This is a genomic window from Streptomyces sp. NPDC054834, from assembly GCF_053611185.1.
The window spans coordinates 54,818-110,123 of sequence record NZ_JBSGZV010000028.1; the positions used below are offsets into that span (position 1 = coordinate 54,818).

The following is a 55,306-nucleotide window of genomic DNA, read 5'->3' on the forward strand; positions in this document are numbered from 1 at the left end:
ACCCGGGCCCGGTAGGACTCCGGATAGCGCTCGGTGAACTTCACGGCCCCGACCAGCAGCACCACAGGGACGACCCAGTCGAGCCAGTCGTCCAGTGACGGCACACGGATCGCCAGCCAGGTCGAGACGGCCATGAGGACGAAGGCCGTGCCCCACACCGCGGTCAGCACCCTGTTGACGTGCCGGAAGGCGGGGGAGTCCCACACGCTGGGCGGGGTCTGCTCCCGGGCGTACTGGGCGGTGAAGGGGTCGGAGAACAACGATCCCAGCGCGACGACGGCCAGCACACCGCTGGCGAGGACCTGAGCGTACGTCTCCAGCCAGAGCAGCTGCCCGCGGTCCAGGGCGAGCGCGAGGACGCAGAGCACGGCGAAGAACACGATGCCGGCCATGTCGAGGAGGTAGAGCCTGCCCCGGAGGATGTCCCGCCCCGACAGGACGACCGAGGTGATGAGCGCCGCCGGCGCCGCGTACTCCCAGGTGCTGGGGCCGGCGACGACTCCGAAGACGATCCACGGGGCGAAGGAGAAGAGCACGTTGCTGGCGCTGACGGATTTCCTGGCCGGAGCTTGCGTCGCCGCCTGCTGTTCCACGGGAGTCCTCCCATCGCCCGCCGCGAGCGTTCCCTCCCAGCGTGCCGTGGGCCGCAGCCGCGCGCACGCCGCCGCGACGGGCGTCCGGGCCACTCCCTAGGCCAGCACCCGGGCCAGCGCGAAACCGTCGTAGCCCTTGCTGCCCACCGTCTGGATCGCCGTGCCGCTCAGCCGTGGGTGAGCGGCGATCAGTTCGATGGCGGCGCGGGTGCCGCGTACGTCCGGTTCGATGCTCTCGGCGTCCACTACCCGGCCGCCGCGTACGACGTTGTCGATGATGACCAGACTGCCCGCGCGGGTGAGCCGCAGCGCCCACTCGACGTAGTGGGCGTTGTTGGACTTGTCGGCGTCGATGAAGACCAGGTCGAAGGGGGCGGGGTTCTCGTCGGCCAGCTTGGGCAGCGACTCCAGGGCCGGACCCACCCGCACCTCGACGATCTTGTCCAGGCCCGCGCGGGCGATGTTGCGGGTGGCGACCTCGGCGTGCTTGGCGCTGTACTCGAGCGAGACCAGGCGGCCGTCGGCCGGTAGGGCGCGGCCCAGCCAGATGGTGCTGTAGCCGCCGAGCGTGCCGATCTCGAGGATGGTGCGGGCATCCTGGATCTGGGCGAGGAGCTGGAGCAGTTTGCCCTGGTTCGCGGTGACGCTGACGTGCGGGAGCTGGGCCGCCTCGCTGTCGCGCAGCGCCGCCTGGAGCGCCTCGTCGTCGGGCGAGAGGTGGCTGATGAAGTAGAAGTCGACATCGTCCCAGAGCTGCGACCCGCTCATGTGTCCACTGCCTTTCCACGTCCGGTACTCGTCGAATACCCCGGCGACACCTCGGGCAGCCACGCCCTCGGCCACCTTACGCATCCGGCCGACGTGGATCACCTGCTTATACGGCGCGGCGTGTCCACAACGACACGTCACCCAGCCCCGGCCACCCTCTCAGGCCGTCCGGCGTTCGAGGACGAGGCCGTCCCGGCCGAAGCGGGGTCCGGGGCGGAGCCCCGGCGGGGTGCAGGGGCGGAGCCCCGCAGGGGGTTCTGGGGCGGCAGCCCCGTGGGTGTTCAGGGGGCGGCAGCCCCCGGCGGGGTTCAGGGGGCGGAGCCCCCACGGGGGTTCAGGGGCGGCAGTCCCCGGCGGGGCCCAGGGGCGGCAGCCCCGCAGGGGTCCTGGGGGCGGCAGCCCCCGGCAGGGATCAGGGGGCGGAGCCCCGTGGGGGTTCTGGGGCGGCAGCCCCGCAGGGGTCCTGGGGGCGGCAGCCCACGGCGGGGTGCAGGGGCGGAGCCCCACGGGGGTTCAGGGGGCGGAGCCCCCTGGTGGGGTCGAAGGGGCGGAGCCCCTGGGGACGGGAATGGGTAGGGGCGGCGGGGGCGAGGAACGGCCGTGGGCCCCCGCACCGCCCCGCCCCCCGGCGACCGGGAGACGTCAGCGGCGCTCGACCGACGGCGCCGACCCCGGCAGCGGCCGCCCCGCGGACTCCGTCATGCGCCATACCGCGAAGCCGCCGACGACGGCCGCGGCCATCATGTAGTACGCGGGCATCATCATGTTCCCGGTCGCCCCGATCAGCGCCGTGACCACCAGCGGAGTCGTGCCGCCGAAGAGGGAGACGGACACGTTGAAGCCGATCGACAGGGAGCCGTAGCGGACGCGGGTCGGGAAGAGGGCGGGGAGCGCGGCGGGCATGGCCGCCGTGAAGCAGACCAGGAGGAGACCCAGCGCGCCCATGCCCAGGGCGACCGCGAGGAGGCTGCCCTGGCGGATCAGGAGCAGGGCGGGGATGGAGAGGGCGAGGAAGCCCGCGCAGCCCACCGCGATGATCGGGCGGCGGCCCACGCGGTCGGACAGGGCGCCCGCGAAGGGCTGGACGATCATCATCAGGGCCATCACGCCGAGGACGACGAGCAGGCCGTGCGTCTCGTCGTACTTCAGCTCACTGGTGAGGTAGCTGGGCATGTACGACAGCAGCATGTAGTCCGTGACGTTGAAGACCAGGACCAGGCCCATACAGAGGAGCAGGGCCTTCCACTGGCCCGCCAGCATCTCGCGCAGCGGAACCTTCGGGCGGTTCGTTTCGGCCTTTTCGACCTCCGCGGCGAACGCCGGGGTCTCCTCCAGCCGCATCCGCAGGTACAGGCCGATGATGCCCATCGGGCCCGCGATCAGGAACGGGACCCGCCAGCCCCAGGTCAGCAGGTCGTGCGAGGACAGGAGCGCCGTCATCAGGGTGACCAGACCCGCGCCGCCGATGTAGCCCGCCAGCGTGCCGAACTCCAGCCAGCTGCCGAAGAAGCCGCGCTTCTTGTCCGGCGCGTACTCGGCGATGAAGGTGGACGCGCCCGCGTACTCGCCGCCGGTGGAGAAGCCCTGCACCAGCCGGGCGGCCAGCAACAGCAGCGGCGCGCCGACGCCGATCGACGCGTACGACGGGATCAGGCCGATCGCGAAGGTGCCCACCGCCATCATGATCATGGTGAGCGCGAGGACCTTCTGACGGCCGACACGGTCGCCGAGCGGGCCGAAGACCAGGCCACCGAGCGGACGGACCAGGAAGGCCGCGGCGAAGGCGCCGAAGGTGGACAGGAGCTGGGCGGTCGGGTTCCCGGAGGGGAAGAAGACCTTGCCGAGGGTGACCGCGATGTAGCTGTAGACGCCGAAGTCGAACCACTCCATGGCGTTGCCCAGCGCGGCGGCCTTCACGGCACGCTTGACCATCGCCGGATCGGTGACGGTGACCCGGGCGGCGGGGGACTTCGCGGAGGCGGGGGACTTCGGGGAAGGGGACACGGGGACGGCTGTGGCACTCGCCAAGACTTTGCTCGCCTGCCTTTCGACGGGGACAGATACGCGGTCCGCACGGCGGCGGGCGGGCCGAAAACGACCATAGGGTGACTTGTGCCGCTTACGGGGCGCACGTGTTTCGATGCAGGGCGCAACTAAATGGGCTGTGTACAGGTACGTCTGCCGGACCGCGCGCCCGTTTCCGGCCATCGCACTGTGACCCTTCTCGCGCCCCGATCGGATACCGGACCGCCGGAGGCCGGGGCTCTCGGGGAGGCAGGAACCGGGCGTGGGGGTGGTCCTGCCTCCCCGGGTCGGGCCGGCGGCGCCGGGAGCCGTCGGCCCGAGTCTGGGGAGATCTGTGGGTTCAGGCCGTGGTGACGCGCAGCTCCTTCACGCCGTTGATCCAGGCGGAGCGCAGGCGGCGGGGGTCGGCGACCAGGCGGAGGCCCGGCATCGCGTCCGCCACCGCGTTGAAGATCAGGTCTATCTCCAGGACCGCCAGCGACTTGCCCAGGCAGTAGTGGGGGCCACCGCCGCCGAAGCCGAGGTGGGGGTTGGGGTCGCGGGTGATGTCGAAGGCGTCTGGGTCGGCGAACACCTCGGGGTCGTGGTTGGCGGAGGCGTAGAACAGGCCGACGCGGTCGCCCTTCTTGATTCGCTTGCCGCCGAGCTCGGTGTCCTGCGTGGCCGTGCGCTGGAAGGAGTTGACCGGGGTGGCCCAGCGGACGATCTCCTCGGCGGCGGTCGACGGGCGCTCGCGTTTGTAGAGGTCCCACTGCTCCGGGTGGGTGAGGAACGCGTGCATGCCGTGGGTGATGGCGTTGCGGGTGGTCTCGTTGCCCGCCACCGCCAGCATCAGCACGAAGAAGCCGAACTCGTCCGAGTTGAGGTTGCCCTCGTCCTCCGCCGCCACCAGCGTGGTCACGATGTCGTGGGCCGGGCACTGCTTGCGGTCGGCGGCCATGTTCATCGCGTACGCGATCAGCTCGGTGGCCGATTCCTGGCCCGTCTCCTTGGTGATCGCGTACTCCGGGTCGTCGTACGAGATCATCTTGTTCGACCAGTCGAAGATCTTCGCCCGGTCGTCCTGCGGGATGCCGATCAGTTCGGCGATGGCCTGCAATGGCAGTTCGCAGGCCACCTGGGTGACGAAGTCGAAGGGCCCGGACCGGTCTCGGGCCGACTCGGTGATCGCCCGGGCCCGGGCGTGCAGGCGGTCCTCCAGGGCGCGGATGGAACGCGGGGTGAAGCCGCGCTGGACGATCTGGCGGACCCGGGTGTGCTCGGGCGGGTCCATGTTCAGCAGGATCAGGCGCTGCGCGTCGATCGCGTCCCGTTCCATGTCCTCGGTGAACCGGATGATCGCCGTGTTGAGGTAGGAGGAGAAGATCTCCGGGTGCGTGGAGACGTACTTGACGTCCGCGTGCCGGGTCACGGCCCAGTAGCCGTCGTCCGCGAACCCGGCCAGGCCGTGCGGCTGCGGGATCCAGCGGACCGGTTCGGCCTGCCGCAGTTCGGCGAACTCCGGGAGCGGGACGCGGTGGTGCAGCAGATCGGGGTCGGTGAAGTCGAACCCGTCGGGCAGCGCGGGACAGGGCATGGGCGACTCACTCCCAGCGTTCTGACGGTCCATCAGGTATTCGGGTTTCGGTGAAGGTAGTAACGGGTTCTACAAGTCGCAAGGGGCATGGCGACCCCAATTGCGTGCAGCCCCCTTGCGATTGCGGACCCCCTGTCCGCAGACTGCACACAGAACTAGAACGCGTACTAGTTATGCGTGGCGGGTGGCCGGGACGCCCGCGCCGCGCGGGTTGACCGGGCCTGCCCGCCGGACAGGCCCTAGGGAGAGGACGCACCCCCATGGCCTCGGAGCCCGTGATCGTCGAAGCCGTACGCACCCCCATCGGCAAGCGCGGCGGCGCGCTCGCCAACCTCCACCCCGCCTATCTCCTGGGCGAGACCTACCGCGAGCTCCTCGGCCGCACCGGCATCCCCGCCGACGCCGTCGAGCAGATCGTCGGCGGCACGGTCACCCACGCCGGCGAACAGTCCATGAACCCCGCGCGCACGGCCTGGCTGACCGTGGGGCTGCCGTACGAGACCGCCGCGACGACCGTCGACTGCCAGTGCGGGTCGTCGCAGCAGGCGAGTCACATGGTCGCCAACATGGTCGCGGCCGGGGTCATCGACGTGGGGATCAGCTGCGGTGTCGAGGCCATGTCCCGCGTGCCGCTCGGGTCCGGATCCAAGCACGGGCCCGGCAAGCCCTTCCCCGACGAGTGGAACGTCGACCTGCCGAACCAGTTCGAGGCCGCCGAACGCATCGCCCGCCACCGTGGACTCCGCCGGCAGGACGTCGACCTCCTCGGCCTGCGCTCACAGGAACGCGCCGCCGTCGCCTGGTCCGAGGAGCGCTTCAAACGGGAGACGTTCGCGGTCCAGGTCCCGACCACGGAGGAGGAGCAGCGTGCCGGGCAGGGCATGTGGCGCCTGGTGGACAAGGACGAGGGGCTCCGCGACACGTCGGTGGAGGCGCTGGCCCGGCTGAAGCCCGTCATGCCGACGGCCGTGCACACGGCGGGCAACTCCTCGCAGATCTCGGACGGGGCCGCCGCCATCATGTGGGCCTCGAAGCGGATGGCCCGCGCCCTGAAGCTCAAGCCCCGCGCGCGGATCGTCGCCCAGGCCCTCGTCGGCGCCGACCCGCACTTCCACCTCGACGGACCCATCGACGCCACGCGCACGGTGCTGGGCAAGGCCGGGATGTCCCTGAAGGACATCGACCTCGTCGAGATCAACGAGGCGTTCGCCTCGGTGGTGTTGAGCTGGGCCCGGGTCTTCGAGCAGGACCTGGAGAAGGTCAACGTCAACGGCGGTGCGATCGCCCTCGGACACCCGGTCGGCGCGACCGGGGCCCGCCTCATCACGACGGCCCTGCATGAACTGGAGCGCGCGGACAAGGAGTTCGCGCTGGTGACCATGTGTGCCGGGGGCGGACTGGCCACGGGGACGATCATTCAGCGGCTCTGAGTCGATCACCCGGCCGGGGCGGGCGCCGCTCGCTCGCTCGCCCCGGCATCCAAAACGGTTCATAGGGCCTCGTGTCGAACGTCTGGCCCACTCGACCTGTTTCCCGGACATCCCCGCCAACCCGCCGCTATCGTCACCGGAAAAGCACGGCAGTCGGGGGAACAGGCATGGCACGGCGATCGGACACACCCGGCTGCGGATGCGGTGGCTGCCTCGGACTCCTCCTCGGCTGGCAAGTCGTCGGCTACGTCCTGCTGCTGCCGGTCACCCTGCCCGCACTGCTCGCCGTCCAGAAGCACGGACCGCGCACCACGACACCCGTCCAGGACGCCGGCCTGTGGACCGTGTCCGCGCTGGTGGTGCTCGCCCTCGCCTGGGCCGCCCAGGGCCGCCGCCGTCCGAAGCCGCTGTTGCTGCTGCCGCACACCGCGTTGCTCTCCGGCGCCGCTGCCCTGGCGGTCTGGGGCGCCACGCGGGTCAACCGGTCGATCGCCGTGTACCTGCGGGCCCACCCCGCCACGGGTGCCGCCTCACCCACCGAGCTGCCGTGGTCGTTCACCGCCACGCTGGAGACCGTGGCCGCGGCGGTCGCCGTGGCGATCACCTTCCACGCCGTCCGCCGCTGGTGCCGACGCGACGAGCCGCCGCTGCGGGTGGTGATTCCCGGCCCGCGCCCCGGCACGAACCAGGAGGTGCGGCTCCCGAGGGCGGGGGAGATCTGGCTGGCCGACGTCCCCCTGCGTGAGGACGACAGCCAGACACTCCAGCACTACTGCGTCGTCGTGCGGAACCACGCCTCGCACGCCGAGGTCATGCAGATCACCAGCAAGGACAAGACCGGTCGGCGGGACTTCATCCCGATCCCCAACGACGACTGGGACTACACGGAGCGCGAACACTGGCTGGAGGTCGCCCTGCCGCCCCGCCGTGTCCCCTACGGCGGCTTCCTGAAGTCCACCCCGCAGGGCGACTGCCCGGAGGAGACCTGGCAGGCCATCACCCAGGTCATGAACCACCCCCGAGCACGCCACCAGGGGAGGAGCGAACAGCGGAGGTGAGGTCCTCCGACCGGATGCTTACAGCACGTCGCGACCGTCGGACGCCCAGGACAGGAACGTGGAGAAGGAAGCGGGCTGGAAGGAGAGGATCGGGCCCGTGGTGTTCTTGGAGTCGCGTACGACTACGGCGGCCTCCGGCAGTTCGGCGACTTCTACGCAGTTGCCGCCCTGGTCACCGCTGTAGCTGGACTTACGCCACATCGCGTTGTTCTCCATAGCGTTCCTCCATCACACGCCGGATCAACTCCGCCGAGTCCCGCAGGGACAGCGCGGCGGCTTGGAGATGATCGTAACGGAGCGAACAGTCCTTGACGGTGGCCCGGTTTGCGGTCGGATGCGCGCTGTTGTAGCCCTCCGTGTACACGACGACCGGGTCACTCTCGAAGCGGTAGAGGTCGAATGAGCCTTGCAGCCCCGCGTGCGCCCCGGCCGAGTACGGCAGCACCTGGACATTGATCCGGGGGTTCTCCTCGAATCCCAACAGATGGCCCAGTTGGGCCCGCATGACCTGGGGGCCGCCCATCTGCTGGTACAGCGCCGCCTCGCTGAGGATCGCCCAGAACACCGGCGGCTCCTCCTTCTCGAAGATGCGCTGACGAGCCAGTCGTACGGCCGTGCGGTCGTCGAGGTCGGTGTCGTCCAGGGCGCCGAGCACAGCACGCGCGTACGCCTCGGTCTGGAGGAGGCCGTGCACCATGTGTGTCTCGAAGGAGCAGATTTCCACGGCCCGGGACTGCAACTCCGCCACCTGCCTGAACCAGGCTGGGAGTTGGTTTCGCAGGACCAGTTCGACCAGCCGGGACAGCAGTCCGTCCGAGCCCAGCGCCGCGTCCGCACGCTCGCTGAACTCCAGTGTCGGAACCTTCCTCGCCGTCTCGATCTGCCCGACGAGCGACCCCGTGTAGTTGAGGATGTCCCCGAGCTGCCGCTGCGTAAGCCCTGCCGCCTCCCGAAGTCGCCGCAGCTCGAAGCCGTAGTAATCGAGCGGCGACGCACCCGGGTCGAGAATGTTGATGTGGGTCACGCACGGTCCCCTCTCGCGCAACTGGGTCCACGGCGGAACCCGTTGTATCCGTTCCGTAGCTCAAAGTAGTTGTGCGAGGTCATCCTCGTCCCGTGAACGACTACTTTCCCCCCACTCTGGTGGGCCTGGGTCCCCGCCCGGCCCAGTACCGCATGCGCCTCACCGTCGGCGAGCACTCGGCCCGGCACATCCGCCGGATCGTCCGGTCGTGCCTGGACGAGTGGGAGCTGGCCGAGCTGACGGACGCCGTGCAGCTCGCCGTGACCGAGCTGGTCGCCAACGTCGTACGGCACGTCCCGGACCGCCGCTGCGCGCTGGTGCTGCTGCGGCAGGCGGCGGGGGTCCGGGTGGAGGTGACCGACGGATGCCCCCGACTTCCGCGCGTACCCGACCAGTTGACACCGGAGGCGGAGCACGGCCGCGGGCTGCTGCTGCTCGACGCCGTGGTGGGGAAGTGGGGGGTGGAGCCCAGTGCCGCGGGCGGGAAGACGGTGTGGTTCGAGTGCGGCACCCAGGACGTGTGACGACATACCTCGGGCGTGGGTAGTTGTGGTACGGGAAGCACCGGGGTGGATCAGGCCAATTCAACGGTGTCCCTCGCGGGCCGCTTCGACGTCGTTCCACATAAGGTCAGTCTGCTGCGGAACGATCACACCCCGGGCAGGCATGCCCTCGGCGCACGAGGTGGCGCGTCGTCATGTCCTACTCCTCCGGCTCCCAGGCCTGGAGCAGGTCGAAGAGACGTCGGTCGCCGTCGAGCTTCACGGGTTCTACATCCTGGACAGCTGGGAAAACCTCGCCCACCCCTCCACTGCCCCGCAGGGCATCGCTGTCTGCGACAGTGTCCTCGTCTGCAAGTAAGCCTCGCTGCCGAGCGTCATGACGTGCCGATCGGCAACGCCCCACATGCGCGCGCGCCCTCGCCGGGCACGGGACGAGGGTGCGCGTGCTCGATCAGGGGCCGTCGATCACGCGTGGTGAGTCAGATGCCGGGGCTGGCAAGGTAGGTGAAGCCGTTCGCCAGGAGGGCGGTCCCTGCGGGATTGGTGACGCGGACGTCCGACGGGCCGGGCGCCCCGTCCGGCGTGGGCGGGGTGACGACGGACAGCGTCGTGGCGTTGACCACCGAGAACGGTGCCGGGACGGCGCCGAAGGTGACGGCGTCGGTGGTGTCCAGGTTGGTGCCGGTGATGGTCACCGCGGTGCCGCCCGAGGCGGGCCCGGAGCTGGGAGCCAGGGTGGCGATGGTCGGGACGTCGATGTAGGTGTACGAGAGGCCGTTGTTGCTGCCACCGGCCGTGGTGACGCTGACTCCGACCGACCCGGCCACTGCGCCCGCAGGCACGGTGACGCTGATCTGGGCGTCGGAGACGACGGTCGGTGTTGCGGTCACGCCGCCGAAGGAGACGCTGGTGGCGGTGGACAGTCCGGTGCCCTGGATGGTGACGGTGTTGCCGCCGGTCAGCCCCCCGGAGCTGGGGCTGAGGGAGGACTTGAAGGGGCTGCCGACATAGAAGAACGGCACCGGGCTGCTGGTCCCGCCAGGGGTGGTGACGGTGACGCCGACGGACCCGGTACCGGATGGGGCCACGGCGGTGACCTGGGTCGGCGAGACGTTGGTGAAGCTTGTGGCGGCCTTGTTCCCGAACGTCACCCGGGTGGTGCCGGACAGGTTGGTTCCGGTGATGGTGACGGTGGTGCCACCGCCGGTGGAACCCTGATTCGGGGAGATGGGCATGGGAGACTCCTTGCCAGAAGACGACTGGATGCGCCGAACCGGGCGAATTGCATGTCGACCTCCGCCCCCCACGGGCAACAGGACGGGTGACAGGTGACGACCCGGGAGAGCGAGCAGATCCGTCCCAGCGGCAGGCACACGGATACCGCCGCAGCAGCCCGCAGCCATTGCGCGCTGACAGGGAAAAACCGGCAGTACCGCCTCTACGTGCTCCCCCGGCATGGGATGGGCGGCCCACCGGTTCGATACGTTAAGTGACCCATACGGCCACTTGGGCGACAAGAGTCTCGGCGCGGCGGTCACTCGAATGGGGTAACGGGCAGCACCCCCGCCGGTATGGCGAGGGTGCGTGCGCGTGCTGGACCGGGGAGTGGTCCGGTCAGCGGAGTCGGCTGAGTGCGGAACCGGCTCAGTACCAGCCGTTGGCCTGCCAGAACTTCCAGGCGGCGGCGGGGCTGCCGTAGCGGGACTTCATGTAGTCCAGGCCCCACTTGATCTGGGTGGCGGCGTTGGTCTTCCAGTCGGAGCCGGCCGAGGCCATCTTCGAGCCCGGCAGGGCCTGGACCAGGCCGTAGGCGCCGGAGGAGGAGTTGGTGGCGGCGATGTTCCAGCCGCTCTCCCGCTCGACGATGTTGTTGAACGCGTTGAACTGCGCGGCGTCCGGGATCATCTTGTGCGCGATCGACTGGGCCTGGGCGGGCGCGGTGGTGGTCGCCGCGTGGGCCGGGGCCGAGGTCAGGACCATGCCGGCGGTGGCGGCGGCCACGGCGGCGGAGGTGAGGGCCTTCTTCGGGGTGGCGATGCGACGGATGATGGCGACGGACACAGAGAACCTCTTCGTACGGGGACAGGAAGCGTCGGACGCTTGCCGGAACCACGCGGTGCGGTGCGGGGCGTACGTGGGCGCCGCGACCCGTGGGGTTCGTCGGCGCCTGGCGACTGCTCCAGAGAAACAGGCTCGGAAGGTGTCCGCAATGCCCCCCTTTACTAGTTGTGGCCGGATCCAGGTGGAAAGTGTGCTGTGTGAACTGGCTCTCAACGCGCAGGTCAGGAGGGGTGCGTGTATGGACATATCGGATAAATCGCACTACGGCGTCGCATCGTAGGTGACGTGCGTCATGTGGGACGCTTCACCGGCGGTCTGGCGCTCCGTGTGCGAGCGGTTGCTCCTCGTCACCCCGCGGACGCGTCGAATGTGACCGCGGTCTCGAACGCCGCCCGGCGCGTGGCCCGGCGCAGCGCCCTGAGGACCGCCGGGCCGAGCGTCATGGTCAGGACGACCGTGCACACCGCCCGGCCCAGGTCCCAGCCGAGGGAGGTGGCCAGGCAGTACGCGAGGAAGCGGGCCAGGTTCGCGGGGACGGCGGAGTGCGGGTCGAAGGCGATGTCCGAGGCCAGCGCGCTCATGAAGGGCCAGCCCGCCAGGTTCATCACCGTGCCGTAGGCGAAGGCGGCCAGGCAGCCGTAGGCGGACAGCAGTGCGAGTTCGGCCCGGCCGCGCAGCCGGTCCGGACCCGGCAGCAGGCCGGCGCCCATCGTGAACCACCCCATGGCGAGCATCTGGAACGGCATCCAGGGCCCCACCCCGCCGGTGAGCAGCGCGGACGCGAACATCGTGACCGAGCCGAGGACGAAGCCGAAGCCCGGGCCGAGGACGCGCCCGCTGAGCACCATGAGGAAGAACATCGGCTCGACACCGGCGGTGCCCGCGCCGATCGGCCGCAGCGCGGCACCGGTCGCGGCCAGCACCCCCAGCATGGCCACGGCCTTCGGTCCCAGACCCGATTCGGAGATCGTCGCGGCGACGACGGCGACGAGGAGCACGAGCAGCCCGGCGAAGAGCCAGGGCGCGTCCTGCGCGTGGGCGCCGAGCTGGGAGGTGGGCGGGGCGAGGAAGGGCCAGCCGAAGGCGACCACACCGACCGCGCCGACCAGGACCAGCGCGGTCGTGGAGCGGGGGCCGAGCGGGACGGGACGGGGCCGGCGGGTCATGCGAGCGCCTCCCGGACCTGGGTGACCGTGAGCCAGCGCTGCGGGGCCAGGATCTTGGTCACCTGGGGTGCGAAGGACGGGGACGAGACGACGATGTCGGCCGTCGGGCCGTCGGCGATCACCTCGCCGTCGGCGAGCAGCACGACCCGGTGGGCGATCTCGGCCGCCAGCTCCACGTCGTGCGTGGCCAGCACGAGGGCGTGCCCCTCGGCCGCGAGGCCGCGCAACACCGTGACCAGGCGGGCCTTCGCCGCGTAGTCCAGACCCCGGGTCGGTTCGTCCAGCAGGAGCAGGGGAGGGCGGGCGGTCAGTACGACGGCCAGGGCGAGCGCCAGCCGCTGGCCCTCGGAGAGGTCCCGCGGGTGGGTGTCGTCGCCGATGCCCGGCAGCAGCTCCGTCACCAGCGCACGGCAGGTGCCCGGCGCGGCCCCCGCGTCCCGGTCGGCCGCCGCGCACTCCGCGCCCACCGTGTCGGCGTACAGCAGGTCCCGTGGCTCCTGCGGAACCAGGCCGACCCGGCGCACCAGCTCGCGCGGCGTGGTGCGGTGCGGCACGGCTCCGCCGACGTGCACCGATCCGGCGGACGGGGTGACGAGACCCACCAGCGCGGAGAGGAGGGTGGACTTTCCGGCGCCGTTGCGGCCCATGAGGGCGACCGTCTCGCCGGGGGCGACGGTGAGGTCCACGTGCCGGAGCGCGTCGACGCGGGCCCGGCGGACGGCCAGGGAGCGGACCTCGGCGGCCCCGGGAGGCGCGGCCTGCTCGGGGGTGCGCCGGAACAGGCGCCGGCGGGGAGCGGGCGGCGGGGGAGTCGATGCCCAGGCACCAGGTGCCGTGGTGGTCGGCGGCGCGTCGGGGGACACGTCCCGCCCGGTGAGCCGGTCCCGGAGCCCGCCCGCCCGGCGGCGCGCGTCCCGCACCGTCAGCGGCAGCGGGGACCAGCCCGCCAGCCGGCCCAGGTCCACCACCGGCGGGTACACCGGGGACACGGCCATCACCTCGGCCGGGGTGCCGAGGATCGGGGCGGCGCCGGGGGCGGGCAGCAGCGCGATCCTGTCGGCGTACTGGACGACGCGTTCCAGCCGGTGCTCGGCCATCAGGACCGTCGTACCGAGGTCATGGACGAGCCGCTGGAGGACGGCCAGGACCTCCTCCGCGGCGGCCGGGTCGAGCGCCGAGGTCGGCTCGTCGAGGACGAGGACCCTGGGGTGCGGGGTGAGGACCGAGCCGATGGCGACCCGCTGCCGCTGGCCGCCGGAGAGGCCGACGATGGGCCGGTCGCGCAGGCCGGCCAGGCCGAGCAGGTCGAGGGTCTCCTCGACGCGCCGCCGCATCACCTCCGGGGCGAGTCCCAAGGACTCCATTCCGTAGGCGAGTTCGTCCTCCACGGTGTCCGTGACGAAGTGCGCGAGGGGATCCTGGCCCACCGCGCCCACCACGTCGGCGAGTTCACGCGGTTTGTGGGTACGGGTGTCCCGGCCGGCGACCGTCACCCGGCCGCGCAGGGTGCCGCCGGTGAAGTGCGGCACCAGCCCGCTGACCGCGCCCAGCACGGTGGACTTGCCCACGCCCGACGGGCCGGCGAGCAGCACGAGTTCGCCCTCCGGCACCTCGAAGTCCACACCCCGAACGGTTGGTTCGGGCGCCCCGTCGTACGTCACGGAGACATCCTCGAAGCGGATCACGACGACTCCTTGGGGGCGGCGGGGGCGGCGGGGGCGACAGATGCGACGGGGACGGCAGGTGCGGCGGGGACGGCGGGGGCGACGAATGCGGGCAGCAGGGCGAGGAGTACCGCGGCCGCGGGCCAGAGGGGAAGCTGGGGCGCGGTCAGCGGTACCACCCCGGGGTGCAGGGCGTCGGGGTCGCTCACGGAGGCGAGGGTCATCAGGGCGGCGACGGCCGCGCCGGACGCGGCGACCAGCCAGGCGCGCGCGTCCCAGGCGTCCGGGCGGTAGCGGGTGCGCAGGGTACGGCGGCCCCCGAGGCGCAGACCTGCGAGGGCGGCGGCGACCGAGGCCAGCAGGACCGGCAGCCCGTAGGTGCCGCCTTCCGCGGTGAGCAGGCCGTACGTGCCCGCGCAGACGCCGAGCAGACCGCCCAGGGTGAGGGCCGCGGTCGTACGGCGGATCCGGGCGGGGACATCGGCGGTACGGCCGTAACCGCGGGCGTCCATCGCCGCGGCGAGCGCGACGGACCGCTCCAACGCGCCCTCCAGCACCGGGAGTCCGACCTGAAGCAGGCCCCGTACGCCCCGGTCCGGGCGGCCGCGCAGCCGGCGGGCGGCGCGCAGCCGCTGGACGTCGGCGATCAGGTTCGGCGCGAAGGTGAGGGCGACGACCACGGCCACGCCCGTCTCGTAGAGCGCGCCGGGCAGGGACTTGAGCAGCCGGGCCGGGTTGGCGAGGGCGTTCGCCGCGCCGACGCAGATCAGCAGCGTGGCCAGCTTCAGGCCGTCGTACACCGCGAACAGCACTGCCTCGGCGGTGACTTCGCCGCCGAGGCGGATGCCCTGCGCCCAGTGGGGGAGCGGGACTTCGGGGAGGGTGACGAGCACGTGCGTGCCGGGGATGGGGGAGCCGAGCGCCACCGCGAAGGTGAGGCGGACGATGAGGACGGCGAGGGCGAGCTTGGCGAAGGCACCGTAGGAACGCGCCCAGGGGGCGGTGCTGCGGTGGGTGGCCACCACGTAGGCGGAAGCCGTGACGAGGAGGGCGAGGAGGAGGGGGTTGGTGGTGCGGGTGGCCGCGGTGCCCAGGCCTATGGACCACAGCCACCAGGCACCGGGGTGCAGGGCGGGGACGCTACGCGCGGCCACGGCGCCTGGCCCGCCATATCGCCGCCGCGCCCAGCAGCACGACCACACCCACTCCCACCGGCAAGCCCACCGACGGGCCGTGTGACGGCTTGCTCCCGCCCGGCTTCCCGCCCGGCTTCCCGCCCGGCTTCCCGGCCACCACCTGCTCCCCGCATCCCTTCCGCGGATACCCGTCGATCGCACACAGCAGCGCGTTGGCGTCGTAGCGGAGCGGCCCGGCCACGTCGGCCAGCGCGTCCGCCGTCGTCCCGTCGCCGGAGACCGCCGCGCAGGCCGTCCGGCGGCCGGGCGGTGTCTCGCCGGAGGGGGCGTCCGCGGCCGTGCCGAAGTCGAGGACCAGGGCGATGCGCTTCACACCCTCCCGCGCGGGCGTCTTGGCGCAGATCGCGTCGAAGTCCGCGGTGCCGCGCGGTCGCGTCGCACCGGCGGAGTCCGCGCTCACCGCGAAGCGGAAGCCCTGGACGTCGCCGTCGGCGGGACGCGCGGTCGACGGGCCCTGCGTGGCGTACGTCCAGTGGCCGCCGGTGCGCTCCCAGAACGACCAGTAGCGGTAGCCGGTGGCCTGGGCCTGCCCGGCCGACACCACGCACAGGAACGCGGCCAGGAGTGTCGCCCCGGCACGGCGGACGGCGGTCACGGCTGCTGCTTCCTGCGGCGGCCGCTGAGCAGGAAGCCGATGCCGATGCCCGCGACGAGGCCGGTGCCGACGATCCACCACACCTTCGTTCCCGAGTCGTGCTCGGCACGCTTGGTCTCACCGCCGGTCGCCCGAGCCGTCCGCGGCGCCGGTCCGGTCGCGTCGAGCGCCCGCACCAGGTCCGTACCGCCGAAGTCGTGCGGGTCGGCGCCCATCGCGTGCGCGGCGAGGATCAGCTCGGCGTAGGCGGCGGGGCCGCTCTGCTCCGCCCACTGCGCGGAGTTCTTCTCCAGCCAGGCGTACGGCGTTCGCGCCTGATTCGTCCAGCCCTGTGCGGCGAGGGCGACGACCGCGTCCGCGGTGTTGCCGTAGTCGGGCTGGTCCTTGGCGCCGGGGAGGACGGACTTGAGGTGGCCGGTGCCGTGCATCTCACCCGACAGGTACTCGGCGCCGTTGCGGGCGATCTCGTACGGGGTGAGCGGCTTGTCCGAATCGGCGCAGAGGTGGCCCGCCTCCGACTCCTTCCGGGGCTCCGTCACGAAGCCCTTGCCGAGCACGCCCAGCACCCCGGCCGCCGTCGCGTCCGCGTTGGCCGCCAGCTTGCCCTTCTTGTCCGGCTGGTAGGCGAGGGCGCCGCCGCCGTCCTCGTCGCAGGGGAGGGACCACTTGGCGAGCAGCTCGGCCGGGGTCTTGCCCTTGTTACGGAGCTGGAGGGGATTCTCGCCGGCCGCCGCGAGCGCGCCGATGACGACGGAGGTGGAGTTGGTGTCGCTGGGCGAGCCCGGCATGTATCCCCAGCCGCCGTCCTTGTTCTGCGTCGTCCTCAGCCAGACGGCGGCCTTGTGGATCTCGCCGTCGTGCCCGCCGAGTGCCTTCAGGGCCTGTACGGCGGCGGCCGTGCTGTTGGTGTCGGCCTGGGCGCTGGTCACCTCGCACGTCTTGGCGGGGTCCGGGCGGTAGGCGGCGAAGCCGCCGCCCGCGCACTGCTGCCCGACCAGCCAGTCGACGGCCTTGGCGGCGGGCCGGACACCGACCGTGTGCTGGGCGAGCAGCGCGAGCGACTGCCGCCACACGCCGTCGTACTTCGGGTCCGCGCTGCCGTACAGCCCGGACGGGAGCGCCGTCGACGGGGAGGGCGACGGCGGCGCGGCCGTGGCGGGCGCGGCTGCGGCTATGACGCCGACGGCGGCGAGCACCGCGGCGCTGCGGCGGACGTTCATGGTCGGCTTCTGCCTCTCCCTGCGAGGGAGCGCGGGCAGCACGGGGGACACCCCGGGCGGCTCGGCTCCGTAGACCTCGACGGTGCCGCGCGCGGCGGGTTGCCGCGCACGCGAGCCGGTCAACGTCCGTGCGGGGCAGTCCGGCTCACCGTCGGGGACGGTTCACGGTTGCGGGTCAGCGCCGGAATTGCACCGGCTTCCCCCCGTACGGGTGTGATGACGACCCGGACACTGTACCCGGCGGTAGGCAGCGGCTGGGAGGCGGCTGTGAGCCAGGCGTGCGGGCGCGGTGGTCAGGGTCGCGCCATGCCGACGGGGAGGCTGCTGGGTTCCGGCCGGACGGCCGACGTGTACGAGATCGACGAGGCGTGGGTGCCGCGCCGCGACCGGGAGGGCCGGGGGAACGCCGCCGCCGAAGGGGCGGTGATGACGTATGTGCGCGAGCACGGTTACCGGTGCCCCGGGTGGGCCGTCCGGCTCGCGCACCGACCTGGTGATGGAGCGGTTGTCCGGGCCGACGATGCCGGCCGCCCTCCTGGACGGCTCGCTGGGCGCGGCCGAGGCGGGCGCCGAACCCGCGTGCCTGCGACGGCTGTTGCACGCCGTCCCCGCCCGGGACTCCGCCGGCCCCGGCGCCCGTGTCCCGCACCTGGACCTGCACCCCGACAACGTGATCCTCACCGCGGGCGGTCCCCGGGGCATCGACTGGAGCAACGCCGAGGACGGTCCGCCCGGCCTGACGGATACGGGGCTGATGGGGACGGGGCTGATGGGGACGGGGCTGACGGAGGCTCGGCGGCGGCGCGCGGCCAATCCGACGATGAGTGCGCGGGAGGTCGAACTCCTCGGGTACGCGGTGGAGTTGGTACGGACGCTCAGCCGCTGACGACCCGGGATGTCTGGAGATGCCTCAAGATGTCCCGACCCCCGATGCCGCTCCCCCATAGGCGGCACCCGGGGCCGGGGCCGGGTGGCGTCATGATCCTGTCCCGCGTGAGCCTCAACTGTCAACGATTGCTGCCCAATTCAGCAGCTGTCATTGACATCACTTCTCGACCGCCGGGCAACCCGGTAGCCTCGCGTCAACTCAGCCACGGAACCGACGACACGCCCAGGGGGGACCTCGGTGAGTGACGCCTACGCCCCGCTTGCCGGTGTACTCGAGCGGCTCGGGGAGCTGACCGAACGCCCGGGCCGGCTGCCGGAGGTCCTGGACGTGGCCGACCTCTCGTACCGCACCGGCATCCCCGCCGAGGTGGTCGCCCGACTGCTCGGGGGCGGCCCCGCACCCGAGACCGGGCTGGCCGAACGGGTGCGGCAGCGGCTCGACTTCATCCGCGAGACCCGGCGCCGGCCGGACGGCAAGCGCTACGCGCTGGACGAGCTGGCCAGGATCGCGGGCACCAGCCGGCAGTGGCTGAGCGAGTGGCGCAAGAGCGGTATGCCGAGCCTGGAACACACCGACCGGCTGCGCAGGTTCTTCGGCCTCCCGGCCGGATACTTCACCGCGGACGAGCCGGAGGCCCTGTACGAGGCACTCCAGCCGGTGCTCCAGAGCCTTGAGGCGCAGGCCGACCCGCTGCTGCGACTGCGCGAGAGCGGACTGGTACGACTGGCCATGCGCGCACCGCAGATGAATCCCCGTCAGCTCGCCACGCTCGCCGACCTGGCGGAGATGATCATCACGTCCGAGGACACGGAAGGGAACGTGGGCGCGAGCGCGTCGACGGGGCGCGGATCGGCCGGCTCCCGTACATCGCACAGGAAGGACGGTCAGTGAGCCGGAAAAGTTCGCCGAAGCGCTTCCTCGCCCAGCTCGTCCGCGACACCGCCCGCACCCTGACCCCGCCGACCGAGCCCGAGGCGTTCCTGCACGCCGTGTGCGACACGCTCAGCGCGCGGCTGGACCGCCCCGTCCGGCTCAAGTTCGTCGCCTTCCCGCCGGAGCTGGACGTCTCGGGGGTCACCTTCGCCAAGGACGACGAGTACATCGTCGTGGTCGAGGACCGCGCGCCCGGCGCGCACAAGTTCGTGATAGCCGGGCACGAGATCGGCCACATCTACTACCAGACCCTGGACGTGCACTACCCGGTCGGCCTGCCCACCGCCGCGCGCCGGCTGCTGTCCCAGGCCGAGGAGGACATCCCCTGGGAGCGGGTGGTCGCCATGGCCACGCGGTCCCCGGCCGCCGCGACCGCCGAGGCCGAGTGGGAGGCCGAGGAGTGCGGACTGCGCCTGGCCGCCAAGTTCGCCAAGGTCGTCGGCCCGTCGGCCGCGCCCGGCCGGACGACCCAGGACACCCTGACCGACCGCCTGTCGTCGTCGCTGGGCAACGCCGGCGGCCTGTGATGCGCTGGGACATAGCCGGCTCGTTCCTCGCCTACGCCGTGCCGGCCGTGCTGCTCGCCGTGGCCTTCGTGATCAAAGTGCCACTGCTCAGGCGGGCGTGGCAGGACCCGATCCTGCGGGCGACGGCCCTGCTGCTCGGCATCGGCGCCGTCACCTTCGCCTCCCTGCCGCCGGGCAACCTGCACCGCATCAACGAGCTCACCGGGGTGCCCAACTTCGCCGGCCTCTGGGTCTACTCGCTGCTCAGCGTCTACTGCGGCGCCTGCCTGTGGCTGATCGTCACCTGGCGCGAGCCGCCCTCCCCGACGCGGCGCCGGCGCACCCGGACGATCTGGATCACGTACTCCCTGATCATCGTCGGGCTGTGGGTGACCTTCTTCCTCGGCGACCACCACGTCGAGCGGCTGCGCGATCTGGACACCTACTACGCGACGACGCCGTGGATGCGCGAGTTCGCCATGCTCTACCTCGTCGCCCACATGATGTCCGCCGTGGCCGCCGCGAGCATGCTGTGGGCCTGGTTCCGGGAGGTCCGCGACACCTGGCTGCGCCGCGCGGTGGTGTTCCTCCAGGTCGCCTACGCCCTCGGGCTCATCTTCGACGTCGCCAAGGTCGCCGCGATCGGCGCCCGCTGGAGCGGCCGGGACTGGGACTGGCTGTCGACGTACGTCGCGCCGCCGTTCGCCATCGCCGAGGCGATCCTCGTCGGGGTCGGCTTCATCGCCGGGCAGGCCGGGCCGCTCGCCGAGGAACGCCGGCGGATGTGGCGCGCCCACCGCCGCCTGGAACCGCTGTGGCAGGCCGTGCTGACGGTCACCGCCCCGTCCGCCCCGGCGACCGGCCGGGTCAGCGGCGCCGAACTCCAGCTCGAACTGCGCCGGGCCGCCATCAACGACGCCCTGCTCAAACTCGCCCCGCACCTGAGCGGAGCCCGCCGCGAGCGGGCCCGCCGCGCGGCCCTGACGGCCGGTCACCCCGACTCCGCGGCGCGCGGCATCGCGGGCGCGGTGGACATCCTGGTCGCCGTCGACGCGGCGCGCTCCGCGGGGGAGGGCGAGGGCGTGGTCCCGGGCCCCGCGCACGACGGCTACGAGCGCCCCTCCGATGTCCCGGACAGCGAGCTGGAGTCGATCGGGCAGGCGTTGCGGGCACACCCGTCGGTCATCGACACGATCCGCCGGCAGGCGGCGGCCTCGGGAGGTCTCACTCAGTATGTCTGAGAGTCGTGTGCCCGCCGGGGCGATGTCCTGTGGGGCCGGGGAGTCTGCCGGTGTCCCGGACAGCGTGCTGGAGTCGATCGGGCAGGCGTTGCGGGCACACCCGTCGGTCATCGACACGATCCGCCGGCAGGCGGCCGCCACAGAAGGTCTCACCCCATATGCCTGAGAGAACGACTGCTCGCCGTCGCACCGCGATCGTGATCGGGGGCAGTACGGCCGGGATGCTCGCCGCCTCCGTGCTCTCCAGCCGGTTCAACGAGGTCACGGTGATCGAGAGCGACCGGCTGCCCGAGGGGCCCGAGCCGCGCAAGGGCCTGCCTCAGGCCCGCCACGCCCATCTGCTGTGGTCCGGGGGAGTGGCCGCGCTGGAGGCGCTGCTGCCGGGGATCACCGGGGAGCTGGCCGGCAAGGGCGCCGGGCTGATCGACGTGATGACCGACCTGGTCAGCAAGGCGCCCTCGGGGCAGTGGTTCCGGCGGTTCACCGACTCACGGCACCACATGATCGTGTGCAGCCGGGACCTGCTGGACGCGGTGATCCGCGCGGACGTCCTGGCCCGGAGCCGGATCACCCTGCTCGACGGGACGAGGGTGCGGGGGCTGGTCGGCGACCGGTCCCGCGTGACGGGCGTACGGGTGCCCGGCGGGCCGGGGGCCGAGGAGACCGTCCTGCACGCGGACCTGGTGATCGACGCGAGCGGGCGAGCCTCGCAGGCCCACAAGTGGCTGGCGGCACTGGGCCTCGCCCCGGTCGTGGAGCGCGTGGTGGACGCGGGCGTCGCCTACGCCAGCCGCGTCTACCGGGCCCCCGGCTCCACCGCGACCCTGCGCTACCCGGTCGTCAACGTCCAGGCGGACCCGCGCCGGGCGCCCGGCCGGGGCGGGGTCGTCGTCCCGGTCGAGGACGACCGCTGGCTGGTGACGCTGTCCGGCACGAGGGGCGGCGAACCGAGCGCCGACCCCGACGCCTTCGAGGAGTTCGCCCTCACCGGCCTCGGGGACCCCGTCATCGGCCGCCTGATCTCCCGGGCCGAGCCCCTCACGGATCCCGTGACCACCCGCAGCACGGCCAACCGCCGCCGCTACTACGAGAACGCCGAGGCCTGGCCCGACGGCTTCGCCGTCCTCGGGGACGCCGTCGCCGGGTACAACCCCGTCTACGGCCACGGCCTCTCGGTCGCCGCGCAGAGCGTCATCGCCCTGCGCCGGGTCCTCGACCGCCATGGCCCCACCAACCCCGGCACCGCCCGCCGCATCCAGCGCGCGGTGGCCCGCCCGGTCGGCAACGCGTGGAACCTGGCGGTCGGCCAGGACGCGTACTACCCGGGGGCCGCCCCCCAGCCCCCCACCGCCGTCGAGCGCCTCCTCACGGCCTACGTCGACAAGGCGGTGGCCGCCGGCTCGGAAAACCCCCGCGCCCTGCGCGGCCTCCTGGACGTCATGAGCCTGAAGACCCCACCCACCCGCCTCTTCGCCCCCGACATGCTCTGGAACATCTGCTTCGGCCCCCGCAAGGGCCCCCTCCCCGGTCCCCCACTGACGGAGACCGAACGCGGGGCGGCGGGCCTCAGCTGAGTTCCGGGGGCGGGCCGAAGGGGCGGCGATCTGGACGCGCGCCGGCGCGCCGACGCCTACCGGCTGCCCGCGGTCCTGATACGCCGAGAAGCCCGGGGCGTGGGGGCCGAGCCTTCGCCGGACCGAGAGGGCGTGGCCCCGCCGGGGCGTGCCAGCGGAGCCCTCTGAGGCGGGACGGGTCAGGGGGCGGCGGCCCTCAGCCGAGTGCTCGCGGGGTCGGGCCGCCGAAGGGCAGGGACAGCACCCGGCTGTCCAGCAGCCACTGACCGTCGACCCGGCAGAACGCGTCCTCGTAGGTGCCGACCTGGACGGGTGCGCCGGGCGGAACGATGCCGCCCTCGTAGCCGTCCACCCGGTACGTCGAGAAGTACGAGGTGGCGATGGCCGTGTCCGGCGTGATCAGGGTGACGAGGATGTTGGACATCAGACGACGGGAGAGCCGGTCGGCGGGACGCGAGCCGAAATAGTCCCGCAGCTCCGCACGTCCCTTGACCAGCCGCCCGTCCGCCGGCCAGGACCAGGTGCCGTCCTCGGTGAACAGCTCGGCCACGGAAGCCGGTTCACCGAGGTCGAGACGGTGGACGAACTCGTGGATGACGCGCTCGCAGGCGCGCTCGGCGAGGAGGTTCTCCAAGGGTTCCATGAGAGTGTCTACCAGCCGGGGCCCCGGCCGCTCGACCCGTTAAACAGCCACGTACGCCACCGGCTCGCCCCCCGCCACCGCCTCCGCGCGCCCCAGCTTCACCAGCCTCCGCAGATGGGCCTCCGCCTCCGACACCGCGATGGTCCTCGACCCGTACGGGATCTGCTCCCAGGGCCGGTTCCACTCCATCCGCTCGGCCAGCTGCCAGGGGGTGAGGGGCTCGGCGAGGAGGGAGAGCAGGCCGGTGAGGCGGGCCTCGTGGTGGGCGAGCAACTCCCGGACCCGGGACGGCGCGTCGGTGAAGGCGTGCTGGTGGGCCGGGAGGACCTCGGCGGGGGAGAGCTCACCGACCCGCTCCAGGGAGGCCAGGTAGTCGCCGAGGGGGTCGGTGACGGTGGCGTCGTCGGGATCCTCGTACAGCCCGATGTGCGGGGTGATCTCGGGGAGCAGGTGGTCGCCGGAGAAGAGGCGGCCGTGGCCGGGGAGCCGGGCCGGGTGGGCCTCCTCCAGGTGCAGGCAGACGTGCCCCGGCGTGTGGCCCGGCGTCCACAGGGCGCGCAGACGGCGGCCGGGGAGGTCGAGGAGTTCGCCGGGGACGATCTCGCGGTCGGGCAGCGCGGGGGAGAGACCGGGCACGGTACGGCGGCTACGGCCGGCGCGCAGCGGGGCCACGTGCTCGTCCGGCGCTCCGGCGGCCGTGAGCTTGGCGGCCATGTAGGTGTACCAGCGCTCGGGGGCCGTCTCCCGCGCCCGGCGGACGATCGCCGCGTCGGCCGCGTGCATCGCGATCCACGCGCCGGAGGCCTCCCGTACCTGCCCCGACAGCCCGTGGTGGTCGGGGTGGTGGTGGGTGATGACGACCCCGTGGACCTCCGTGACCGAGGTGCCGAGGGCCGTCAGCCCGGCCACCAGGGTGTCCCAGGACGCCGGGTCGTCCCAGCCGGTGTCGATCAGCACCGGGCCCCGGTCGGTGTCGACCACGTACACCAGCGTGTGACCGAGGGGATTGTCAGGGATCGGAACCGCTATGGACCGTACGCCGCCGCCATGCTCGAACGTCTTCGTCATCCGTCCTCCGCCCCCGTCCCTCCGGCCCATGACCATTGCCCACTATAACTAGAACTGATATCAGTTCTGAAACAGCGTCAGATTCGGTGCGGCGGGAGGCAGTCGGCCATGACCGAGCTCGTGGAACACGGACAGCTGTTCATCGGCGGGGAGTTGACCGACCCCCTGGGCAAGGACGTCATCGAGGTCGTCTCGCCGCACACCGAGGAGGTCATCGGGCGCGTGCCGCACGCCTCGCGCGCGGATGTGGACCGGGCCGTCGCCGTGGCGCGCCGCGCCTTCGACGAGGGGCCCTGGCCGCGTACGACCCTTCAGGAGCGGATCGAGGTCGTCACCCGCATCAAGGACGCGATCGCCGCCCGCCACGAGGAGATCGCCCGAGTGATCTCCTCCGAGAACGGTTCCCCGTACTCCTGGAGCGTCCTTGCCCAGGCCCTCGGCGCGATGATGGTGTGGGACGCGGCGATCAGGGTCGCGCGGGACTTCACGTACGAGGAGACCCGCGACGGAGTGCTCGGGAGGATCCTCGTCCGCCGCGAGCCGGTCGGCGTCGTCGCGGCCGTCGTCCCCTGGAACGTCCCCCAGTTCGTCGCCGCCGCCAAGCTCGCGCCCGCCCTGCTCACCGGCTGCACGGTGGTGCTCAAGCCGTCGCCCGAGTCGCCCCTGGACGCCTACATCCTCGGCGAGATCGCCAAGGAGGCCGGGCTGCCGGACGGTGTGCTGTCCATCCTCCCGGCCGACCGCGAGGTCAGCGAGTACCTGGTCGGGCACCCCGGCGTCGACAAGGTCTCCTTCACCGGCTCGGTCGCGGCCGGCAAGCGCGTGATGGAGGTCGCCGCGCGCAACCTCACGCGCGTGACGCTGGAGCTGGGCGGCAAGTCGGCGGCGGTCGTCCTGCCCGACGCGGACGTGGCCGCCTCGGTCGCGGGCATCGTCCCGGCGGCCTGGATGAACAACGGCCAGGCCTGCGTCGCCCAGACCCGCATCCTCGTACCCCGCTCCCGTTACGACGAGTTCGCCGACGCCTTCGCCCAGGCGGCGGGCGCGCTCACCGTCGGCGACCCGCTGGACCCGGCGACCCAGGTGGGCCCGCTGGTCGCCGAACGGCAGCAGCGCAGGAACCTCGACTACATCCGCATCGGCCAGGAGGAGGGCGCCAAGATCCTCACCGGCGGCGGGCGGCCGGCCGGGCTGGAGCGCGGCTGGTACGTCGAGCCGACCCTCTTCGGCGACGTCGACAACTCCATGCGCATCGCCCGCGAGGAGATCTTCGGCCCGGTGATCTGCCTCCTGCCGTACGGCGACGAGTCCGAGGCCCTGAAGATCGCGAACGACTCGGACTACGGCCTCTCCGGCAGCGTGTGGACCTCGGACGTCGGGCACGGCATCGAGGTCGCCCGGCAGGTCCGTACCGGCACCTACTCGGTCAACACCTTCAGCCTCGACATGCTCGGCCCGTTCGGCGGCTACAAGAACTCCGGCCTGGGGCGGGAGTTCGGCCCCGAGGGATACGGCGAGTACCTGGAACACAAGATGATCCACCTGCCGGCCGGCTGGGAGGGGTGAGGGGATGGGGGCACCTCCCGCGCGAGCGGATTCGAGCGCGGGGGCGGGGGACCGCTGGCACATCGAGGTCGACCGCTCCGTCTGCATCGGCTCCGCCCAGTGCCTCCACCACGCCCCCGACGGCTTCCGCCTCGACACCGCCCGCCAGTCCCATCCGGTCGAGGCGGACACCGACGCGAACGAGAAGGCGCTGGCGGCGGCGGAGAACTGCCCCGTGGAGGCCATCGCGATCACGCTGGTCGGCAGCGGGGAGGCCGTGTTCCCGCCGGAGGAGTAGGGGTGAACCGGGAGGAGACGGAGACGAAAAAAAGTCCCTTTTGGGGGGTTCCAAACAGTACTGGACGACTTATCCTGAAAGAGCCTACGAGGCGAGTGAGGGAGTCCGACCGGAGTAGCCGACTCTGGCGCGACGCCGAAACAGCATTCGGCATCCGCCGTGGCCGACGTCGATCGGTCGGTCTGAGAGGCCGGAAGGCAGCAGTCAGGCCGGAAGGCGACCCCCAATACCTGATCCGGGCAATGCCGGCGAAGGGAACCCGTCTCGTAGGTTTTCGCATGCGCTCACGCGTCCGCGGGCAGGCGGGCCACCACGAGCGCCACCGCCTCCTCGAGGGTTGCGCCTGCCCCGAGCAGACCACGGTGAAGCGCGCGCACCTTGTACGGCGGTGCGGCGCAGATGACGTAGCGCAGGTCGTCGGGGTCCGTTCCGTCGAACGCAGGCCCGCTGCGCGGCAACTTCAGCGTGCGTGGCTCGGGACGGGGTAGAGGGTGCGCAGCCGGGGCTCGGCGTGCGCGGCCGCGACGAGCGCGAACAGCGTCTCGCCGGAGTGGTGGCCCAGGGTGCCTCGTCCGCGCTCCAGGAGCCACCGTCAGGCGGTCTCGGCGTCGGGGCCTCAGCCGTGGGGCGGCTCCCCCCCCGTCGGGTCCGTCAGGTCGATCAGGCGGCACACCGTTTCGATGTCGATCTTGACCTGGGCGATGGACGCGCGGCCCGACAGCCAGGTGATCAGGGCCGAGTGCCAGGTGTGCTCGATCACGCGGACGGCGGACAGCTGCTCGGGGGTCGGGTCCTCCAGGCCCATCGCGTCCAGGATGATCGCCGTGGTCTGCCGGGAGACCTGGTCGACCTCCGGCGAGACACTGCGGTCGGCGAAGGTGAGCGCGCGGACCATGGCGTCGGCGAGGTGCGGCTCGCGCTGGAGCGCGCGGAAGGCCCGCATCAGGGTCTCCGCCACCCGCTGGGCCGCCGTGTCACCCGCCGGGGGCTTCTTCCGCAGGGTGCCGTGCATGTGCTCCAGCTGGTCCTGCATCGTGGCGACCAGCAGGTGCACCTTGGAGGGGAAGTAGCGGTACAGCGTGCCGAGCGCCACCTGGGAGGACTCGGCGACCTCTCGCATCTGCACCGCGTCGAAGCCGCCCCGGCTGGCCAGCTGCGCGCTGGCGTGCAGGATCCGGCGGCGCCGGGCCTCCTGCCGCTCCGTCAGAGGGGCGGAGGCGGGGTGCGCGGTACTGGATTCCACCTTGGCGTGCGCAGGCATCGGTCCCGTTCCGTGACAATCGGTGAGGCAGCCGTCGAGGGCGAGTGATCACCCAGCATGGCAGGGGCCCGGCCGTGGCGCGAATCACCTGATCCACAGCTCCCAGTGCCCCTACCTGCCGGTAGATTCAGAGCCTCTTGAACGATCAAGTCTGAAACTTGTTCTAGATTAGCGTCCCGACGTAGTCTCGCGGACAGAGCAGGGAGAAGGGGGCTCAGAGTGACCGCTGAGGCCAGGGAGGCGGGCGCCAAAGAAGACCCCGCCGCCGACGGCGAGCGACCGCTCCACATAGCGCTCCTCACTTACAAAGGGAACCCGTTCTGCGGCGGCCAGGGCGTCTACGTCCGGCACCTCTCCCGCGAGCTGGCCCGCCTCGGCCACCGGGTGGAGGTCATCGGCTCCCAGCCCTACCCCGTCCTGGACGAGGACGAGGGCTACGACGGCCGGCTGAGCCTGACCGAGCTGCCCAGCCTCGACCTCTACCGCCAGCCCGACCCCTTCCGCACCCCGGGCCGCGGCGAGTACCGCGACTGGATCGACGCGCTCGAGGTCGCCACCATGTGGACCGGCGGGTTCCCGGAACCCCTCACCTTCTCCCTGCGCGCCCGCCGCCATCTGCGCGCCCGCCGCGGCCGGTTCGACGTCGTACACGACAACCAGACCCTCGGCTACGGCCTGCTGGGCGACATCGGCGCCCCCCTGGTCACCACCATCCACCACCCCATCACGGTGGACCGGCAGCTGGAGCTGGACGCCGCCGACGGCTGGCAGCGCCGCTACTCGGTCCGCCGCTGGTACGCCTTCACCCGCATGCAGAAGCGCGTCGCCCGCCGTCTGCCCTCCGTGCTCACCGTCTCCGGCACCTCCCGCCAGGAGATCGTCGACCACCTCGGCGTCCGCGACGACCGCATCCACGTCGTCCACATCGGCGCCGACACCGATCTCTTCTCGCCGAATCCGGCGGTGCCCGTCGTGCCCGGCCGGATCGTCACCACCTCCAGCGCCGACGTGCCGCTCAAGGGCCTGGTCTTCCTCGTCGAGGCGCTCGCCAAGGTGCGCACCGAGCACCCGGACGCCCACCTCGTCGTCGTCGGCAAGCGCGCCGAGGACGGACCCGTCGCCCAGGCCATCGAGCGGTACGGCCTGGAGGGCGCCGTCGAGTTCGTGAAGGGCATCTCCGACGCCGAACTGGTCGACCTGGTCCGCTCGGCCGAGGTCGCCTGTGTGCCGTCGCTGTACGAGGGCTTCTCCCTGCCGGCCGCCGAGGCCATGGCCACCGGCACCCCGCTGGTCGCCACGACCGGCGGCGCGATCCCCGAGGTCGCCGGGCCCGACGGGGAGACCTGCCTGGCGGTGCCGCCCGGCGACGCGGGGGCGCTGGCCGCCGGGCTCGGCCGGCTGCTCGGTGACCCCGGACTGCGTGCGCGACTCGGCGCGGCCGGGCGCGAGCGGGTGCTCCAGCGGTTCACCTGGGCGCGGGCCGCCGAGGGCACGGTGGCCCGGTACCGCGAGGCCATCGGCCGTGCCTCGGCCGGGAATCCAGGCCGCCCCGCGGCCGCAACAGGCGTCTACTCCGAAAGCAGGGCCACGTGCTGACCGTCGACTTCTCCCGGTTCCCGCTCGCCCCGGGCGACCGTGTCCTGGACCTCGGCTGCGGGGCCGGCCGGCACGCCTTCGAGTGCTACCGGCGCGGCGCGCAGGTCGTGGCCCTCGACCAGAACGCCGAGGAGATCCGCGAGGTCGCCAAGTGGTTCGCGGCGATGGAGGAGGCGGGCGAGGCCCCCGCGGGCGCGACCGCCACCGCGATGGAGGGCGACGCCCTCGCGCTGCCCTTCCCCGACGAGTCCTTCGACGTCGTCATCATCTCCGAGGTGATGGAGCACATCCCCGACGACAAGGGCGTACTGGCGGAAATGGTCCGGGTGTTGAAGCCCGGCGGCCGGATCGCCGTCACCGTCCCGCGCTACGGCCCCGAGAAGGTCTGCTGGGCGCTGTCCGACGCCTACCACGAGGTCGAGGGCGGCCACATCCGCATCTACAAGGCGGACGAGCTGCTGGCGAAGATGCGGGAAGCCGGTCTTCGGCCCTACGGCACCCACCACGCCCACGCCCTGCACTCCCCCTACTGGTGGCTGAAGTGCGCGTTCGGCGTCGACAACGACAAGGCGCTGCCCGTGCGGGCGTACCACAAGCTGCTGGTCTGGGACATCATGAAGAAGCCCCTCGCGACCCGGGTCGCCGAGCAGGCGCTGAACCCGCTCATCGGCAAGAGCTTCGTGGCGTACGCGACCAAGCCGCACCTCCCCCGGGTGGACGCCAAGTGACGACCCCCCGGACAGAACACCTCGTCCTGCCCGGGGTCCTCACCGCCGAGCAGGCCGCCGAGACCGTACGCGGCATCCTCGCCGTGCAGCGGGAGGACGGCGCGATCCCGTGGTTCCGGGGACACCACCTCGACCCCTGGGACCACACCGAGGCGGCCATGGCCCTGGACGCGGCCGGCGAACACGAGGCCGCCGAGCGGGCGTACACCTGGCTGGCCCGGCACCAGAACGAGGACGGCTCCTGGTACGCGGCGTACGCGGACGGGGCGCACGACGACGTCACGGACCGCGCCCGGGAGACGAACTTCGTCGCGTACATAGCCGTAGGCGTCTGGCACCACTACCTCTCCACCGGCGACGACACGTTCCTGGACCGCATGTGGCCCTGCGTGTACGCGGCGATGGAGTGGGTGCTGCGCTCGCAGCAGCCCGGCGGACAGATCGGCTGGCGGCGCGACGACGACGGCACTGGCACGGCGGATGCGCTGCTGACCGGCAGCTCCTCCATCCATCACGCGCTGCGGTGCGCCCTCGCCATCGCCGAGCAGCGCGAAGAGCCCCAACCGGACTGGGAGTTGGCCGTCGGCGCGCTGCGCCACGCGATCCGCCGGCACCCGGAACGCTTCCTGAACAAGGACCGCTACTCGATGGACTGGTACTACCCGGTCCTGGGCGGCGCACTGACCGGCACGGAGGCGAAGGAACGCGTCGAGGCCGACTGGGACCGCTTCGTCGTCCCCGGCCTCGGCGTCCGCTGCGTCGTCCCCAACCCCTGGGTGACGGGCGGCGAGTCCGCCGAACTCGCCCTGGCGCTCTGGGCGATGGGCGAGTCCGACCGCGCGCTGGAGATCCTTCAGTCCATCCAGCACCTGCGCGACCCCGACACCGGCCTGTACTGGACCGGCTACGTCTTCGATGACGACGCCGTCTGGCCCCGCGAACTCACCACCTGGACGGCAGGCTCCCTGCTCCTGGCGGTCGCCGCCCTCGGCGGCCACGAGGCCACGTGCACGGTCTTCGGCGGCGAACAACTGCCACCGGGGCTGGACCCGGACTGCTGCGCGTAGCCGTCCGGCGGTTCGACGGGGACACGGGCCCAGGGGCGCCCCAAGTCCCCGGGTCACGCGACCAGGGAATCTGGGGGCGTGTGGCCAGGCCGTAGCCGGTCAGGGCGGCGGTCCGTGTCGCGACGGAGGCGATGGGTGCAGGGGCCCCGCCCCGGCCGCCGGGCATCGTGACCGGCCGTCTGAGGGGCGCGGGCCCGTGTCGTGTCCGGGGCGCGGTGGCTGCGGGGTGCCCTTCCGGCCGCCCCGGGATGGTGTCATCCGCGTACCCCCGGAGGGGTCAGTGGCGGTGAATGCGGTTGGCCAGGGCGTGGCCGACGAAGAGGTAGACCACGGCGGCCAGACCGTAGCCGGCGACGACACGGGCCCAGGCCTCGTCGAAGGTGAAGAGGTCGTGCGACCAGCCTGCGAGCCAGGAGGCCGCGTTGTGCACGAACTGGACGAGGTCGTTCGCGCGGTTCGCGTCCAGCAGGTACATCAGGATCCACAGGCCCAGGATGAAGGCCATGACGTCGGCGACGATCGCGATGACCGTGCCGGCCTGATTGGCGCCGTTGCGATAATAGGGGGACATATCCTTCGGGTTGCCCCTGACTCGACGGCGAAACCCGGCCGTTCCCCGTCGGTCAGGGATCGCCGGACCCCCCGCCCCCGGCGACGTCGCTCGGGTCCTTCTGGATCAGGACCATCGGGTCACCGCCCTTCAACTGCTGCCAGATGGACACCAGCGCCACGAACTGGGCCAGCAGGAAGGCCACCTGAACCGAGGCCGTACGCCACTGGTACACGGAGAGCAGCAGCCCCGCCTTGGTGGGCCAGTAGTGACCCTCCCTCCGGAACGTGTCGATGTCCATGGCGGCGCCCGTCAGGGTGAGGACCAGCAGCGTGAGGCTGACGTTGAGGGCCCAGGTGCCGAAGGACTGGTCGACGATCCTGGTACCGATCCACAGCACGAGGACCGGAGCCGCGTACACCAGCCACAGCCCCAGCGCACGGGCGGGTCCCCGCCGGCCCGGGAGCACGCGCCACAGGGCGCCCAGCGTGAAGCCGGCGCTCGCCCAGATGAGCTCGCCGGCGACCACGGATCCCGCCATTTCGGCGAACCCGAAGGGCAGGGAGAACGCGTCGCTCCACAGGGAGCCCCTGAGCTGCTCGGCCCAGAGCAGGACCGCATCGGCGGGCAGGGCGATCAACGCGGCGAAGTACGCGGCTCGGCAGGCGTTCTGCCACCACGTGGCACGCGGACCCCAGGCCAGCGCCAGTTCCACCGGGCCGACGGAGGACGGCAGGCGCACCCAGGCGTTCGGCTGGTGCGGATGCCGCAAACGGTGCAGTTCGTCGAGCTCCCACTCCAACTGCTTCCGCTCGCCGTCGTGCTGGCCCTGTTCGAGCCGGCGGAGCTGTGCGTGCAGTTCGCGGTGCCGGCGCGCGCTCTTGAGCAGCTTTCGCCGACGGGACTCGTCGATCTCCAGGTGCACGGGGTGACCGGGCAGCAGCGGCCGGTGGAGAACCGATCGTCTCCTGCCGAAGGCCAGCAGTCCCATCATGGCGAGCCAGAGCGCCAGCAGGGGCACCAGAGGGAGCGGAACACCCGCGTACCAGCCGACGACCGGCGCGACCACGACGACGAGGAACAGCTTCAGGGTCCGTTCCTCGGACGGCGCGGGGAACTTGACCGACTGGCCGGCCGACGCGGCCCGGGTGCGCAGTACGGCCACGATCGCCACGGCCGGGCCCCACCACCAGAAGTACGTTCCGAAGAACCAGTCCAGCCAGTTCATGGGGAACCAGCGGAAGTCGTCGAAGAGGGACGCCACGTGCCACACGCCGTAGAGCTCCTCGCTCCGCCGGCTCAGCCAGCTCTGCTGCTCCCAGAGGTTTTCCGCCGCCCATGCGCTCACCGCCGGGATCGCCGCCGACACCAGGACGAGCACGCCGAGAACGGACAGCGGAAAGCGGCCCCGCGACGATCCCGGGGCCGGGGCGCCGCAGGACCGCCACAGCCGCAGCAGGGAGGCGGTGGCGCCCACCAGCCAGACCAGGACGAGGCACGCGCAGGCGGCGGCGAACGCGTACATGCCGCCCGCCTGCCGGAACCAGTCGACCTCCCCGTAGTCCTCCGAGTTCAGCCACATCTGGCCGGGCAGCCCGAACCACTCGGGACGGCACACCACCGCCGTGACCCAGCCGGCGGCGCCGGTGACGGCCGCGACGGCGAGGCGCCCGGGCCTGCCGAACACGCACAGTGCCAGCCCGGTGAGGAGGGTGAGCACGAGGTGGACGGCGATCCGGTGCCGGTCCGTCCAGAACAGGGCCGTGTCGTCGTTCGCGTAATGGGCCAGCAGCGGGTCGTCGAAGTAGCTCACGACGGTGATGGCGAACATCAGCCAGCCGAAGTTCCGCAGATTGCGGACCGTGTGCTGCTCCGCCTCTCCCGGAGGTGAGGAGGCGGGCTCGCGCCGCAGCCCGCGCACCACGGACAACAGCAGGACGAGGACCACCACGTCCCACGGCAGCCAGCCGAGTTCGTAGAGCACGTACCCGGGGTCTTCGTTCCACCAGGCGGCCACGGCCTTGGTGGCCGGCGGCTGAAGGGTGATCCGTACCTCGGGCGGTGTGGCACCGGCCTTCTTCCTGACCCAGGTCAGCTTTGTGTCGGAACCCGTGGTCGGCGCCGAGGAGACCTTCCGGGCGGCCCGGCCGCCGAGATCGACGGTCACCTTCTGCCACCAGGCCCGGTCCAGGGCGGGCGGAGGCTTGAGTTCCAGGGTCCACAGACGTTTGCCCTCGGTGATGCCCCACACGCCGAAGTCGCGCGGCTGGAGGTTGTTCACCCAGGTGGTGACCCGCTGTTCGACCGTCACCGACTTCTTCTGGACCGTCACCCGGGGCGGGCGTGGGCGACCCTCCGTGTCCCGGTACGGAAACGGATCGTCGGGAGAGCGCAGCAGACACCGCATGGCCGACCGGTAGCGTTCCGTGTCCCCGTTGAGCAGCAGGTCCGTCGCCCGTTTCCAGGACTTGGGCGCGACGACGGTGAAGCGGCCCTCGGCCTTGGTGTAGTTCTCGCCCTTGTATGTGAGGCGCACCGACGCGGTGACCAGCGCCGCCTTCAACTGCCCGGAGGAGCATGCGTCGTCGGCAGCCCGGGCGGCCCCACCGCCCAAGGGGCCCAACAGCACGAGCAATATCACCGTGGGCACCAGAAGAAGACGCCCCCGCAGCCCCCGGACCAACCCGCCCCCCGTACCCGACAAGAACCCCGCAGGCCGATAGGCCTATTTTCAACAATGTACCTGGTCAGGCCGTAGGGGGATGCGCTCCGGCGCCTACGAGTTGAGCTCCGCCAGCACCCGCAGCGAATGCGCGTCCGGTGACAGCGCCAGCAGGTCCGTCACCGGGCCCTTGCGCCACGACTCCAGCCGTTCGGCGATGCGTTCGCGCGGGCCGACCAGGGAGATCTCGTCGGCGAAGGCGTCCGGGACGGCCTGCACGGCCTCCTCGCGGCGGCCGGAGAGGAAGAGGTCCTGGATGCGGCGGGCCTCCTCCTCGTACCCCATGCGCGCCATCAGATCGGCGTGGAAGTTGCGGGCCGCGTGGCCCATGCCGCCGATGTAGAAGCCGAGCATGACCTTCACCGGGAGCAGGCCCTCGGCCACGTCGTCGCAGACCCGCACCTGGGCCATGGGGGCGACGAGGAAGTCCTCCGGCAGGTCGGTCAGCGCGGGCCCGTAGACCTCGGGGCGGGTCGGCGCCCAGTACAGCGGCAGCCAGCCGTCCGCGATACGCGTCGTCTGGGCGACGTTCTTCGGGCCCTCCGCGCCCAGCAGGATGGGCAGATCGGGGCGCAGGGGGTGGGTGATGGGCTTGAGGGCCTTGCCGAGGCCCGTGCCGTCCGCGCCCCGGTAGGGGTGGGAGTGGAACCTCCCGGCCACCTCCACCGGCGCCTCCCGCCGCAGCACCTGCCGTACGACGTCCACGTACTCCCGGGTCGCGGTCAGCGGCGAGGCCGGGAACGGACGGCCGTACCAGCCCTCCACCACCTGCGGCCCCGACAGCCCGAGCCCCAGCATGACGCGCCCACCGGAAAGGTGGTCGAGCGTCAGCGCGTGCATCGCGGTCGTGGTCGGCGAGCGGGCCGCCATCTGGGCAACTGCCGTGCCCAGAGCGATCCTTGAGGTCTGCGCGGCGATCCAGGTCAGCGGGGTGAAGGCGTCCGAGCCCCAGGACTCCGCCGTCCACACGGAGTGGTAGCCGAGCCGCTCGGCCTCCCGCGCCAGCGCCACATGGTCGGGGGAGGGGCCGCGGCCCCAGTAACCGAGCGCGAGACCGAGCCGCATGTCACCCTCCGATCTGAGGATCTGACGGAACGTCAGCAACGTAGCGACCTGCGACTGTACGGCAACGGCCCCCCGCCCGGAAGAGCGAGGGGCCGTACACGACGGTGGCGGCGGACTCAGCCGCGCTGGATCCCGGAGGTGTCCTGGAGCACACCGCGGCGGCCGTCCTGGGTCTGCGCGACCAGGTGAGCACCACGCTGCTCGACCGCCAGGTACCAGGTGCCCGGGGCCAGTTCGGCTATCGGGGCCTGCGAGCCGTCCTCCGCGAACAGCGGGCGCGGCACCGGCACGGCGAACCAGAACGGCGAGAAGTCCCCGGCCGGCTGCGGCTGGGCCGACGGCTGCGCGCCCGGCTGCGGGCCTGGCTGCGGCTGCGCGCCCGGCTGCTGCCCGAAGGGCTGACCCGGCTGCGGCTGAGCACCGTACGGCTGCTGCGGCGCGCCCGGGTAGCCGTAACCACCGGGGGGCTGGGCGCCGTAGGGCTGCGGGGCGGTGGGCTTGGGGGCCGGGATCAGAGCGGCCTGGAGGGCGGGGACGAGGGGGGTGGCGATGGCGGCGCCGGCGATGACGAGGGCGGCGATGAGGCCGAGGATGAGACCGGCGCCGGCGTCGACGTGGTCGGGCACGTCCACCAGCGTCCAGAAGAGGGTCCAGGCGGACAGGATCGCGAAGCCCGTGCCGACCATGCCGAGGTCCAGACCGGCCACCTTGCGCTGCTGAGGCAGGCAGCGGTTGAGGACGATCAGGGCGGCACCGATGACGGCCCCCATGTACGTGCCGAGGCCCGTTCCGAGGTCCTCCCACCCGCTCTGGCTGTTCGAGTAGCCCGCCATGGAGTAGGAGTAGAAGTCGAGGAACGACGCGATGAAGAGCAACACCGCTGCTCCGATCACCACGCCGTCGCCTCGAGTGAGGGAGCGGATATTCACTACAGGTCCTTTGCAGGTCGTCTCGTCGTCGGCAGAGGCGTAGCGGGGATGGCCCCTGATCGGACGAACACTATCGTTCGAATGATCAGGCCGTGCGCCGGGACCGACCGACGATCCCTACCCGCGCAGGAAACTCACGATTCCCTCAGAGATTCCCTGCGCCGCCTTCTGCCGCCAAGCGCCGCTGGTGAGCAGTGCCGCGTCCTTGCTATCGCGCATGTTGCCGCACTCGATGAACACCTTGGGAACCGTTGACAGATTGAGACCGCCCAGGTCCTTACGCGTGACGAGACCGGTGCCGTCGCCGATGTAGTTGGAGGGCGGCTCACCCGTGACCCGCAGGAAGTTGCCCGCGATCCGCTCGCCCAGGGACTTGGAGGGGGCGGCGATCGGGCGGGTGTCGGCGGCGCCTGAGTGGACGGACGCCGGAAGGATGACGTGGAAGCCGCGGTTGCCCTCGGCCGAGCCGTCGGCGTGGATGGAAATGGCCGCGTCGGCGTGCGCGTTGTTGCCGATCCGGGCGCGTTCGTCCACGCACGGCCCCCAGGGCGGGGAGTCGCCGTCGTGGGTGAACTTCACCGTGGCGCCCTGCTGCTCCAGGATCGCGCGCAGCCGGTGGGCGACGTCGAGCGTGAACCGGGCCTCCGTGTAACCGGAGTTGGTGGACGTGCCCGTGGTGTCGCACTCCTTGGAGTTCGTGCCGATGTCCACCTGGCGGTTGATCTCGGCCGTGTGCCGGAAGTTGCCCGGGTTGTGCCCCGGGTCGATGACGACGACCTTGCCCTTGAGCGGGCCGGAGGCGGCGGGCGCGGAGGCGGAGGCCGAGGCCGTTCCGGACTTCGCGGCCGAGGGCGTCGGGCTCGTTTTTCCGTCGTCCGTGGGGGAGCCAGACGGCGACGCGGAGAGCGGGCGCGAGACGGACGCCGAGCTCGAGGCGGGGCCCGCCTGGCCGGAGCCGCCCGGGGCGCCCACCGCCTCGTACACCAGCCAGCCCAGCAGGGCGCCGGGCACCAGCGCGGCGAGCGCGACGGTCAGCGGGCCGCGCCGGGACCGGCGCGGCTGCGGGGGATCGAAGTCCGGGCCTACGTACGACACGTCTGCCACCCTAGCGGCCGTTCCCGGTGCCCACATGCCGCAAGTGGGCCGGGCGGGTGGCGCCGCGGGGCGCCAAGGGGCGCTCTGGCGGCGGAAAGCCGGTCAGAGGTCGCTGACGACCAGCCAGCCGGCGACAGCCAGCACCGCCAGGTACACGCCGATGCCGACGACCTTGCCGAGCCGCTTTCGTCCCGTGCCCTCGAGCACCCGGCCGAGGATGCCGACGAGCGGTGCCCCGAAGACGATCAGGGCGAGGCCGATCAGGTACCTCACCGTGCGGCCCCCGCCCGCGTCCGCCGCAGCACGCGCAGCGAACCCGTCACCGAGACCTCCGTGAACTCGTTCGACTCCAGGGCCCGGAGGTAGACGCGATAGGGGGCCTGCCCGGTGAACTCGTCCGCCGGGTCCGGGAACACGTCGTGGATGACGAGGAGGCCGCCTTCGGCCACATGGGGGGCCCAGCCCTCGTAGTCGGCGCCCGCGTGCTCGTCGGTGTGACCGCCGTCGACGAAGACCAGGCCGAGCGGGGAGTTCCAGAACCCGGCGATCTGCGGGGAGCGGCCCACCAACGCCACCACGTGCTCCTCCAGGCCCGCCTTGTGCAGCGTCCTGCGGAACGTGGGCAGCGTGTCCATCAGGCCGACCTCGGGGTCGACCGTCTCCGGGTCGTGGTACTCCCAGCCCGGCTGCTGCTCCTCGCTGCCCCGGTGGTGGTCGACGGTGAGCGCGGTGACCCCGGCCTGCCGGGCCGCGTCCGCGAGCAGGATCGTCGAGCGTCCGCAGTACGTCCCGACCTCCAGGAGCGGCAGCCCCAGCCGGCCCGCGTCGGCGGCTGCCGCGTACAGCGCCAACCCCTCGTCCACGGGCATGAACCCCTTCGCCGCCTCGAACGCGGCCAGGATCTCGGGCTTGGGTGCCGCGGGCATGGGGTCCCTCTCGGTCGTACGTGCGTTTGGGCGCCCATGTTGCCGCACCCCCTGCCGGCGCAGCGACAGGGGGTGCGGAAGGACTGGCTCGGCGGATCGGACGCGGGGACTCGGTTACGCGCTGACCGTCTCTCCGGGCAGCGCCAGGTCCAGTTCGACCGGCCGCTCGTCGCCCGCGTGGGTCGCGGACGAGGCGTGCGGGCCGTGGCCGGTGGCCTTCGCGGCCAGGACGTAGGCGCCCTGGGCGGGGACCGCGAGGGCGTAGCGGCCGTCCTCCAGGGAGAGGGTGGCGCCCGCCTGGCGGCCCCGCTGGTCGATCAGGGTGACCTTGGCACGGGCGACCGGGGCGCCGCCGGCGTCCAGGACCCGGCCGTGGAAGCCCCGCAGGACCGCCTCGGCACGCTCCAGGTTGGCCTCCTCCTCGCTGCTGGCACGCAGTTGCGGGGCGCGGTTCGGCTTGGGCAGGAACAGGGCCATCAGCAGGCCGATGGCCACCGCGCCGGTCGCGATCAGGAAGGAGACCCGGAAGCCGTGCATGGTCGGGACCGCGACGCCACCGACGTGGTTCGCGGTGTTGGCCAGCACCATGCCGATGACGGCGCTGGAGACGGACGTGCCGATGGAGCGCATCAGCGTGTTGAGGCCGTTGGCCGCGCCGGTCTCCGAGGCGGGGACCGCGCCGACGATCAGCGCGGGCAGGGAGGAGTAGGCCAGGCCGATGCCGGCGCCCAGGATCACCGCGATGACCAGGCTCTGCCAGGGGGCGCTCATCAGGCCGAGGCCGGCGCCGTAGCCGATCGCGATGATCAGCATGCCGAGGATCAGGGTGACCTTGGGGCCGTACTTCGCGGACAGCCGGGCGTAGACGGGCGCGGTGAACATCATCGTCAGGCCGAGCGGCGCGACGAGCAGGCCCGCCACGACCATCGACTGGCCGAGGCCGTAGCCGGTGGCCTTGGGCAGCTGGAGCAGCTGGGGCAGGACCAGGGAGACGACGTAGAACGAGACGCCGACCATGATCGAGGCGAGGTTGGTGAAGAGCACGGCGGGCCGGGCCGTGGTGCGCAGGTCCACCAGCGGGGCCTGGATCCGCAGCTCCATCACGCCCCACAGGACGAGCACGACCGCGGCGGCCGCGAACAGGCCGAGCGTGGTGCCCGAGGTCCAGCCCCAGTCGCTGCCCTTGGTGATCGGCAGCAGGAAGAGGACGAGACCGGTGGACAGGCCGAGTGCGCCCAGCAGGTCGAAGGAGCCCTCGGCGCGCATCGGGGACTCCGGTACGGCGAGGAGGGTGAGGGCGATGGAGAGCACGCCGAGGCCGGCGGCGCCGTAGAACAGGGCGTGCCAGTTCGTGTGCTGGGCGACGAGGGCCGCGGCGGGCAGCGCGAGGCCGCCGCCGACGCCGATCGAGGAGCTCATCAGCGCCATCGCCGAGCCGAGCTTCTCGCGCGGCAGCATGTCGCGCATCAGGCCGATGCCGAGCGGGATCGCGCCCATCGCGAAGCCCTGGAGCGTACGGCCGACGATCATGGTGAGCAGCTGGCTGGTGAGCGCGCTGACCAGGGCGCCGACCACCATGACGGCGAGGCTGAGGATCAGCATGCGCCGCTTGCCGTACAGGTCGCCGAGCCGGCCCATGATCGGGGTGGCCACGGCGCCCGAGAGGAGAGTCGAGGTCAGGACCCAGGTGGCGTTGCTGGGCGCGGTGTCCAGCAGCTGCGGCAGGTCCTTGATGACCGGGACGAGCAGGGTCTGCATCACCGCGACCACGATGCCCGCGAAGGCGAGCACCGGGACCACTGCGCCGCTCGCTCTCCGGGTGGGCCGGTCGGTCGTCGTGTGCGTCATTGAGTGAGGCCTCCAGTGAGATGAGTACTGGGGCAACCCCGTATGCACAGGCAACTATTCCGTTGCTTCGGGCCTCTAATGATTTCTTGACCTTGTCATGGGTATCTGACGCACTGTCGGGTAGCGGTGGCGTGGCTCGTACAGCCGGGCGTAGGTCGTACGGCCGGGGCGCGGATACGGCGAAAAGCCGATGCAAGGACCGTAACCACGTTGAGAGCATGACACCCATGCTCGAAGCCGACGCCTCCCCCATATACCGCCGCCGGACCGCGCCCCCCACCTGGCTGGTGGTGGCGCTCGCGTGTGCCGGGCAGTTCCTGGTCGTGCTCGACGTGTCCGTGGTGAACGTGGCGCTGCCTTCGATGCGCACCGACCTCGGGCTGAGCGCGGGCGGGTTGCAGTGGGTGGTGAACGCCTACGCCATCGCCTTCGCCGGGTTCATGCTGCTGGGCGGGCGGGCCGGTGATCTCTACGGGCGCAAGCGGATGTTCCTGGTGGGGCTCGGGCTGTTCACGCTGGCCTCGCTGGGCGGCGGGCTGGCCCAGCAGGGGTGGCAACTGCTGCTGGCCCGGGCCGTGCAGGGGCTGGGCGCGGCGGTGCTGGCGCCGTCGACGCTGACGCTGCTGACGGCGGCGGTGCCGGAGGGCGGGGCCCGGGCGCGGGCCATCGCGACCTGGACGGCGGTGGGCGCGGGCGGCGGCGCCGCGGGCGGGCTCGTCGGCGGGGTGCTGGTGGACGGGCTGTCGTGGCGGTGGGTGCTGCTGATCAACGTGCCGGTGGGCGCGGTGGTGCTCGCCGGGTCCGTGCTGTGGCTGGCGGAGAGCCGGGCGGGGGACGGGCGGCGGCTCGACCTGCCGGGCGCGCTGCTGGTCACGGCCGGCCTCGCGACGCTGGCGTACGGGATCGTGCAGACCGAGGCGGAGGGGTGGACGGCCGCGGCGACGCTGGTGCCGCTCGCCGCCGGACTCGCGCTGATCGGGCTGTTCCTGCTGGTGCAGGCGCGTACGGCGGCTCCGCTGATGCCGCTCGGGCTGCTGCGGCTGCGGTCGGTGGCGTCGGCGAACGCGGCCATGTTCGTGAGCGGTTCGGCGATGTTCTGCATGTGGTACTTCATGACGCTGTACGCGCAGAACGTGCTCGGTTACTCGCCGCTGGGGGCCGGACTCGCGCTGGTGCCCAGCTCCCTGGCCGTGGTGGCGGGCTCGAAGCTGGCACCGCGCCTGATGCGGACGGCCGGGGCGCGCACGGTGGCGGTGCTGGGGACGCTGGTGGCGGCGGCCGGGTTCGGGTGGCAGTCGACGATGAGCGCGGACGAGACCTACGTCACGGCGATCATGATCCCGGGGATCCTGATGATGCTGGGGGCGGGTCTGGCGGCGACCCCGCTGGCCGCGCTGGCCACGTCCGGGGCGGCACAGGAGGAGGCCGGCCTGGTTTCGGGGCTGGTCAACACCTCGCGCACGATGGGCGGCTCGCTGGGGCTGGCGGTGATGTCGACCATCGCGGCGGCGCGTACGGGCGGCGGCGGGGCCGGGGCCCTGACGCAGGGGTACGCGCTGGCCTTCCGCACGAGTGCGGTACTGCTGCTGGGCGGGGCGACGCTGATGCTGGTGTGGCTGCCGCGAGGGATTTCTCCGGCTGCCGCGAGGTCTTCCGTGGATGCCGCCGCGGATTCCTCCTCGGATTCCTCCTCGGATTCCTCCGCGAAGTGAGGCAACGGTCCGGGCGGCTCATGGACTCCTTTTGACATCTAGGAGGTGCCCATGGGGGATCGGAAGAGGGCTCGGGACGAGGAGTTCCACAGCTTCGTCGTCGGCCGCTGGCCGCGGCTGATGCGTACGGCATTTCTCCTCACGGGGGAGCAGCCGCGGCCGAGGACCTGGTCCAGTCGACGCTGGAGCAGGTGTACACGGCCTGGCGCAGGGTCGGCGCGGCGGACGACCCGGAGGCGTACGTACGGCGCGTGATGATCAACGCGCACGCGCGCAGGCACCGCCGAAAACTCAAGGAGTTCCTCGCGCCCAGGGACGACTCGGGCCTGGTGCACGAGGTGGCCGACACCGGCGACCGCATCTCCCAGGCCGACGACCGCAGCGCCCTGCTCAAGGCGCTCGCCGAACTGCCCGCGCGACAGCGGGAGGCGGTGGTCCTGCGGTACTGGGAGGACCTGACGGAGACCCAGGCGGCGGAGGCGATGGGCTGCTCGGTGGGCACTGTCAAGAGCAACGTGGCCAAGGGGATCGCGAAACTCCGCGCCATACCGGGACTGGCCGGAATGGTGACGCAGGGAGGGCGTAGCTGATGAGCGCGGACAGGGACACGAGGCACGACATGACGCAGACGGACATCGACCTCCTCCTCGCGGACGCCGCGGAGGAGGTCGAGATCGGTATAGCCCCCGTGCAGGCGGTCATCCGCGGCGGACGGCGGCGCAGGGCGCGGCGCTGGGCGGTGGCGGCGGCCACGGCGCTGGTACTGGCGGGGTCCACGGGGGCGACGCTGGCGGTGACGGGGCTGCCCGGGGGGCACGGCGACCGGACGGTGGCGACGACGCCCCAGCAGCGCCACGTGTACACCCCCCAGCGGACCGAACTGTCCCGGGGCACCGACCGCGGCACACACTGGCGCGTCGTTCTCTCCGTCTGGGGAGTGCCGCGCGACGAGGCGGAGGCGAGCAGGCAGCGGCATGCGATGGCCGAGGACGGAATCGAGTCCCTCGGCCTGCCCGAGGCCTCCGGTCTGGCCGGCAGGACGTCCTACTTCGTGAGCCTGTACTACGGCGACGAGCACCCCAGGGTGGTGCTGTTCGACACCTTCGAGAAGTGGGACCACATGTCGGGTACGGACCTGGGGGCCGGGGCCGTCCCCCTGGTACAGAAGTACGCCGTCGGCGGCCCCAGCCGGCTCGTGGCCGGCCGGGTCGCCAAGACCACCGCACAGGTCAAGTGCACCTGGGACGACGGCACGAGCACCGTGGAGGTGACCCGGGAAGCCGCCGGAACCCCGGTGAACTGGTTCGTGTGCGTCGCGCCGGAGGGGACGGCCTACAAGGACGTGAAGGTGCTGCCGTAAGGGCGCCGGGAGGTCACAACCAGCCCTGCTGCCGGGCCTCCCGCACCGCCTCCGCCCGGTTGCGGGTGCCCGTCTTGCCGATCGCGGAGGACAGGTAGTTGCGCACCGTGGACTCGGACAGGTGCAGTTTCGCGGCGATGTCGGCGACGGTCGCCCCGTCCACCGACGCCTTCAGCACGTCGCACTCGCGGGCCGTGAGCGGATTCGGACCGGCACTGAGCGCCGCCGCTGCCAGCACCGGGTCGACCACGGTCTCCCCGGTGAGGACGCGACGGATCGCCGCGGCGAGTTCCTCCACCGGCCCGTCCTTGACCAGGAAACCGGACGCCCCCGCCTCCATGGCCCGGCGCAGATAGCCGGGCCGGCCGAAGGTCGTCAGTATCAGCACCCGGCAGTCGGGCACCTGCTCGCGCAGCTCCGCCGCCGCGTCCAGGCCGCTGCGCACCGGCAGTTCGATGTCCAGCAGGGCCACGTCCGGCCGGTGTCGCAGTGCCGCGTCCACGATCGCGTCGCCCGTCGCGACCTGCGCGACGACCTCCATGTCCGCCTCCATGCCGAGCAGTAAGGCGAGGGCCCCGCGCATCATGCCCTGGTCCTCGGCGAGCAGGACCCTGATGTTCTTCACGACCCAAGCGTAGCCAACACGTGGCCAATCAAAGACTCTTCCTTGTTCGGTCCGCAGGGTTGACGACCACCCGTGACGCGCAAACAATCGCCTCTGCATTTCCGGCAATTGTTCGGCATTACGGCGCTGAATAGGTTCGGTATTTCGATCGAACAGCGTCCGGTATTTCGACCAATCCCCCCGCACTGCCCTACGAGGAACCGAAGAGGTGCACCGTGGATCCAAGACTCCCGCGCCGCAGTCCCCGGCGGCTCAGAAGCGCCGTGCTCTCCGTGCTCGCGGCGTTCGCCACCGTCGCCGCGCTGCTGCTGGGCGTCGGCGCCCCGCAGGCCGCCGCCGCGAGTTCGCTGCCCTGTGACGTCTACGCCGCCGCCGGCACCCCGTGTGTCGCCGCGCACAGCCTTGTGCGGGCGCTGTACTCGTCGTACAGCGGCTCGCTCTACCAGGTGCAGCGCGCCTCGGACGGAGCGACGTCGAACATCGGCCTGCTGACGGCCGGCGGGTACGCCAACGCGGCCGCGCAGGACAGCTTCTGCTCCGGCACGACCTGCATCATCACCAAGATCTACGACCAGTCCTCGCGCCACAACGACCTCACCATCGAGGGCGCGGGCGGGGCGGGCGCGGCCGATGTCGGGGCGCCCGCGGACGCGCTGCCGGTGACCGTCGGCGGCCACCAGGTCTACGGCCTGGAGATATCGGCCGGCATGGGCTACCGGGACAACTCCACCTCGGGCGTCGCCGTGAACGGGCAGGCCGAGGGGATGTACATGGTGACCTCCGGTACCCATGTCAACGGGGCCTGCTGCTTCGACTACGGCAACGCCGAGACGAACAACAAGGACACCGGAAACGGCCACATGGACGCGATCAACTTCGGCACCGAGTGCTGGTTCTCGCCGTGTTACGGCCAGGGGCCGTGGGTGCAGGCCGACCTGGAGAACGGGCTCTTCCAGTCGGACGCCGGGTACAGCAAGAACACGTCCAACACCGGCACCGGACCGCTGCCGTTCGTGACCGCGCTGCTGAAGAACAACGGGCAGAACCATTTCGCGCTGAAATACGGCAATGCGCAATCAGGCGGACTCACCACCACGTATTCCGGGGGCGAGCCGACCACGAGCGGCTACTCGCCCATGCACCAGGAGGGCGCGATCGTCCTGGGCACCGGCGGTGACAACAGCAACGGCTCCATCGGCTCCTTCTTCGAGGGCGTGATGACCTCCGGCATCCCGACGGACGCCGCCGACGACGCCGTGCAGTCCAACATCGTCTCCGTCGGCTACGGCGGCGCGACCGGCAGCACCGGTTCCCTGACGCCCGGCTCGGAGATATCGCTGCGCGCGACGACCGCCTGCTGCACGACCGACTACATCCGCCACCAGAACAACGCGGCGGTCATCTCCTCGGTGACGTCGAGCAGTTCCGCCCTCGACAAGAACGACGCGACCTGGATCGTGCGCCGCGGGCTCGCCGGCAGTTCCTGTGTTTCCTTCGAGTCGCGCAACTACCCGGGTGACTTCCTGAGGCACTACAACTACAAGCTGACCCGGCAGCCCATGGACGGCACCGCCCAGTTCAGAGCCGACGCCACTTTCTGTCCGCAGACGGGGAAGAGCGGCACGGGCACCTCGTTCGCCTCGTACAACTACCCGACCAGGTATCTGCGGCACTACAACCTCAACGTCTACATAGCGAGCAACGGTGGCTCCAACGCCTGGGACAGCAGCACGTCCTGGAGCGACGACGTGAGCTGGGCGGTCAGCTCGCCCTGGGTGCCGTAGCCACCCCGACGGCAGCCAGTTCCGCCGGCTCCACCGGGAGTTCGGCGGTGACCGTGAAGCCGCCTCGCGGCGACGGACCGGCCCTGAGGGAGCCGCCCGCCGCCGCGAGGCGCTCGGTCAGACCCTTCAGGCCGGTGCCGCCGATGCCCTCCACGGGGCGCGTGACGGTCTTGCCGGTGCCGCTGTCGGTGACGGTGAGCCTGGCTTGCTCGGTGCCGCTCTCGACGGTGATCTCGCAGCGGGTGGCGTCACTGTGCCGGACGACGTTGGTGACCGCCTCACGCACCACCCAGCCGAGCAGTGCCTCGGTCTGCGGGGCGAGCGGGGTGCCCGACTGGCGGACGACCGGCTCGATGCTCGCGGCGGACAGTGCCGAGCGGGCCCGGGTCAGCTCGGTGGCGAGACTGCCCTCGCGGTAGCCGGTCACCGCCTCGCGTATCTCGGTCAGCGCCTGCCGGCCCACGGACTCGATGTCGCCGATCTGCGCCAGCGCGGCGGTCATGTCGCGCGAGGCCAGCCGGCGGGCCGCCTCCGACTTCACCACGATCACCGACAGGGTGTGGCCGAGCAGGTCGTGCAGGTCGCGGGAGAAGCGCAGCCGCTCCTTCTCCACCGCCTGCCGGGCCAGTTCCTCGCGGGCGGCGCGCAGATCCCGTACGGCCTCGGAGAGGGAGAGGATCGCGGCGGTCACCATCATGGACAGGAACGTGCCGTAGGCGATGTTCACCGCGTCCTCCCCGTCGCGGAACCCGGAGACGGTACCCGCGAAGGCGGCCAGCAGGATCCCCGCCCTGCCGAGCCACGGGCCGCGCACGGTCGCGCCCGTCGCCAGGCCCAGCAGCGGGAAGAACAGCAGCCAGTTGCCGCCATAGCCGACGGCCAGACCGGTGGTCACCAGTCCCATCAGCAGCAGCGCCACGCGGGTGGAGGTCGTCTCGCGCTTCTCCTTGTGGAAGGCGCGGAAGGCCACGTAGACGTACAGCGAGTTGAAGGCCAGCAGGCCCAGGCCGCCGATCCACGGGTTGGGGGTCTTGCCCTGGAGGAGGTTGGAGAAGGAGCCCATGCCCATCAGCAGCCAGGGCATCAGGGCGAATCCGGTGGGCGGCGGGCCCGGGTGCTCGGGGACCTGCCCGTTCTTACGGGCGGCCCTCTGCTGGGCCTTGAAGCACTCCATGTCCTTCTTCCACTGCGCCCGCGCGACCTGCCAGCCCTCCGCCTGGCTGAAGGCCTTCCGCCACCACGCCCCGATCCTGCTGCTCATCTGAGATCCCCCGATCAGATGTTCCTCGCGGTCCGTACGACAGCACAGACTACGAGCCGGTCGGGGTGTGTCGGCAGATGCACATGTACGCACCCGGGCAGTACAAATGTCACCGCACACCCTCAGCTGACGATGTGTCAGGAGCCTTCACAACTCCGGAGCCCTGGGCTATACAGAGGGCGCCGGACTGGAACGCGTTCTAGATCGGCCCGTGACGACCTCGGTGCGGCCGACGGTGCGGACGGCCGTGCCGGGGTCTTGAAGCCGCCAGTGTCAGGAGCCGTATGCCCATCGACGCAGCCAAGGCCCTCGCCGCCGAGCCCCGGTCCGGTGAGATCACGTGGGACCGCAGGGACGTCCAGCTCTACCACCTGGGCCTCGGCGCCGGAGTCCCCGCCACCGACCCCGACGAACTGCGCTACACCCTGGAGTCCCGGCTGCACGTCCTGCCGAGCTTCGCCACCGTCGCGGGCAACGGATCACCCGGCGTGATCAGCGGCCTGTCCATGCCCGGCGTCGACGTCGACCTCGCCCGCGTCCTGCACGGCGGCCAGTCGCTCACCCTGCACCGCCCCATCCCGGTCGAGGGCAGCGCCACGGCCACCGGCCGCATCGCCGCCATCCACGACAAGGGCAAGGCGGCCGTCCTCGTCATGCGCACCGAGGTCGCGGACGGCGACGGCCCGCTGTGGACCAACGACGCCCAGATCTTCGTGCGTGGGGAAGGCGGCTGGGGCGGCGACCGCGGGCCCTCCGCCCGTCTGGAGCCGCCGGCCGGTGAGCCCGCGAGGACCGTCGAGAAGCCCATCCGCGAGGACCAGGCCCTGCTCTACCGCCTCTCCGGCGACTGGAACCCGCTGCACGCCGACCCCGAGTTCGCCAAACTCGCCGGGTTCGACCGGCCCATCCTGCACGGGCTGTGCACGTACGGCATGACGCTGAAGGCCGTCGTCGACACGCTGCTCGGCGGCGACGTCACCCGCGTCCGCTCCTACACCACGCGCTTCGCCGGGGTCGTATACCCGGGCGAGACCCTGCGCATCCGCATGTGGCGGCAGGAGGGGGCCGTGCGGGTCGCCGTGAGCGCCGTCGAGCGGGACGACGCATCCGTCCTCGCGGACACCGTCGTCGAACACTCCTGAGCCATCGAGACACCTGAGCCACCTGAGCCACAGAAGTTCTCCGAGGGGAGCCGCACCATGCGCGCAGCCGTACTGCACGAGATCGGCCAGGACAAGCTCGAGGTCCTCGACAACGTCGAGGCGGTGGGCTTTGGCCCCGGCAGGGTGAGGATACGGGTGCGCGCCACCGGGCTGTGCCACTCGGACCTGTCCGCGATGAACGGGGTACTGCCGCAGCCGGCGCCCTTCGTGCCCGGCCACGAGGGCGCGGGCGAGATCCTCGAAGTCGGGGAGGGCGTGAGCGGCCTGAAGCCCGGGGACCGGGTGGTGGTCTGCTGGCTGCCCGCCTGCGGCGCGTGTCCCGCCTGCAAGCGCGGACAGACCGAGCTGTGCCTGGCCGGGTTCATGAACGCGGGTACCCCCAACTTCAAGCGGTCCGGCGGGGACGTCTTCGGCTTCGCGGGCACCGGCACCTTCGCCGAGGAGGTCGTCGTCGACGCGGGCTGCGCCGTGCCCATCCCGGACGACGTCCCCTTCGACATCGCCGCCCTCATCGGCTGCGGCGTGACGACCGGACTGGGTGCCGCGCTCAACACCGCCGATGTGGAGGCCGGTTCGTCGGTCGCCGTCATCGGTTGCGGAGGCGTCGGCATCTCCGCGATCCAGGGGGCCAGGCTGAAGGGCGCCGCCGAGATCGTCGCCGTCGACCCGGTGGCCTCGCGCCGCGAGTCGGCACTGAAATTCGGCGCGACACGGGCCGTCTCCCCGGAGGAACTGCCCGACGCCAAGCAGCAGGTGACCGGCGGCGAGGGCTTCGACTACGTCTTCGAGGTCGTCGGCAGGTCCGCCACCGCCCGCACCGCCTACGAGAACGCCCGGCGCGGCGGCACCCTCGTCATCGTCGGCGCGGGCGCCATGGACGACTTCCTCCAGCTCAACATGTTCGAGCTGTTCTTCGACGAGAAGCGGATCCTGCCGTCGATGTACGGCGGCGGGGACGTGCTGAGCTCCTACGAGCGGACCATCGCCCTGTGGCGGGCGGGCCGTATCGACCTGGCGGGGCTGATCACCCACCGGGTGCCGCTGGCCGACATCAACGAGGCGCTGGACCAGATGCGCACCGGGGCCGCCCTGCGCACGTGCATCGAGATCTGACGGGACATCAGGGATACCGGAGATACGGGGATACCGGGGAGGTCGGGGATCCGCATGGCACTGCCACTCGAGGGACTGTCGGCGATCGTCACGGGCGCCGGCCGGGGACTCGGCCGGACCGAGGCGCTGGAACTCGCGCGGCTCGGCGCGGCCGTCGTCGTCAACGACTACGGCCGGCCCGGCCGGGACGGCTCCGGCGAGGCATCGGCCGGCCCCGCCGAGGAGGTCGCCGCCGAGATCCGCGCCGCGGGGGGCCATGCCCTGGCCCACACCGGTGACGTCGCCGACCTCCAGCAGGCCCGGGCCCTCGTCCGCCTGGCCGTCGAGGAGTTCGGCAAGCTCGACATCCTGGTCAACAACGCGGGCATCCTGCGCGACCGCATGGTCTTCTCCATGACGGAGGACGAGTGGGACTCGGTCATCCGGGTCCATCTCAAAGGCCACTTCAACACCACCCACCTCGCCGCCGCGCACTGGCGGGAGCGGTCCAAGGCGGCCGGGGGACCGGTGTACGGGCGGATCGTGAACACCTCCTCGGAGGCGTTCCTGGCCGGTTCCGCGGGGCAGCCCAACTACGCGGCGGCGAAGGGCGGCATCGTGGGCCTCACCACGTCCACCGCCCTCGCCCTCGCCAAGTACGGCGTGACGGCCAACGCCATCTGCCCGCGCGCCCGGACCCGGATGACCGAGGACGTCTTCGCCGGGCTCGCCGCCCCCGAGGAGGGCCTCGACCCGCTCGCCCCCGAGCATGTCGCACCGCTCGTCGGCTACCTGGCGTCGCCCGCCGCCGCCCGGGTCAACGGGCAGCTGCTCGTGGTGCACGGCGGCATGGTGGCGATCGTCGAACGGCCGCGCGTTCAGGCACAGTTCGACAGCAAGCAGGAGGCCTTCACATACGACGAACTCGACGCGCTGCTCACCCCGCACTACGCGCGGCGCCCGGCGGGGGAGACGTTCGCGGCGGCGGAGGTGCTGGCACTCAAGCGGGGCTGAGCAAGCGGAAGGGGGCCGCCCGTCGGTGACGGACGACCCCCTTCCGGCGTACTGTCAGGCAGCCGCCTCGGACTCCTCGGCCGGCTTGCGGTGACGGCCGCGAGGGGCCGTCTCACTGTCCTGGCCCGAAGCCGGCCCCCGGTGCTTGCCGTGGCCCGTGGTCTCTTGGGAGCCGGCGGACAGCGTCTGGATGGTGCTGGCGTCGCTCATCGGAAGAATTCACCCCGTCAACATGATCTTTCGTACAGCCGAGCGAGTCTAACCGGCACACCTCGGGCCGAATCCAGGCGGGCACGCCAACCGGCACTAGTTCGTTACAACACGTCCCAACGGCGCTTGCTGGAGCGGCACCGGACGGGCCACAACCGGCTTCTCGGGCTCCGCTTCCGCCTGCTCCGGAGCCGGTCCCGGAACCGGTCCCGGAACCGGTCCCGGCGTCGGTCCCGGAATCGGAGTCGCCTCCGGAACCGTGACCGCGAAGGCTCGCGGCGGTGCCGCCAGCCCCGCCACCCCGCACGGCACGTCCCGGGTGACGTACGGCAGTCGCAGCACCCCCTCCGCCGTCCACAGCCCGGCCCCCGCCAGCCAGCCCTGGGGCGCCGGGAGATGGTGCACCTGCCGTTCCGCGGGCCGCCACACGCCGACCCAGCTGCCCAGCGGCCCGTCGATCCGCAGTGCCACCGCGCAGGTCTCCGGCGTCAGCACCTGCCCCGGCTGGATCGAGAACGGCGTCACCGCACAGCCGGGCACGCGCAGGCACTCCGGGAAGCGCACCGGCAGGGAGCTGCCCAGGACGCCCCAGCCCAACCGTTCCTGCCCGGGCGACGGCGCGTCCGAGGAGATCAGCAGCAGCCCGCTGTCGGGGTCGGCGAGCCGCAGCCGGTCGTCGCTGTCGGCGGCGATCTGAAGCAGCGGCGACACTTCGCCGCCCCGCTCCAGATCCACCACGACCGCCTTGGTCCGGCCGCCGATCTCCCGGTCCACGGCGAGCAGACGCCCCGAGCGGTCCAGCCAGACACCGCCCGAGCAGCGCCCCGGGACCTCGGCGAGCTGCTCGGGTCCGAAGGCGCCGCCCGCCACCAGCCACACCGCCGTCGTGTACCGGCCCACCGCGAGGGCGTAGGCCCGCTCGCCGCCCGGCGCCGGGGGCAGCAGCCGCAGCCGGGTGTCCTCCTCCGGGCACTGCACCGCGCCCAGCAGCAGTTCGCCGGTGCCCGGACCGGTCGGGTACAGCAGCGAGAAGGCGTGCCGCCGCTCCACCAGCCGGTGGATGAGGACCCGCCCGTCGCCCATAGGCTGTACCTCGGTACCGGGCTCCTCCGGCTGGTTGCCGGGCAGCGGCACGGCGTACGGCTCGGGTCCGCCCAGTGTCCAGCGCTCCGGGAACCAGCAGGCCCCGGCCGACGCGAGGCGGGCGGCGTAGCCGCCGTCCACGGTGATGGCGCAGTCCGCCCGGGGCGCCCCGTCGTCCTCTCCGGTCGCCGACGATTCGATCGCACAGGCTGTCATCGTTCGGTCACCTCCAGTGACGAAGCTAGATTTGGTACGCACAGACGGGGGAGCGCCAGGCGGCCGCTTCACACGTACGGGTGGCCGCGTGGTGGTTCCTCTGAGGAAACGGGGACTGCTGTGCTTTCCGGGGCCGGTGGGGCGGAGTCGGTACACCCGTGCGGAACAGGCAGGTAGCCTTTTCCCCGTGCCCCGTCTGTCTGAAGTCATCGCCGCGCTGGAGAACCTGTGGCCCGCCGAGCGGGCCGAGTCCTGGGACGCGGTCGGCACGGTCGTGGGCGACCCCGACCAGGAGGTCACCCGGGTCCTGTTCGCCGTCGACCCGGTCCAGCAGATCGTCGACGAGGCGGTGAAGCTCGGGGCCGACCTGCTGGTCACCCACCACCCGCTCTATCTGCGCGGTACGACCACGGTCGCGGCCTCCACCTTCAAGGGGCGGGTCGTGCACACCCTCATCAAGAACGACATCGCGCTGCACGTCGCCCACACCAACGCCGACACGGCCGACCCGGGCGTCAGCGACGCGCTGGCCGGAGCGCTGGACCTGCGGGTCGTCCGGCCCCTCGTGCCGGACCCGACCGACCCGGAGGGCTGCCGGGGCCTGGGGCGGGTCTGCGAGCTGGACCACCCGGTGACCGTGCGCGAGTTCGCCGCCCGCGCCGCCGAACGGCTGCCCGCCACCGCGCAGGGCATCCGGGTGGCCGGCGACCCCGAGGCGGTCCTGCACACGATCGCCGTCAGCGGTGGCTCCGGCGACAGCCTCTTCGACCAGGTCCGGGCGGCCGGCGTGGACGCCTTCCTCACCGCGGACCTGCGCCACCACCCGGCCTCCGAGGCGATCGCGCACGCTCCGCTCGCGCTGCTCGACGCGGCGCACTGGGCCACCGAATGGCCCTGGTGCGAGCTGGCCGCCGCCCAGCTCGACGAAATCTCCGACCGCCACGGCTGGGACCTGCGCGTCCACGTCTCGAAGACGGTCACCGACCCCTGGACCGCCCACGCGGCGTCCATCACGACCTCTAGCACCATGGGAGCCCCCAACTGAACGCCGCGCCCGCCGACCAGATCCGTCTCCTCGACGTCCAGGACCTCGACGTCCGCCTGCAGCAGCTGGCGCACAAGCGGAAGTCCCTGCCCGAGCACGCCGAGATCGAGTCGCTGACCAAGGACCTCACACAGCTGCGCGACCTGCTCGTGGCCGCGCAGACCGAGGAGAGCGACACCGCCCGCGAGCAGACCAAGGCCGAACAGGACGTGGACCAGGTGCGCCAGCGTGCCGCCCGGGACCAGCAGCGCCTGGACTCCGGCGCGGTCACCAGCCCCAAGGACCTGGAGAACCTCCAGCGGGAGATCGTCTCCCTCGCCAAGCGCCAGGGCGACCTCGAGGACGTCGTCCTTGAGGTCATGGAGCGCCGCGAGGCGGCGCAGGAGCGGGTGCGTGAGCTGACCGAGCGGGTGGCCTCCGTCCAGACGAAGATCGACGACGCGACCGGACGCCGGGGCGCCGCCTTCGAGGGGATCGACGGCGAGGCGGCCACGGTCACCAAGGAGCGCGAGGTCATCGCGGGCACGGTCCCCGCGGACCTGCTCAAGCTGTACGAGAAGCTGCGCGAGCAGCAGGGCGGGATCGGCGCGGCCAAGCTGTACCAGCGCACCTGCCAGGGCTGCCGCCAGGAGCTGGCGATCACCGAGCTGAGCGAGATCCGCTCGGCGGCGCCCGACACGGTGCTGCGCTGCGAGAACTGCCGTCGCATCCTGGTGCGCACGGCCGAGTCCGGCCTCTAGGAGCCTGTGCGGTGCGGGAGTTCATCGTCGAGGCCGACGGCGGGTCGCGGGGCAACCCCGGCCCCGCCGGTTACGGTGCCGTGGTCCGCGACGCGGCGACGGGGGAGACCCTGGGCGAGGCGGCGGAGTACCTCGGCGTCGTCACCAACAACGTGGCCGAGTACCGGGGCCTCCTGGCCGGCCTGCGCGCCGCCCACGCCCTCGACCCGGCCGCCCGGGTCCACGTCCGCATGGACTCCAAGCTCGTCGTCGAGCAGATGTCGGGCCGCTGGAAGATCAAGCACCCCGACATGAAACCCCTGGCGGCCGAGGCGGCCCGCATCTTCCCGGCCGGCCAGGTCACCTACGAGTGGATCCCCCGTGAGCGGAACAAGCACGCGGACCGCCTGGCCAACGAGGCGATGGACGCGGGCGCCAAGGGTGAGCAGTGGTCCCCGTCCGCCTCCCGCGCGGCCCTGGACGCCCCTTCCGCGCTCCCGGAACCCTCGGGCCCGCCCGGGGACGCGACGGCGGGGGCGGCGAAGGCACGCGCGGCTCTGGCGACGGGCCGGGGCACCGGCTCCGCGAAACCGCTCGCGGCCCCGGCCGAGGACGATGTCGAGGCTGATGCGGTCCGTGCGGCCGAGGCCGATGAGCCGCGTACGGGCGCGGAAGACGCGGAAGACGCGGGAGACGCGGCTCGTGAGGCCGGAGCCCGCGCCGTCGACGTCCGGGCTGCCCGTACCGTGGCCACCCCCGCCCCCTCCACCCCCGGCTGGAGCGCGGGCCCCGATCTCGGTGCCCCCGCCACCTTCGTGCTCCTGCGCCACGGCGAGACCCCGCTCACCCCGCAGAAGCGTTTCTCGGGCAGCGGCGGTACCGACCCCTCCCTGTCCGACGTCGGCCGCGAGCAGGCACAGCGGGTCGCCGCCGCGCTGGCCAGGCGCGGCACCATCCAGGCCATCGTGGCCTCCCCCCTCGCCCGCACCCGCGAGACCGCGGGCATCGTCGCCGCCCGGCTCGGGCTCGAGGTGACGATCGACGACGGGCTGCGGGAGACGGACTTCGGCGCCTGGGAGGGACTCACCTTCGGCGAGGTCCGGGAGCGCTACCCGGACGACCTGAACACCTGGCTCGCCGACCCGGCCGCCGAACCCACCGGTGGCGGCGAGAGCTTCGCGGCCACCGCCGCCCGGATCGCGGTCACCCGCGACAAACTGGTCGCGGCCTACGCGGGCCGCACGGTCCTGCTGGTCACGCACGTCACCCCGATCAAGACGTTCGTACGCCTCGCCCTCGGCGCCCCGCCCGAGTCCCTGTTCCGCATGGAGCTGTCGGCGGCCTCGCTGTCGGCGGTGGCGTACTACGCGGACGGCAACGCGAGCGTACGGCTGTTCAACGACACGTCCCACCTGCGTTCCTGAGCCCGGCGGCGGCCCGCGCCAGCGCCTCGACCCGGGCCCAGTCCCGGGCGGCGACGGCGTCCGCCGGGACCATCCAGCTTCCGCCGACGCAGGCGACGTTGGGCAGGGACAGATACGCGTGGGCGTTGTCCGGCCCGATGCCGCCCGTCGGGCAGAAGCGGGCCTGCGGCAACGGACCGGCCAGCGACCGCAGATACGCCGTGCCGCCCGCCGCCTGTGCCGGGAAGAACTTCATCTCCCGCACCCCGCGCTCGAGCAGTGCCACCACCTCCGAGGCGGTCGACACCCCCGGCAGGAACGGCACCCCGGACTCCCGCATCGCCCCCAGCAGTACGTCCGTCCAGCCGGGGCTGACCAGGAACCGCGCCCCCGCGGTCGCGCACTCCGACACCTGACCGGGCGTCAGCACCGTGCCCGCCCCGACCACCGCGTCCGGCACCGCCCCGGAGATCGCCCGGATCGCCTCCAGCGCGGCAGGCGTCCGCAGTGTCACCTCGATCGCGGACAGCCCGCCGGCCACCAGCGCCCGCGCCAGCGGTACGGCGTCGGCGGCATCCGGGAGGACCACCACGGGCACGACGGGCGCGGGCGCGAGATCCAGCACGGAGGCAGCCGGAGAGGAGGGCAGCGGCGAGGTCATGCGCTCATCGTGCCCGGGGCGTGCAGCATGCGCAAAGGTCATTGCGCATGCTGCAACGGAAGGGGAGGTGCCGTCAGTGCCGTCAGTGGATCTCCGCCACCAGCACATCCAGCGCCCACGGCCGCCCCGCCTTCGCGGGCACCTCGGCCTCCACCTCGTACCCCAGGTCCCGCAAGGCCTCCACCAGCTCGGCAGGGCCCTCGGGCGCCGCCCCGGCCGACAGCAGGCTGCGGACGATCCGCCCCTTCGTCGCCTTGTTGAAGTGGCTGACCACCTTCCGGGTCGGCGCGTGCAGCACCCGTACGGTCGCGGTCCGCCCGGCGACCTCGCCCGTCGGCTTCCAGGCGGCGGCGTATGCGGCGGACCGCAGGTCCAGTACCAGCCCGCTGCCGGCCGCCTCGGGCAGCACCGACGCCATCGGCGTACGCCAGTACGCGGCGAGCGCGCCCAGCCCAGGCAGCCTGACGCCCATCGAGCAACGGTAGGAGGGGATCCGGTCCGTCACCCGGACCGCGCCCCAGAGCCCTGAGAACACCAGCAGCGATCGGGCGGCACGCCTCTTGGCGGCGGCGTCGAGCGAGGCCAGGCCGAGGGC

Annotated in this window: 54 protein-coding genes, 1 pseudogene and 1 riboswitch (2 of these 56 cut by a window edge); of the genes and pseudogenes, 24 read left to right on the forward strand and 31 right to left on the reverse strand. The window is 72.0% G+C overall.

Annotated elements, in window-relative coordinates; translation table 11 throughout:
• The 4 genes from ACWGJM_RS31090 to ACWGJM_RS31105 all read right to left on the reverse strand — a co-directional run.
• On the reverse strand, positions 1 to 593 hold the 5' portion of the coding sequence (locus tag ACWGJM_RS31090) for a hypothetical protein (protein WP_453415063.1). The gene continues 19 nt to the left of window position 1, outside the view; only the first 593 of its 612 coding nucleotides appear in the window; its start codon is at positions 591 to 593; its stop codon lies beyond the left edge, outside the window.
• 96 nt (positions 594 to 689) lie between these two features.
• Positions 690 to 1,361, reverse strand: coding sequence for an O-methyltransferase (locus ACWGJM_RS31095; protein WP_453415064.1), 672 nt, complete (start codon positions 1,359 to 1,361; stop codon positions 690 to 692).
• A gap of 642 nt (positions 1,362 to 2,003) precedes the next feature.
• Positions 2,004 to 3,365: a glycine betaine/L-proline transporter ProP gene (gene proP, locus ACWGJM_RS31100; RefSeq protein WP_453415065.1), complete on the reverse strand. Its 1,362-nt coding sequence runs from the start codon at positions 3,363 to 3,365 to the stop codon at positions 2,004 to 2,006.
• A 361-nt stretch (positions 3,366 to 3,726) separates the two neighbouring features.
• Positions 3,727 to 4,962, reverse strand: coding sequence for a cytochrome P450 (locus tag ACWGJM_RS31105; RefSeq protein WP_453415066.1), 1,236 nt, complete (start codon positions 4,960 to 4,962; stop codon positions 3,727 to 3,729).
• Positions 4,963 to 5,222: 260 nt separating this feature from the next.
• Between ACWGJM_RS31105 and ACWGJM_RS31110 the strand changes: the two genes are divergently transcribed.
• Both ACWGJM_RS31110 and ACWGJM_RS31115 read left to right on the forward strand, forming a co-directional pair.
• A complete protein-coding gene (locus tag ACWGJM_RS31110) occupies positions 5,223 to 6,392 on the forward strand; it encodes a steroid 3-ketoacyl-CoA thiolase (protein ID WP_453415067.1) in 1,170 nt (389 codons plus the stop codon).
• A gap of 167 nt (positions 6,393 to 6,559) precedes the next feature.
• A complete protein-coding gene (locus tag ACWGJM_RS31115; RefSeq protein WP_453415068.1) occupies positions 6,560 to 7,450 on the forward strand; it encodes a hypothetical protein in 891 nt (296 codons plus the stop codon).
• A gap of 18 nt (positions 7,451 to 7,468) precedes the next feature.
• On the opposite strand, the gene ACWGJM_RS31120 is transcribed toward ACWGJM_RS31115, so the two are convergent.
• Together ACWGJM_RS31120 and ACWGJM_RS31125 are read right to left on the reverse strand one after the other, a co-directional pair.
• Positions 7,469 to 7,666, reverse strand: coding sequence for a DUF397 domain-containing protein (locus ACWGJM_RS31120; protein WP_453415069.1), 198 nt, complete (start codon positions 7,664 to 7,666; stop codon positions 7,469 to 7,471).
• Positions 7,641 to 8,474, reverse strand: coding sequence for a helix-turn-helix domain-containing protein (locus tag ACWGJM_RS31125; RefSeq protein ID WP_453415070.1), 834 nt, complete (start codon positions 8,472 to 8,474; stop codon positions 7,641 to 7,643). The genes ACWGJM_RS31120 and ACWGJM_RS31125 overlap by 26 nt, the downstream gene beginning before the upstream one ends.
• Before the next feature lie 92 nt (positions 8,475 to 8,566).
• Here ACWGJM_RS31125 and ACWGJM_RS31130 point away from each other — a divergent pair, with 92 nt between their 5' ends.
• Positions 8,567 to 8,998: an ATP-binding protein gene (locus ACWGJM_RS31130; RefSeq protein WP_453415071.1), complete on the forward strand. Its 432-nt coding sequence runs from the start codon at positions 8,567 to 8,569 to the stop codon at positions 8,996 to 8,998.
• 142 nt (positions 8,999 to 9,140) lie between these two features.
• Entirely contained in the window at positions 9,141 to 9,335 is a 195-nt protein-coding gene (locus ACWGJM_RS31135) for a hypothetical protein (protein WP_453415072.1), read from the forward strand.
• Positions 9,336 to 9,456: 121 nt separating this feature from the next.
• Here ACWGJM_RS31135 and ACWGJM_RS31140 read toward each other — a convergent pair whose 3' ends face one another.
• The 7 genes from ACWGJM_RS31140 to ACWGJM_RS31170 form a co-directional block, all read right to left on the reverse strand.
• Entirely contained in the window at positions 9,457 to 10,212 is a 756-nt protein-coding gene (locus tag ACWGJM_RS31140) for an IPT/TIG domain-containing protein (protein WP_453415073.1), read from the reverse strand.
• A gap of 409 nt (positions 10,213 to 10,621) precedes the next feature.
• A complete protein-coding gene (locus ACWGJM_RS31145) occupies positions 10,622 to 11,038 on the reverse strand; it encodes an aggregation-promoting factor C-terminal-like domain-containing protein (RefSeq protein ID WP_453415074.1) in 417 nt (138 codons plus the stop codon).
• Positions 11,039 to 11,385: 347 nt separating this feature from the next.
• Positions 11,386 to 12,204 (reverse strand): ECF transporter S component, encoded by an 819-nt coding sequence (locus ACWGJM_RS31150; protein ID WP_453415075.1) that lies wholly within the window; start codon positions 12,202 to 12,204, stop codon positions 11,386 to 11,388.
• Positions 12,201 to 13,889 carry an ABC transporter ATP-binding protein gene (locus ACWGJM_RS31155; RefSeq protein ID WP_453415076.1) on the reverse strand — a complete coding sequence of 563 codons (1,689 nt, stop codon included), beginning with the start codon at positions 13,887 to 13,889 and terminating at the stop codon, positions 12,201 to 12,203. The genes ACWGJM_RS31150 and ACWGJM_RS31155 overlap by 4 nt, the downstream gene beginning before the upstream one ends.
• Positions 13,886 to 15,022 (reverse strand): energy-coupling factor transporter transmembrane component T, encoded by a 1,137-nt coding sequence (locus ACWGJM_RS31160; protein WP_453415077.1) that lies wholly within the window; start codon positions 15,020 to 15,022, stop codon positions 13,886 to 13,888. Before ACWGJM_RS31160 ends, ACWGJM_RS31155 begins: the two co-directional genes overlap by 4 nt.
• Positions 15,009 to 15,659: an SCO2322 family protein gene (locus ACWGJM_RS31165; RefSeq protein ID WP_453415078.1), complete on the reverse strand. Its 651-nt coding sequence runs from the start codon at positions 15,657 to 15,659 to the stop codon at positions 15,009 to 15,011. The genes ACWGJM_RS31160 and ACWGJM_RS31165 overlap by 14 nt, the downstream gene beginning before the upstream one ends.
• Positions 15,656 to 16,879 carry a prenyltransferase/squalene oxidase repeat-containing protein gene (locus tag ACWGJM_RS31170; protein WP_453415079.1) on the reverse strand — a complete coding sequence of 408 codons (1,224 nt, stop codon included), beginning with the start codon at positions 16,877 to 16,879 and terminating at the stop codon, positions 15,656 to 15,658. The genes ACWGJM_RS31165 and ACWGJM_RS31170 overlap by 4 nt, the downstream gene beginning before the upstream one ends.
• Before the next feature lie 76 nt (positions 16,880 to 16,955).
• Positions 16,956 to 17,130: riboswitch (cobalamin riboswitch) on the reverse strand.
• A gap of 182 nt (positions 17,131 to 17,312) precedes the next feature.
• On the opposite strand from ACWGJM_RS31170, the gene ACWGJM_RS31175 reads away from it, so the two are divergent.
• From ACWGJM_RS31175 to ACWGJM_RS31195, 5 genes are all read left to right on the forward strand, one after another.
• Entirely contained in the window at positions 17,313 to 17,765 is a 453-nt protein-coding gene (locus ACWGJM_RS31175; protein ID WP_453415080.1) for a hypothetical protein, read from the forward strand.
• Between the two features lie 240 nt (positions 17,766 to 18,005).
• Positions 18,006 to 18,659, forward strand: a complete 654-nt coding sequence (locus ACWGJM_RS31180) for an XRE family transcriptional regulator (RefSeq protein WP_453415081.1) — start codon at positions 18,006 to 18,008, stop codon at positions 18,657 to 18,659.
• Positions 18,656 to 19,228: a hypothetical protein gene (locus ACWGJM_RS31185; RefSeq protein ID WP_453415082.1), complete on the forward strand. Its 573-nt coding sequence runs from the start codon at positions 18,656 to 18,658 to the stop codon at positions 19,226 to 19,228. Before ACWGJM_RS31180 ends, ACWGJM_RS31185 begins: the two co-directional genes overlap by 4 nt.
• Positions 19,228 to 20,448, forward strand: a complete 1,221-nt coding sequence (locus ACWGJM_RS31190) for an MAB_1171c family putative transporter (protein ID WP_453415083.1) — start codon at positions 19,228 to 19,230, stop codon at positions 20,446 to 20,448. The genes ACWGJM_RS31185 and ACWGJM_RS31190 overlap by 1 nt, the downstream gene beginning before the upstream one ends.
• A gap of 158 nt (positions 20,449 to 20,606) precedes the next feature.
• Positions 20,607 to 22,022 carry an FAD-dependent oxidoreductase gene (locus ACWGJM_RS31195; protein ID WP_453415084.1) on the forward strand — a complete coding sequence of 472 codons (1,416 nt, stop codon included), beginning with the start codon at positions 20,607 to 20,609 and terminating at the stop codon, positions 22,020 to 22,022.
• 196 nt (positions 22,023 to 22,218) lie between these two features.
• Here ACWGJM_RS31195 and ACWGJM_RS31200 read toward each other — a convergent pair whose 3' ends face one another.
• Positions 22,219 to 22,665, reverse strand: coding sequence for a nuclear transport factor 2 family protein (locus tag ACWGJM_RS31200; protein WP_453415085.1), 447 nt, complete (start codon positions 22,663 to 22,665; stop codon positions 22,219 to 22,221).
• A gap of 39 nt (positions 22,666 to 22,704) precedes the next feature.
• Positions 22,705 to 23,733 (reverse strand): MBL fold metallo-hydrolase, encoded by a 1,029-nt coding sequence (locus tag ACWGJM_RS31205; RefSeq protein WP_453415086.1) that lies wholly within the window; start codon positions 23,731 to 23,733, stop codon positions 22,705 to 22,707.
• A 108-nt stretch (positions 23,734 to 23,841) separates the two neighbouring features.
• Between ACWGJM_RS31205 and ACWGJM_RS31210 the strand changes: the two genes are divergently transcribed.
• Entirely contained in the window at positions 23,842 to 25,299 is a 1,458-nt protein-coding gene (locus tag ACWGJM_RS31210) for an aldehyde dehydrogenase (protein ID WP_453415087.1), read from the forward strand.
• Positions 25,300 to 25,303: 4 nt separating this feature from the next.
• On the forward strand, positions 25,304 to 25,576 hold the full coding sequence (locus tag ACWGJM_RS31215; protein ID WP_453415088.1) for a ferredoxin: 273 nt from the start codon (positions 25,304 to 25,306) through the stop codon (positions 25,574 to 25,576).
• A gap of 460 nt (positions 25,577 to 26,036) precedes the next feature.
• Here the strand turns inward: ACWGJM_RS31215 and ACWGJM_RS31220 are convergent, their stop codons facing one another.
• The gene (locus ACWGJM_RS31220) at positions 26,037 to 26,159 is read right to left on the reverse strand and encodes a DUF6193 family natural product biosynthesis protein (protein WP_453415125.1); all 123 of its coding nucleotides are present in this window, start codon (positions 26,157 to 26,159) and stop codon (positions 26,037 to 26,039) included.
• A gap of 33 nt (positions 26,160 to 26,192) precedes the next feature.
• Positions 26,193 to 26,837 (reverse strand): TetR family transcriptional regulator, encoded by a 645-nt coding sequence (locus ACWGJM_RS31225; RefSeq protein WP_453415089.1) that lies wholly within the window; start codon positions 26,835 to 26,837, stop codon positions 26,193 to 26,195.
• A 219-nt stretch (positions 26,838 to 27,056) separates the two neighbouring features.
• Here ACWGJM_RS31225 and ACWGJM_RS31230 point away from each other — a divergent pair, with 219 nt between their 5' ends.
• The 3 genes from ACWGJM_RS31230 to ACWGJM_RS31240 are packed head-to-tail and all read left to right on the forward strand — an operon-like array spanning position 27,057 to position 30,228.
• Positions 27,057 to 28,433, forward strand: coding sequence for a glycosyltransferase family 4 protein (locus tag ACWGJM_RS31230; RefSeq protein ID WP_453415090.1), 1,377 nt, complete (start codon positions 27,057 to 27,059; stop codon positions 28,431 to 28,433).
• Positions 28,427 to 29,161 (forward strand): class I SAM-dependent methyltransferase, encoded by a 735-nt coding sequence (locus ACWGJM_RS31235; RefSeq protein ID WP_453415091.1) that lies wholly within the window; start codon positions 28,427 to 28,429, stop codon positions 29,159 to 29,161. Before ACWGJM_RS31230 ends, ACWGJM_RS31235 begins: the two co-directional genes overlap by 7 nt.
• Positions 29,158 to 30,228, forward strand: coding sequence for a prenyltransferase/squalene oxidase repeat-containing protein (locus ACWGJM_RS31240; RefSeq protein ID WP_453415092.1), 1,071 nt, complete (start codon positions 29,158 to 29,160; stop codon positions 30,226 to 30,228). The genes ACWGJM_RS31235 and ACWGJM_RS31240 overlap by 4 nt, the downstream gene beginning before the upstream one ends.
• A gap of 277 nt (positions 30,229 to 30,505) precedes the next feature.
• Here the strand turns inward: ACWGJM_RS31240 and ACWGJM_RS31245 are convergent, their stop codons facing one another.
• From ACWGJM_RS31245 to ACWGJM_RS31280, 8 genes are all read right to left on the reverse strand, one after another.
• Positions 30,506 to 30,799: a hypothetical protein gene (locus tag ACWGJM_RS31245; RefSeq protein WP_453415093.1), complete on the reverse strand. Its 294-nt coding sequence runs from the start codon at positions 30,797 to 30,799 to the stop codon at positions 30,506 to 30,508.
• 52 nt (positions 30,800 to 30,851) lie between these two features.
• A complete protein-coding gene (locus tag ACWGJM_RS31250) occupies positions 30,852 to 33,428 on the reverse strand; it encodes a DUF6185 family protein (protein ID WP_453415094.1) in 2,577 nt (858 codons plus the stop codon).
• Positions 33,429 to 33,554: 126 nt separating this feature from the next.
• Positions 33,555 to 34,565, reverse strand: a complete 1,011-nt coding sequence (locus tag ACWGJM_RS31255; protein ID WP_453415095.1) for an LLM class F420-dependent oxidoreductase — start codon at positions 34,563 to 34,565, stop codon at positions 33,555 to 33,557.
• A gap of 116 nt (positions 34,566 to 34,681) precedes the next feature.
• Positions 34,682 to 35,461, reverse strand: coding sequence for a DUF5336 domain-containing protein (locus ACWGJM_RS31260; protein ID WP_453415096.1), 780 nt, complete (start codon positions 35,459 to 35,461; stop codon positions 34,682 to 34,684).
• A gap of 150 nt (positions 35,462 to 35,611) precedes the next feature.
• Positions 35,612 to 36,589, reverse strand: coding sequence for an N-acetylmuramoyl-L-alanine amidase (locus ACWGJM_RS31265; protein ID WP_453415097.1), 978 nt, complete (start codon positions 36,587 to 36,589; stop codon positions 35,612 to 35,614).
• 102 nt (positions 36,590 to 36,691) lie between these two features.
• On the reverse strand, positions 36,692 to 36,862 hold the full coding sequence (locus ACWGJM_RS31270) for a hypothetical protein (RefSeq protein WP_453415098.1): 171 nt from the start codon (positions 36,860 to 36,862) through the stop codon (positions 36,692 to 36,694).
• Complete coding sequence (locus ACWGJM_RS31275; protein ID WP_453415099.1) at positions 36,859 to 37,515, reverse strand: class I SAM-dependent methyltransferase; 657 nt, start codon at positions 37,513 to 37,515, stop codon at positions 36,859 to 36,861. The genes ACWGJM_RS31270 and ACWGJM_RS31275 overlap by 4 nt, the downstream gene beginning before the upstream one ends.
• 114 nt (positions 37,516 to 37,629) lie before the next feature.
• A complete protein-coding gene (locus ACWGJM_RS31280; RefSeq protein WP_453415100.1) occupies positions 37,630 to 39,363 on the reverse strand; it encodes an MFS transporter in 1,734 nt (577 codons plus the stop codon).
• Positions 39,364 to 39,581: 218 nt separating this feature from the next.
• On the opposite strand from ACWGJM_RS31280, the gene ACWGJM_RS31285 reads away from it, so the two are divergent.
• The 3 genes and pseudogenes from ACWGJM_RS31285 (at position 39,582) to ACWGJM_RS31295 (ending at position 42,435) form a co-directional block, all read left to right on the forward strand.
• Positions 39,582 to 41,075 carry an MFS transporter gene (locus tag ACWGJM_RS31285; protein WP_453415101.1) on the forward strand — a complete coding sequence of 498 codons (1,494 nt, stop codon included), beginning with the start codon at positions 39,582 to 39,584 and terminating at the stop codon, positions 41,073 to 41,075.
• A gap of 51 nt (positions 41,076 to 41,126) precedes the next feature.
• Positions 41,127 to 41,665 (forward strand): annotated as a pseudogene (locus ACWGJM_RS31290) (SigE family RNA polymerase sigma factor).
• The gene (locus ACWGJM_RS31295) at positions 41,665 to 42,435 is read left to right on the forward strand and encodes a hypothetical protein (RefSeq protein ID WP_453415102.1); all 771 of its coding nucleotides are present in this window, start codon (positions 41,665 to 41,667) and stop codon (positions 42,433 to 42,435) included. Before ACWGJM_RS31290 ends, ACWGJM_RS31295 begins: the two are co-directional and overlap by 1 nt.
• Before the next feature lie 13 nt (positions 42,436 to 42,448).
• Here the strand turns inward: ACWGJM_RS31295 and ACWGJM_RS31300 are convergent, their stop codons facing one another.
• Positions 42,449 to 43,060, reverse strand: a complete 612-nt coding sequence (locus ACWGJM_RS31300; RefSeq protein ID WP_453415103.1) for a response regulator — start codon at positions 43,058 to 43,060, stop codon at positions 42,449 to 42,451.
• A 215-nt stretch (positions 43,061 to 43,275) separates the two neighbouring features.
• On the opposite strand from ACWGJM_RS31300, the gene ACWGJM_RS31305 reads away from it, so the two are divergent.
• The gene (locus ACWGJM_RS31305) at positions 43,276 to 44,844 is read left to right on the forward strand and encodes an alpha-L-arabinofuranosidase B (RefSeq protein WP_453415104.1); all 1,569 of its coding nucleotides are present in this window, start codon (positions 43,276 to 43,278) and stop codon (positions 44,842 to 44,844) included.
• Here ACWGJM_RS31305 and ACWGJM_RS31310 read toward each other — a convergent pair.
• Positions 44,822 to 46,105 (reverse strand): sensor histidine kinase, encoded by a 1,284-nt coding sequence (locus ACWGJM_RS31310; RefSeq protein WP_453415105.1) that lies wholly within the window; start codon positions 46,103 to 46,105, stop codon positions 44,822 to 44,824. The two genes, ACWGJM_RS31305 and ACWGJM_RS31310, sit on opposite strands and share 23 nt — an antisense overlap.
• Positions 46,106 to 46,389: 284 nt before the next feature.
• Here ACWGJM_RS31310 and ACWGJM_RS31315 point away from each other — a divergent pair, with 284 nt between their 5' ends.
• From ACWGJM_RS31315 to ACWGJM_RS31325, 3 genes are read left to right on the forward strand one after another with little or no spacing between them, the layout of a single operon-like run.
• The gene (locus ACWGJM_RS31315; protein ID WP_453415106.1) at positions 46,390 to 47,247 is read left to right on the forward strand and encodes a MaoC/PaaZ C-terminal domain-containing protein; all 858 of its coding nucleotides are present in this window, start codon (positions 46,390 to 46,392) and stop codon (positions 47,245 to 47,247) included.
• A 57-nt stretch (positions 47,248 to 47,304) separates the two neighbouring features.
• The gene (locus tag ACWGJM_RS31320) at positions 47,305 to 48,381 is read left to right on the forward strand and encodes a Zn-dependent alcohol dehydrogenase (RefSeq protein WP_453415107.1); all 1,077 of its coding nucleotides are present in this window, start codon (positions 47,305 to 47,307) and stop codon (positions 48,379 to 48,381) included.
• Positions 48,382 to 48,435: 54 nt separating this feature from the next.
• On the forward strand, positions 48,436 to 49,374 hold the full coding sequence (locus ACWGJM_RS31325) for a 3-oxoacyl-ACP reductase (RefSeq protein ID WP_453415108.1): 939 nt from the start codon (positions 48,436 to 48,438) through the stop codon (positions 49,372 to 49,374).
• 54 nt (positions 49,375 to 49,428) lie between these two features.
• Here ACWGJM_RS31325 and ACWGJM_RS31330 read toward each other — a convergent pair whose 3' ends face one another.
• Together ACWGJM_RS31330 and ACWGJM_RS31335 are read right to left on the reverse strand one after the other, a co-directional pair.
• Positions 49,429 to 49,584 carry a hypothetical protein gene (locus tag ACWGJM_RS31330; protein ID WP_453415109.1) on the reverse strand — a complete coding sequence of 52 codons (156 nt, stop codon included), beginning with the start codon at positions 49,582 to 49,584 and terminating at the stop codon, positions 49,429 to 49,431.
• 96 nt (positions 49,585 to 49,680) lie between these two features.
• A complete protein-coding gene (locus tag ACWGJM_RS31335) occupies positions 49,681 to 50,883 on the reverse strand; it encodes a hypothetical protein (protein WP_453415110.1) in 1,203 nt (400 codons plus the stop codon).
• 187 nt (positions 50,884 to 51,070) lie between these two features.
• On the opposite strand from ACWGJM_RS31335, the gene ACWGJM_RS31340 reads away from it, so the two are divergent.
• The 3 genes from ACWGJM_RS31340 to ACWGJM_RS31350 are packed head-to-tail and all read left to right on the forward strand — an operon-like array spanning position 51,071 to position 54,071.
• The gene (locus ACWGJM_RS31340) at positions 51,071 to 51,928 is read left to right on the forward strand and encodes a Nif3-like dinuclear metal center hexameric protein (RefSeq protein WP_453415111.1); all 858 of its coding nucleotides are present in this window, start codon (positions 51,071 to 51,073) and stop codon (positions 51,926 to 51,928) included.
• A complete protein-coding gene (locus tag ACWGJM_RS31345; protein WP_453415126.1) occupies positions 51,925 to 52,668 on the forward strand; it encodes a zinc ribbon domain-containing protein in 744 nt (247 codons plus the stop codon). Before ACWGJM_RS31340 ends, ACWGJM_RS31345 begins: the two co-directional genes overlap by 4 nt.
• 11 nt (positions 52,669 to 52,679) lie before the next feature.
• Complete coding sequence (locus ACWGJM_RS31350; protein WP_453415112.1) at positions 52,680 to 54,071, forward strand: bifunctional RNase H/acid phosphatase; 1,392 nt, start codon at positions 52,680 to 52,682, stop codon at positions 54,069 to 54,071.
• On the opposite strand, the gene eda is transcribed toward ACWGJM_RS31350, so the two are convergent.
• Together eda and yaaA are read right to left on the reverse strand one after the other, a co-directional pair.
• On the reverse strand, positions 54,043 to 54,711 hold the full coding sequence (gene eda / locus ACWGJM_RS31355) for a bifunctional 4-hydroxy-2-oxoglutarate aldolase/2-dehydro-3-deoxy-phosphogluconate aldolase (RefSeq protein WP_453415113.1): 669 nt from the start codon (positions 54,709 to 54,711) through the stop codon (positions 54,043 to 54,045). The genes ACWGJM_RS31350 and eda overlap by 29 nt on opposite strands.
• An 82-nt stretch (positions 54,712 to 54,793) precedes the next feature.
• Positions 54,794 to 55,306, reverse strand: partial view of a peroxide stress protein YaaA gene (yaaA, locus tag ACWGJM_RS31360; protein WP_453415114.1) — the 3' portion only. 270 nt of this gene lie beyond the right edge of the window; 513 of the gene's 783 nt are visible here — the last part of the coding sequence; its start codon lies beyond the right edge, outside the window — the gene reads right to left on this strand; it ends in the stop codon at positions 54,794 to 54,796.

Excerpts from the sequence above, each read along its gene's own strand:
- ACWGJM_RS31095 (WP_453415064.1), bottom strand. The coding sequence starts at position 1,361 with ATGAGCGGGTCGCAGCTCTGGGACGATGTCGACTTCTACTTCATCAGC.
- ACWGJM_RS31105 (WP_453415066.1), bottom strand. The coding sequence starts at position 4,962 with ATGCCCTGTCCCGCGCTGCCCGACGGGTTCGACTTCACCGACCCCGAT.
- ACWGJM_RS31110 (WP_453415067.1), top strand. The coding sequence starts at position 5,223 with ATGGCCTCGGAGCCCGTGATCGTCGAAGCCGTACGCACCCCCATCGGC.
- ACWGJM_RS31115 (WP_453415068.1), top strand. The coding sequence starts at position 6,560 with ATGGCACGGCGATCGGACACACCCGGCTGCGGATGCGGTGGCTGCCTC.
- ACWGJM_RS31120 (WP_453415069.1), bottom strand. The coding sequence starts at position 7,666 with ATGGAGAACAACGCGATGTGGCGTAAGTCCAGCTACAGCGGTGACCAG.
- ACWGJM_RS31135 (WP_453415072.1), top strand. The coding sequence starts at position 9,141 with ATGCCCTCGGCGCACGAGGTGGCGCGTCGTCATGTCCTACTCCTCCGG.
- ACWGJM_RS31140 (WP_453415073.1), bottom strand. The coding sequence starts at position 10,212 with ATGCCCATCTCCCCGAATCAGGGTTCCACCGGCGGTGGCACCACCGTC.
- ACWGJM_RS31150 (WP_453415075.1), bottom strand. The coding sequence starts at position 12,204 with ATGACCCGCCGGCCCCGTCCCGTCCCGCTCGGCCCCCGCTCCACGACC.
- ACWGJM_RS31170 (WP_453415079.1), bottom strand. The coding sequence starts at position 16,879 with ATGAACGTCCGCCGCAGCGCCGCGGTGCTCGCCGCCGTCGGCGTCATA.
- ACWGJM_RS31175 (WP_453415080.1), top strand. The coding sequence starts at position 17,313 with ATGTGCGCGAGCACGGTTACCGGTGCCCCGGGTGGGCCGTCCGGCTCG.
- ACWGJM_RS31190 (WP_453415083.1), top strand. The coding sequence starts at position 19,228 with ATGCGCTGGGACATAGCCGGCTCGTTCCTCGCCTACGCCGTGCCGGCC.
- ACWGJM_RS31195 (WP_453415084.1), top strand. The coding sequence starts at position 20,607 with ATGCCTGAGAGAACGACTGCTCGCCGTCGCACCGCGATCGTGATCGGG.
- ACWGJM_RS31200 (WP_453415085.1), bottom strand. The coding sequence starts at position 22,665 with ATGGAACCCTTGGAGAACCTCCTCGCCGAGCGCGCCTGCGAGCGCGTC.
- ACWGJM_RS31205 (WP_453415086.1), bottom strand. The coding sequence starts at position 23,733 with ATGACGAAGACGTTCGAGCATGGCGGCGGCGTACGGTCCATAGCGGTT.
- ACWGJM_RS31210 (WP_453415087.1), top strand. The coding sequence starts at position 23,842 with ATGACCGAGCTCGTGGAACACGGACAGCTGTTCATCGGCGGGGAGTTG.
- ACWGJM_RS31215 (WP_453415088.1), top strand. The coding sequence starts at position 25,304 with ATGGGGGCACCTCCCGCGCGAGCGGATTCGAGCGCGGGGGCGGGGGAC.
- ACWGJM_RS31225 (WP_453415089.1), bottom strand. The coding sequence starts at position 26,837 with ATGCCTGCGCACGCCAAGGTGGAATCCAGTACCGCGCACCCCGCCTCC.
- ACWGJM_RS31245 (WP_453415093.1), bottom strand. The coding sequence starts at position 30,799 with ATGTCCCCCTATTATCGCAACGGCGCCAATCAGGCCGGCACGGTCATC.
- ACWGJM_RS31255 (WP_453415095.1), bottom strand. The coding sequence starts at position 34,565 with ATGCGGCTCGGTCTCGCGCTCGGTTACTGGGGCCGCGGCCCCTCCCCC.
- ACWGJM_RS31275 (WP_453415099.1), bottom strand. The coding sequence starts at position 37,515 with ATGCCCGCGGCACCCAAGCCCGAGATCCTGGCCGCGTTCGAGGCGGCG.
- ACWGJM_RS31280 (WP_453415100.1), bottom strand. The coding sequence starts at position 39,363 with ATGACGCACACGACGACCGACCGGCCCACCCGGAGAGCGAGCGGCGCA.
- ACWGJM_RS31285 (WP_453415101.1), top strand. The coding sequence starts at position 39,582 with ATGACACCCATGCTCGAAGCCGACGCCTCCCCCATATACCGCCGCCGG.
- ACWGJM_RS31295 (WP_453415102.1), top strand. The coding sequence starts at position 41,665 with ATGAGCGCGGACAGGGACACGAGGCACGACATGACGCAGACGGACATC.
- ACWGJM_RS31310 (WP_453415105.1), bottom strand. The coding sequence starts at position 46,105 with ATGAGCAGCAGGATCGGGGCGTGGTGGCGGAAGGCCTTCAGCCAGGCG.
- ACWGJM_RS31315 (WP_453415106.1), top strand. The coding sequence starts at position 46,390 with ATGCCCATCGACGCAGCCAAGGCCCTCGCCGCCGAGCCCCGGTCCGGT.
- ACWGJM_RS31320 (WP_453415107.1), top strand. The coding sequence starts at position 47,305 with ATGCGCGCAGCCGTACTGCACGAGATCGGCCAGGACAAGCTCGAGGTC.
- ACWGJM_RS31325 (WP_453415108.1), top strand. The coding sequence starts at position 48,436 with ATGGCACTGCCACTCGAGGGACTGTCGGCGATCGTCACGGGCGCCGGC.
- ACWGJM_RS31330 (WP_453415109.1), bottom strand. The coding sequence starts at position 49,584 with ATGAGCGACGCCAGCACCATCCAGACGCTGTCCGCCGGCTCCCAAGAG.
- ACWGJM_RS31335 (WP_453415110.1), bottom strand. The coding sequence starts at position 50,883 with ATGACAGCCTGTGCGATCGAATCGTCGGCGACCGGAGAGGACGACGGG.
- eda (WP_453415113.1), bottom strand. The coding sequence starts at position 54,711 with ATGACCTCGCCGCTGCCCTCCTCTCCGGCTGCCTCCGTGCTGGATCTC.